Annotated in this window: 65 protein-coding genes (2 of these 65 only partly in view); 25 read left to right on the forward strand and 40 right to left on the reverse strand. The window is 37.5% G+C overall.

Annotation, left to right across the window (positions count from 1 at the left end):
• The 4 genes from F3G70_RS04705 to F3G70_RS04720 form a co-directional block, all read right to left on the reverse strand.
• A protein-coding gene (locus tag F3G70_RS04705; RefSeq protein WP_149731546.1) for a V-type ATP synthase subunit K crosses the window boundary here: on the reverse strand, window positions 1–158 show its 5' portion. 328 nt of this gene lie to the left of the window's left edge; only the first 158 of its 486 coding nucleotides appear in the window; its start codon is at window positions 156–158; the stop codon falls past the left edge of the window.
• A gap of 65 nt (window positions 159–223) precedes the next feature.
• The gene (locus F3G70_RS04710; protein WP_149731547.1) at window positions 224–2,227 is read right to left on the reverse strand and encodes a V-type ATP synthase subunit I; all 2,004 of its coding nucleotides are present in this window, start codon (window positions 2,225–2,227) and stop codon (window positions 224–226) included.
• Window positions 2,228–2,238: 11 nt separating this feature from the next.
• A complete protein-coding gene (locus tag F3G70_RS04715; RefSeq protein ID WP_149731548.1) occupies window positions 2,239–2,553 on the reverse strand; it encodes an HrpE/YscL family type III secretion apparatus protein in 315 nt (104 codons plus the stop codon).
• A gap of 175 nt (window positions 2,554–2,728) precedes the next feature.
• On the reverse strand, window positions 2,729–3,079 hold the full coding sequence (locus F3G70_RS04720) for a hypothetical protein (protein ID WP_149731549.1): 351 nt from the start codon (window positions 3,077–3,079) through the stop codon (window positions 2,729–2,731).
• Window positions 3,080–3,127: 48 nt separating this feature from the next.
• On the opposite strand from F3G70_RS04720, the gene F3G70_RS04725 reads away from it, so the two are divergent.
• The gene (locus F3G70_RS04725; RefSeq protein WP_149731550.1) at window positions 3,128–3,448 is read left to right on the forward strand and encodes a hypothetical protein; all 321 of its coding nucleotides are present in this window, start codon (window positions 3,128–3,130) and stop codon (window positions 3,446–3,448) included.
• On the opposite strand, the gene F3G70_RS04730 is transcribed toward F3G70_RS04725, so the two are convergent.
• The 9 genes from F3G70_RS04730 to F3G70_RS04770 form a co-directional block, all read right to left on the reverse strand.
• Window positions 3,445–3,783, reverse strand: a complete 339-nt coding sequence (locus F3G70_RS04730; RefSeq protein ID WP_149731551.1) for a hypothetical protein — start codon at window positions 3,781–3,783, stop codon at window positions 3,445–3,447. The genes F3G70_RS04725 and F3G70_RS04730 overlap by 4 nt on opposite strands.
• A gap of 6 nt (window positions 3,784–3,789) precedes the next feature.
• The gene (locus F3G70_RS04735) at window positions 3,790–4,296 is read right to left on the reverse strand and encodes a nitroreductase family protein (RefSeq protein WP_149731552.1); all 507 of its coding nucleotides are present in this window, start codon (window positions 4,294–4,296) and stop codon (window positions 3,790–3,792) included.
• 1 nt (window position 4,297) lies between these two features.
• Window positions 4,298–5,095 carry a citryl-CoA lyase gene (locus tag F3G70_RS04740; protein WP_149731553.1) on the reverse strand — a complete coding sequence of 266 codons (798 nt, stop codon included), beginning with the start codon at window positions 5,093–5,095 and terminating at the stop codon, window positions 4,298–4,300.
• A 55-nt stretch (window positions 5,096–5,150) separates the two neighbouring features.
• Window positions 5,151–5,996, reverse strand: coding sequence for a fumarate hydratase (locus F3G70_RS04745; protein WP_149731554.1), 846 nt, complete (start codon window positions 5,994–5,996; stop codon window positions 5,151–5,153).
• A 5-nt stretch (window positions 5,997–6,001) separates the two neighbouring features.
• A complete protein-coding gene (locus F3G70_RS04750) occupies window positions 6,002–6,904 on the reverse strand; it encodes a peptidase (RefSeq protein WP_149731555.1) in 903 nt (300 codons plus the stop codon).
• Window positions 6,891–8,309, reverse strand: a complete 1,419-nt coding sequence (locus F3G70_RS04755) for an MmgE/PrpD family protein (RefSeq protein WP_149731556.1) — start codon at window positions 8,307–8,309, stop codon at window positions 6,891–6,893. The genes F3G70_RS04750 and F3G70_RS04755 overlap by 14 nt, the downstream gene beginning before the upstream one ends.
• Window positions 8,310–8,376: 67 nt before the next feature.
• Window positions 8,377–8,868, reverse strand: a complete 492-nt coding sequence (locus F3G70_RS04760) for a hypothetical protein (RefSeq protein ID WP_149731557.1) — start codon at window positions 8,866–8,868, stop codon at window positions 8,377–8,379.
• Window positions 8,869–9,756, reverse strand: coding sequence for a DUF3100 domain-containing protein (locus tag F3G70_RS04765; RefSeq protein ID WP_316502672.1), 888 nt, complete (start codon window positions 9,754–9,756; stop codon window positions 8,869–8,871).
• A 159-nt stretch (window positions 9,757–9,915) separates the two neighbouring features.
• On the reverse strand, window positions 9,916–11,181 hold the full coding sequence (locus tag F3G70_RS04770; RefSeq protein ID WP_149731559.1) for a tRNA(Ile)(2)-agmatinylcytidine synthase: 1,266 nt from the start codon (window positions 11,179–11,181) through the stop codon (window positions 9,916–9,918).
• Window positions 11,182–11,247: 66 nt separating this feature from the next.
• On the opposite strand from F3G70_RS04770, the gene F3G70_RS04775 reads away from it, so the two are divergent.
• Both F3G70_RS04775 and F3G70_RS04780 read left to right on the forward strand, forming a co-directional pair.
• The gene (locus F3G70_RS04775) at window positions 11,248–12,177 is read left to right on the forward strand and encodes a transcriptional regulator (protein WP_149731560.1); all 930 of its coding nucleotides are present in this window, start codon (window positions 11,248–11,250) and stop codon (window positions 12,175–12,177) included.
• Between the two features lie 7 nt (window positions 12,178–12,184).
• Complete coding sequence (locus F3G70_RS04780) at window positions 12,185–12,571, forward strand: hypothetical protein (protein WP_149731561.1); 387 nt, start codon at window positions 12,185–12,187, stop codon at window positions 12,569–12,571.
• On the opposite strand, the gene F3G70_RS04785 is transcribed toward F3G70_RS04780, so the two are convergent.
• Both F3G70_RS04785 and F3G70_RS04790 read right to left on the reverse strand, forming a co-directional pair.
• Window positions 12,568–13,293: a hypothetical protein gene (locus tag F3G70_RS04785; RefSeq protein ID WP_149731562.1), complete on the reverse strand. Its 726-nt coding sequence runs from the start codon at window positions 13,291–13,293 to the stop codon at window positions 12,568–12,570. The two genes, F3G70_RS04780 and F3G70_RS04785, sit on opposite strands and share 4 nt — an antisense overlap.
• 86 nt (window positions 13,294–13,379) lie before the next feature.
• Window positions 13,380–13,718: a heavy metal-binding domain-containing protein gene (locus tag F3G70_RS04790; RefSeq protein ID WP_149731563.1), complete on the reverse strand. Its 339-nt coding sequence runs from the start codon at window positions 13,716–13,718 to the stop codon at window positions 13,380–13,382.
• Window positions 13,719–13,828: 110 nt separating this feature from the next.
• Here F3G70_RS04790 and serA point away from each other — a divergent pair, with 110 nt between their 5' ends.
• Entirely contained in the window at window positions 13,829–15,403 is a 1,575-nt protein-coding gene (gene serA / locus F3G70_RS04795; RefSeq protein ID WP_149731564.1) for a phosphoglycerate dehydrogenase, read from the forward strand.
• 59 nt (window positions 15,404–15,462) lie between these two features.
• Here serA and F3G70_RS04800 read toward each other — a convergent pair whose 3' ends face one another.
• The 4 genes from F3G70_RS04800 to F3G70_RS04815 all read right to left on the reverse strand — a co-directional run bounded on the left by F3G70_RS04800 (window position 15,463) and on the right by F3G70_RS04815 (window position 18,113).
• A complete protein-coding gene (locus tag F3G70_RS04800; RefSeq protein WP_149731565.1) occupies window positions 15,463–16,161 on the reverse strand; it encodes a Mov34/MPN/PAD-1 family protein in 699 nt (232 codons plus the stop codon).
• Complete coding sequence (locus F3G70_RS04805; RefSeq protein WP_149731566.1) at window positions 16,158–16,871, reverse strand: tRNA(His) guanylyltransferase Thg1 family protein; 714 nt, start codon at window positions 16,869–16,871, stop codon at window positions 16,158–16,160. The genes F3G70_RS04800 and F3G70_RS04805 overlap by 4 nt, the downstream gene beginning before the upstream one ends.
• Window positions 16,872–17,636 (reverse strand): aspartate dehydrogenase, encoded by a 765-nt coding sequence (locus tag F3G70_RS04810; RefSeq protein ID WP_149731567.1) that lies wholly within the window; start codon window positions 17,634–17,636, stop codon window positions 16,872–16,874. It lies immediately after the preceding gene.
• 63 nt (window positions 17,637–17,699) lie between these two features.
• Complete coding sequence (locus F3G70_RS04815; RefSeq protein WP_149731568.1) at window positions 17,700–18,113, reverse strand: PRC-barrel domain-containing protein; 414 nt, start codon at window positions 18,111–18,113, stop codon at window positions 17,700–17,702.
• Between the two features lie 206 nt (window positions 18,114–18,319).
• Here F3G70_RS04815 and F3G70_RS04820 point away from each other — a divergent pair, with 206 nt between their 5' ends.
• Window positions 18,320–19,042, forward strand: a complete 723-nt coding sequence (locus F3G70_RS04820; RefSeq protein ID WP_149731569.1) for a tRNA-binding protein — start codon at window positions 18,320–18,322, stop codon at window positions 19,040–19,042.
• Window positions 19,043–19,046: 4 nt separating this feature from the next.
• Here the strand turns inward: F3G70_RS04820 and F3G70_RS04825 are convergent, their stop codons facing one another.
• Window positions 19,047–20,462: a lactaldehyde dehydrogenase gene (locus F3G70_RS04825; RefSeq protein WP_149731570.1), complete on the reverse strand. Its 1,416-nt coding sequence runs from the start codon at window positions 20,460–20,462 to the stop codon at window positions 19,047–19,049.
• A gap of 51 nt (window positions 20,463–20,513) precedes the next feature.
• Here F3G70_RS04825 and F3G70_RS04830 point away from each other — a divergent pair, with 51 nt between their 5' ends.
• Both F3G70_RS04830 and F3G70_RS04835 read left to right on the forward strand, forming a co-directional pair.
• Window positions 20,514–21,086, forward strand: a complete 573-nt coding sequence (locus tag F3G70_RS04830; protein ID WP_149731571.1) for a TMEM175 family protein — start codon at window positions 20,514–20,516, stop codon at window positions 21,084–21,086.
• Window positions 21,076–21,642 carry a TMEM175 family protein gene (locus F3G70_RS04835; protein ID WP_149731572.1) on the forward strand — a complete coding sequence of 189 codons (567 nt, stop codon included), beginning with the start codon at window positions 21,076–21,078 and terminating at the stop codon, window positions 21,640–21,642. Before F3G70_RS04830 ends, F3G70_RS04835 begins: the two co-directional genes overlap by 11 nt.
• Here the strand turns inward: F3G70_RS04835 and F3G70_RS04840 are convergent.
• The gene (locus F3G70_RS04840; RefSeq protein WP_149731573.1) at window positions 21,635–21,817 is read right to left on the reverse strand and encodes a class III signal peptide-containing protein; all 183 of its coding nucleotides are present in this window, start codon (window positions 21,815–21,817) and stop codon (window positions 21,635–21,637) included. The two genes, F3G70_RS04835 and F3G70_RS04840, sit on opposite strands and share 8 nt — an antisense overlap.
• Before the next feature lie 104 nt (window positions 21,818–21,921).
• Entirely contained in the window at window positions 21,922–22,842 is a 921-nt protein-coding gene (locus F3G70_RS04845) for a type II secretion system F family protein (RefSeq protein WP_149731574.1), read from the reverse strand.
• Between the two features lie 149 nt (window positions 22,843–22,991).
• Between F3G70_RS04845 and F3G70_RS04850 the strand changes: the two genes are divergently transcribed.
• Both F3G70_RS04850 and F3G70_RS04855 read left to right on the forward strand, forming a co-directional pair.
• The gene (locus F3G70_RS04850) at window positions 22,992–24,335 is read left to right on the forward strand and encodes a hypothetical protein (RefSeq protein ID WP_149731575.1); all 1,344 of its coding nucleotides are present in this window, start codon (window positions 22,992–22,994) and stop codon (window positions 24,333–24,335) included.
• A 50-nt stretch (window positions 24,336–24,385) separates the two neighbouring features.
• Window positions 24,386–24,712 (forward strand): hypothetical protein, encoded by a 327-nt coding sequence (locus tag F3G70_RS04855; protein WP_149731576.1) that lies wholly within the window; start codon window positions 24,386–24,388, stop codon window positions 24,710–24,712.
• A 211-nt stretch (window positions 24,713–24,923) separates the two neighbouring features.
• Here the strand turns inward: F3G70_RS04855 and F3G70_RS04860 are convergent, their stop codons facing one another.
• From F3G70_RS04860 to F3G70_RS04870, 3 genes are read right to left on the reverse strand one after another with little or no spacing between them, the layout of a single operon-like run.
• A complete protein-coding gene (locus F3G70_RS04860; protein ID WP_149731577.1) occupies window positions 24,924–25,109 on the reverse strand; it encodes a hypothetical protein in 186 nt (61 codons plus the stop codon).
• 19 nt (window positions 25,110–25,128) lie between these two features.
• The gene (locus F3G70_RS04865) at window positions 25,129–25,695 is read right to left on the reverse strand and encodes a transglutaminase-like domain-containing protein (protein ID WP_149731578.1); all 567 of its coding nucleotides are present in this window, start codon (window positions 25,693–25,695) and stop codon (window positions 25,129–25,131) included.
• A gap of 15 nt (window positions 25,696–25,710) precedes the next feature.
• A complete protein-coding gene (locus tag F3G70_RS04870; RefSeq protein ID WP_149731579.1) occupies window positions 25,711–26,718 on the reverse strand; it encodes a M24 family metallopeptidase in 1,008 nt (335 codons plus the stop codon).
• Between the two features lie 52 nt (window positions 26,719–26,770).
• Here F3G70_RS04870 and F3G70_RS04875 point away from each other — a divergent pair, with 52 nt between their 5' ends.
• Genes F3G70_RS04875 through F3G70_RS04885 form a run of 3 tightly spaced genes read left to right on the forward strand, consistent with a single transcriptional unit; the run spans window position 26,771 to window position 29,280 of the window.
• Window positions 26,771–27,415, forward strand: a complete 645-nt coding sequence (locus tag F3G70_RS04875) for a site-2 protease family protein (protein ID WP_149731580.1) — start codon at window positions 26,771–26,773, stop codon at window positions 27,413–27,415.
• Between the two features lies 1 nt (window position 27,416).
• Entirely contained in the window at window positions 27,417–28,622 is a 1,206-nt protein-coding gene (locus tag F3G70_RS04880; RefSeq protein ID WP_149731581.1) for a YcaO-related McrA-glycine thioamidation protein, read from the forward strand.
• Window positions 28,623–28,626: 4 nt separating this feature from the next.
• Window positions 28,627–29,280, forward strand: coding sequence for a TfuA-related McrA-glycine thioamidation protein (locus F3G70_RS04885; RefSeq protein ID WP_149731582.1), 654 nt, complete (start codon window positions 28,627–28,629; stop codon window positions 29,278–29,280).
• A gap of 225 nt (window positions 29,281–29,505) precedes the next feature.
• On the opposite strand, the gene F3G70_RS04890 is transcribed toward F3G70_RS04885, so the two are convergent.
• The 5 genes from F3G70_RS04890 to F3G70_RS04910 all read right to left on the reverse strand — a co-directional run bounded on the left by F3G70_RS04890 (window position 29,506) and on the right by F3G70_RS04910 (window position 33,162).
• Entirely contained in the window at window positions 29,506–29,970 is a 465-nt protein-coding gene (locus F3G70_RS04890; protein WP_149731583.1) for a hypothetical protein, read from the reverse strand.
• Window positions 29,971–29,980: 10 nt separating this feature from the next.
• Window positions 29,981–30,820, reverse strand: a complete 840-nt coding sequence (locus tag F3G70_RS04895; protein ID WP_149731584.1) for a CBS domain-containing protein — start codon at window positions 30,818–30,820, stop codon at window positions 29,981–29,983.
• A 47-nt stretch (window positions 30,821–30,867) separates the two neighbouring features.
• Window positions 30,868–31,290, reverse strand: coding sequence for a universal stress protein (locus F3G70_RS04900; protein WP_149731585.1), 423 nt, complete (start codon window positions 31,288–31,290; stop codon window positions 30,868–30,870).
• 26 nt (window positions 31,291–31,316) lie between these two features.
• Window positions 31,317–32,474 (reverse strand): amidohydrolase family protein, encoded by a 1,158-nt coding sequence (locus tag F3G70_RS04905; protein WP_149731586.1) that lies wholly within the window; start codon window positions 32,472–32,474, stop codon window positions 31,317–31,319.
• Window positions 32,475–32,571: 97 nt separating this feature from the next.
• Window positions 32,572–33,162: a hypothetical protein gene (locus F3G70_RS04910; RefSeq protein WP_149731587.1), complete on the reverse strand. Its 591-nt coding sequence runs from the start codon at window positions 33,160–33,162 to the stop codon at window positions 32,572–32,574.
• A 105-nt stretch (window positions 33,163–33,267) separates the two neighbouring features.
• Here F3G70_RS04910 and F3G70_RS04915 point away from each other — a divergent pair, with 105 nt between their 5' ends.
• Window positions 33,268–34,647, forward strand: coding sequence for a carboxypeptidase-like regulatory domain-containing protein (locus F3G70_RS04915; RefSeq protein ID WP_149731588.1), 1,380 nt, complete (start codon window positions 33,268–33,270; stop codon window positions 34,645–34,647).
• A 108-nt stretch (window positions 34,648–34,755) separates the two neighbouring features.
• Entirely contained in the window at window positions 34,756–35,358 is a 603-nt protein-coding gene (locus tag F3G70_RS04920; RefSeq protein WP_394349323.1) for a zinc ribbon domain-containing protein, read from the forward strand.
• Here F3G70_RS04920 and carB read toward each other — a convergent pair whose 3' ends face one another.
• From carB to nadC, 4 genes are all read right to left on the reverse strand, one after another.
• Window positions 35,359–38,535: a carbamoyl-phosphate synthase large subunit gene (gene carB, locus F3G70_RS04925; RefSeq protein ID WP_149731589.1), complete on the reverse strand. Its 3,177-nt coding sequence runs from the start codon at window positions 38,533–38,535 to the stop codon at window positions 35,359–35,361.
• A gap of 12 nt (window positions 38,536–38,547) precedes the next feature.
• Window positions 38,548–39,630 carry a glutamine-hydrolyzing carbamoyl-phosphate synthase small subunit gene (gene carA, locus F3G70_RS04930; RefSeq protein ID WP_149731590.1) on the reverse strand — a complete coding sequence of 361 codons (1,083 nt, stop codon included), beginning with the start codon at window positions 39,628–39,630 and terminating at the stop codon, window positions 38,548–38,550.
• 114 nt (window positions 39,631–39,744) lie between these two features.
• Window positions 39,745–40,023, reverse strand: a complete 279-nt coding sequence (locus tag F3G70_RS04935) for a transcriptional regulator (RefSeq protein ID WP_149731591.1) — start codon at window positions 40,021–40,023, stop codon at window positions 39,745–39,747.
• A 254-nt stretch (window positions 40,024–40,277) separates the two neighbouring features.
• Window positions 40,278–41,102 (reverse strand): carboxylating nicotinate-nucleotide diphosphorylase, encoded by an 825-nt coding sequence (gene nadC, locus F3G70_RS04940; RefSeq protein ID WP_149731592.1) that lies wholly within the window; start codon window positions 41,100–41,102, stop codon window positions 40,278–40,280.
• 78 nt (window positions 41,103–41,180) lie between these two features.
• Here nadC and rnz point away from each other — a divergent pair, with 78 nt between their 5' ends.
• From rnz to nadA, 3 genes are read left to right on the forward strand one after another with little or no spacing between them, the layout of a single operon-like run.
• Entirely contained in the window at window positions 41,181–42,074 is an 894-nt protein-coding gene (gene rnz / locus F3G70_RS04945; protein WP_149731593.1) for a ribonuclease Z, read from the forward strand.
• 1 nt (window position 42,075) lies between these two features.
• A complete protein-coding gene (locus tag F3G70_RS04950; protein WP_149731594.1) occupies window positions 42,076–42,807 on the forward strand; it encodes a mechanosensitive ion channel family protein in 732 nt (243 codons plus the stop codon).
• Window positions 42,808–42,811: 4 nt separating this feature from the next.
• Complete coding sequence (gene nadA, locus F3G70_RS04955) at window positions 42,812–43,726, forward strand: quinolinate synthase NadA (protein WP_149731595.1); 915 nt, start codon at window positions 42,812–42,814, stop codon at window positions 43,724–43,726.
• A gap of 31 nt (window positions 43,727–43,757) precedes the next feature.
• On the opposite strand, the gene F3G70_RS04960 is transcribed toward nadA, so the two are convergent.
• The 3 genes from F3G70_RS04960 to F3G70_RS04970 form a co-directional block, all read right to left on the reverse strand.
• A complete protein-coding gene (locus F3G70_RS04960) occupies window positions 43,758–44,744 on the reverse strand; it encodes a homoserine acetyltransferase (protein ID WP_149731596.1) in 987 nt (328 codons plus the stop codon).
• Between the two features lie 124 nt (window positions 44,745–44,868).
• The gene (locus F3G70_RS04965; RefSeq protein WP_149731597.1) at window positions 44,869–45,141 is read right to left on the reverse strand and encodes a DUF5750 family protein; all 273 of its coding nucleotides are present in this window, start codon (window positions 45,139–45,141) and stop codon (window positions 44,869–44,871) included.
• A 1-nt stretch (window position 45,142) separates the two neighbouring features.
• Entirely contained in the window at window positions 45,143–46,087 is a 945-nt protein-coding gene (locus F3G70_RS04970; protein WP_149731598.1) for an alpha/beta fold hydrolase, read from the reverse strand.
• 124 nt (window positions 46,088–46,211) lie between these two features.
• Here F3G70_RS04970 and nucS point away from each other — a divergent pair, with 124 nt between their 5' ends.
• On the forward strand, window positions 46,212–46,994 hold the full coding sequence (gene nucS, locus F3G70_RS04975; RefSeq protein ID WP_149731599.1) for an endonuclease NucS: 783 nt from the start codon (window positions 46,212–46,214) through the stop codon (window positions 46,992–46,994).
• Here the strand turns inward: nucS and F3G70_RS04980 are convergent.
• Window positions 46,991–47,473, reverse strand: a complete 483-nt coding sequence (locus tag F3G70_RS04980) for a hypothetical protein (RefSeq protein ID WP_149731600.1) — start codon at window positions 47,471–47,473, stop codon at window positions 46,991–46,993. The genes nucS and F3G70_RS04980 overlap by 4 nt on opposite strands.
• Window positions 47,474–47,544: 71 nt before the next feature.
• Between F3G70_RS04980 and F3G70_RS04985 the strand changes: the two genes are divergently transcribed.
• The gene (locus F3G70_RS04985; protein WP_149731601.1) at window positions 47,545–48,237 is read left to right on the forward strand and encodes a zinc ribbon domain-containing protein; all 693 of its coding nucleotides are present in this window, start codon (window positions 47,545–47,547) and stop codon (window positions 48,235–48,237) included.
• Between the two features lie 42 nt (window positions 48,238–48,279).
• Window positions 48,280–49,107, forward strand: a complete 828-nt coding sequence (locus F3G70_RS04990) for a carbon-nitrogen hydrolase family protein (protein ID WP_149731602.1) — start codon at window positions 48,280–48,282, stop codon at window positions 49,105–49,107.
• Here the strand turns inward: F3G70_RS04990 and F3G70_RS04995 are convergent, their stop codons facing one another.
• Window positions 49,108–49,959, reverse strand: coding sequence for a HEAT repeat domain-containing protein (locus F3G70_RS04995; protein ID WP_149731603.1), 852 nt, complete (start codon window positions 49,957–49,959; stop codon window positions 49,108–49,110).
• 65 nt (window positions 49,960–50,024) lie between these two features.
• Between F3G70_RS04995 and F3G70_RS05000 the strand changes: the two genes are divergently transcribed.
• The 4 genes from F3G70_RS05000 (at window position 50,025) to F3G70_RS05015 (ending at window position 55,067) form a co-directional block, all read left to right on the forward strand.
• Entirely contained in the window at window positions 50,025–52,622 is a 2,598-nt protein-coding gene (locus F3G70_RS05000) for an ATP-dependent helicase (protein WP_149731604.1), read from the forward strand.
• A 75-nt stretch (window positions 52,623–52,697) separates the two neighbouring features.
• Window positions 52,698–53,078, forward strand: coding sequence for a DUF5518 domain-containing protein (locus tag F3G70_RS05005; RefSeq protein ID WP_149731605.1), 381 nt, complete (start codon window positions 52,698–52,700; stop codon window positions 53,076–53,078).
• A 3-nt stretch (window positions 53,079–53,081) separates the two neighbouring features.
• Window positions 53,082–53,480: a hypothetical protein gene (locus F3G70_RS05010; RefSeq protein ID WP_149731606.1), complete on the forward strand. Its 399-nt coding sequence runs from the start codon at window positions 53,082–53,084 to the stop codon at window positions 53,478–53,480.
• A gap of 63 nt (window positions 53,481–53,543) precedes the next feature.
• The gene (locus tag F3G70_RS05015; RefSeq protein ID WP_149731607.1) at window positions 53,544–55,067 is read left to right on the forward strand and encodes an MFS transporter; all 1,524 of its coding nucleotides are present in this window, start codon (window positions 53,544–53,546) and stop codon (window positions 55,065–55,067) included.
• Window positions 55,068–55,315: 248 nt separating this feature from the next.
• Here the strand turns inward: F3G70_RS05015 and F3G70_RS05020 are convergent, their stop codons facing one another.
• A complete protein-coding gene (locus F3G70_RS05020; protein WP_149731608.1) occupies window positions 55,316–56,407 on the reverse strand; it encodes a formate--phosphoribosylaminoimidazolecarboxamide ligase in 1,092 nt (363 codons plus the stop codon).
• 99 nt (window positions 56,408–56,506) lie between these two features.
• Between F3G70_RS05020 and F3G70_RS05025 the strand changes: the two genes are divergently transcribed.
• Window positions 56,507–56,731, forward strand: partial view of a metallophosphoesterase gene (locus F3G70_RS05025; protein WP_149731609.1) — the 5' portion only. It continues 315 nt past the right edge of the window; only the first 225 of its 540 coding nucleotides appear in the window; it begins with the start codon at window positions 56,507–56,509; the stop codon falls past the right edge of the window.

Raw genomic sequence — 56,731 nt, forward strand, 5'->3', positions numbered from 1 at the left:
ATAATACCTCTAGCAAACATATCGTTATCTTCAGCAACTGCTCCTACGGAACCTGCTGCTGCCATACCTTGCCCTAAACCGGAACCTAATCCAGCAAAACCAATTGCTACTCCAGCACCAATAGCTGCTAAAGCAGTACCTAAAGCAATTTCTACCATATTTAATTCACCTTTAAATAATATTGATTTTTATTTTTGTTTTTTTAAATTTAAATGAAAAATTTTTAATTTTTAGTTTTTGTAAATGTCCTTTCTGCTTTAAAAGCTTCGAATTTGTTTTTTCCACCCATGAAGAACTGGGAGAAGAATTCAACATAATTCAAACGCAGAGCGTTAATGAATGCACCTAAAACTTGGAAAGCGAAGTTTGCAATGTGTCCACCAATAAATATGATGATTGCAAGGATTATTCCAACAAATGGAACCATATTATCAATCATTTGAGCTAAGATGTTAACTGTCATAGCAATACCGCCCGTAGCCAGACATAAAGCTAAAAGACGAGCGTATGATAAAATGTCTCCCATAAATCCGAATATATCCATTACTCCATATGCACCGTTAGCATATACCAACATTCCAATACATGCAATTACTAAAACACCGCCCAATGCGTATCCAATAATACCAATTGAAGGCATTAAGTATCCAAGTGCTAATAAAATAACACCAGCTTCTAAAACAAACCAGCATAATTGAGATCCGATAGCTTCCTTTTTGTTACCGTATCTGAAGTTATCAATGGCTCCTATAATGAAACCTAAGTTAGTATAAATAACACCAATAATGATTGCAATTATCAAGATAGTGTCTGGATGTTTGAATGCTTCAACAGGAGCAAATACTGTCGGCAATCTGAATCCTGCGATTCTTTCTGGGAAATCCCCAATGAAACCATTGGTTAACAGACCCAATATTATTGCCCACAAACCGGACCATATCAAAATCCATCCGAATGCGTGCATTGTTTTATTGACTTTACCTAAGCCTTTCAATAAAACAACACCGATTAATGATACGATTAATCCGTAAATTGCATCAGTCAAACAGAACCCAAAGAAGATTGGGAACATAATTGCAACGAATATTGTTGGATCGATTTCATTATAACGTACTGGTGAGTACATATCAACAAGATATTCGAAAGGTTTGGAATACCACCCATTTCTCTGCAAAATAGGTACATTTTCATCATCTGTTCCTTCAACTTCAATCAGTTCGAAGGCACAGTGACCGTCAGAGGTTTTTTCTACTAATTGTTCTACCTTTTCGGTGTCATCGACCGGCACCCATGCCTCAAGCATGTAAGCATCTTTGGTTTGAACAAAAGAAGAAAGAATCTCGTTCTTTTCTTTTTCATTTTCTAATTGTTCTTTGAGAGCTAATATTTCGTCATCATATTGCTCAGCGACAACTCTTAATTCTGATTTAACAGTTGCACGTTCTGATTCAATAGCGGATAACCTGGAATCAGCGTTTGAAATAATCTGTTGAGGAGTTCCTTCAACGTTTCCTATTTCAATTTTCTCAAAGTCATATTTACGAAGTGTTGAGTAAACCTCATCACTATATTCTTTTAAAGTCACCACAACGATAGTTTCATAATCTTTGTCTTCGCTTGGGACCGTAAACATATCTAATTCGTCAGTCAAGTTACTTAATTTAGTTTTGATTTCTGAAGTAGATTCAACATTAATCCTTCCAACAGTAGTAGAAGTGTACTTAGAATCTTTTAAAAGAGCTAAATCCATGTCAAAATTAGATAAGTGTCTAGCTAAACTTTTATTAGACTTTAATTCACTTGTTTCGGAGTCGAGAGCGGCTAGTTTACCCTCAATAACGTGAGTTTTACCTCCCACTTGGTCTAATGTTTCTTCAGCTTTTGCAATGAAAGCTTCAGTATCCAAATCTTCAACTTCTTTTTGTACGGGAATGTCTGGACTAATGAAAGACATTATAGTATCTTTAATCCCATGGCCTTCTGATAAAGAATTTCCCAAAAGTTCAGATATACCGTTTGTTTTCATTAAAAGTGAAGATAACTTACCAGTATAAGGTGTAGCTTTTGCGGGAGTAACTAATTCCGCTAATTCAGGATCTTGCTGAATACTATCAGAAATATCGCTGATTTGTATTAGTCCCTGTTCGTGGAGAGCATCCACTGTAGGAGCTACATACTTTTCCAACGTAACTATTCTAATTTTTCGCATTCTAGCTGTCTTGAACATATAATCTCACACTACAAAATATTTTTGACAATAATTGAAGCAGCTTCATCCACATTGGTCATAGCGGCATCTTTCAATGATTTTACATCATTTTCAGAGTTTGCTGCAATGCTTTTAGCTTCTTCCTTAGCTTTATCTTCTGCATCAAAAACAGTTTTTTGAGCTTCCTCTTCTGCTGACTTCTTGGCCTCTGAAATAATTTCTTCAGCCTTCACTCTTGATTCATTGATTAAATCTTTTGATTGTGATTCAGAATCAATAATGAGTTGTTCAGCATCAGCTTCAGCTTTTTTTATCATTGCGATTGCGTCTGATATCTCTGCCATAATAAATCACCATGGTATATTAATTTTTATTTTGCTTAATATATATCTTTTACTATATTTTAGTGAAAAATAAATCAAATCTTGACTTAAAAACAAAAAACGATAACAAAAATAAAATATTTTTTTAAATAAATATAGTTATAAAATGAATTATAAAAAATAAAGAAAAAAAAGATTATCTATAGAAAAATTTAAGAATGCTAGGCGGTAATTTCATCAAATAAGCCAGAATAGCTATTAAAACAATGATAAAACCGATTATAAGGAAGCCAAAATTATATGGAACTGCCAGTATCATATAACCGCTGACGCCGATGACAATTCCTTCAAAGAAAAAGACCGCCTTGGTCCATTCAGGCTTGCGTGAAATTATGATGTAGGCAATACCCAGAAGTATCAGAATGATTGATGTGGCCAAAGTATCATTGGTTAATGTGTCTCCCCTGACAATAGGAAGAATTCCCACAAGTATTAACACTACTGCCAGTATCAGGCCCAGAAATTTAAAAGTTTTAACACGAGACATACATCAATATTTAAACAACTTAATATTTATATTATAGTAGTGATTTAAATGGACAGATGCGTTTGGGTTATATTGAATGAGAATTTTGAAATGCTGCTTGACGGACAAGTCCGCGAAAAAAAGGTTGTTGACAAGAAGTTTTCACCGGGAAGCGACTTGTGGACAAACGAGCTTCCGCAGCTTAAGATTAAAGATGAAAAGGTTCAAAGCGAGTATGATGAGTTTAGAAATGATATTTTAACATTCTTTTTAGAGCCTCAGGCCGATGAAGTGCTCATTAATGCTAAAATCGGCGAGGAATCCGAATACCTTGAAAAAATAATAATAAGAAAGATAGAAGAGTATAGCGTTGATGAAATAATCAGCTAAAAGAGCTTGTTTGCCTTTTCAAGAACTTCATCCATCGTATTGAATTCCAAATCTTCACTGTCTTCGGATTTGGTTTCAGTCGTTATTAATACGTGAGGTGAAGCCCACAGATAGCTGTACGTAAAGTATACGACATTTACAATTAATGCCAGGTAGAAATAAAAGAGACCAATCATCAGAAAGAGGATATGGACATAAAAATTGCCATACCTGTTCTTTTTCATCAGAATGAAATGATTCTCTTCCTGTATCTTTTTAAATTTTTTATCAGACAGTTCCTGAGAAATTTTATTCATTTCCTTGGAACTGTCCGCCTTTAATATTAATAAATCCATATTGATCTACAAATAAACCGTGAATTCATCGACTTCCTTTCTTGGAGTGTCCCTTGGCTCTGCATTGCCGTAACCTAAAGGAGTGAACAGTACCGGTTCTTCATTATCCTCCAATTTTAAAAATTCCCTTGCCTTTTGCGGGTTGAACGCTGCAATATAGCAGGTTCCAAGTCCGACACTGGTTGCCGCAAGGATAATGTGATCCATTACGATGGTTGCGTCAATGTCTGAGATGTTTTTATTGTCGTATTTTCTCACCCATGCCTTGTCCTTTAAGGAAACAACGCATAAAACGTAAGGAGCCTGCGTGAACCATTCTGCAGGATATACTTCACGTAAAGCCTCCTTATTTTTCTTTGTATCAATGACATAAACCTTAAACGGCTGGAAATTTACTCCTGTTGGAGCGATTGTGGCTGCCTTCAAGACATAATTCAGTTTTTCTTTTTCGACTTCCTTATCCAAATATCCTCTAACGCTGTATCTTGTATTGATTACTTCATCAAATTCCATTTTAATGACCTCTATATTCTATATCGTCCAAATCACAAAAACATCTGAAATCTTCTTCATCCATCTTTTCTTCATGGATATGCGCAATAATTCCCGGAACACGTCCTATGATGAAAACACCCAATCCCAAATCAGGAGTGAAACCCAAATCAGATAATATGGCAGCATTTGCACCATCAACATTCAATTTGATGTTCTTGTTTTGATAAACCAGATCTTCAATGGCCACGGCAAGCTTGATGTGAGGACCGACAAAGCCTTCCCTAATGGCCATCTGTATCAGCTTTTCCGCTCTCGGATCGGTAGTGTGATACCTGTGGCCGAAGCCGGGAATCTTTTCTTTTTTAGCATAATAGTCATTGTAAACCTCAATGGCCAAACTTGCAATTTGCTTGTTGTCCAAATCATTGTCTTCAGTCAGGAATAATGAATCTATGCTGGACTGGAACAGTTCCATCGTCTGTTCAATTGCACCTGCATGCTTATGGCCGAATGAAAGCAAGGCTCCGGCAACAGCGGAATTCATCGGCGAACCTGATGATGCAATGATTCTGGCGGTCTGCGTGCTTGGCGGAGTGACACCGTGGTCACAAAAAGAGACAAGGACATGATTGAACATTCTACTTTCCTTAATGGAAGGCAATCTTCCTTTCAAAAGCAAATAAACCATATCTCCATAACGTATTTTCTCAATTAAATCTTGTTGATTATATCCTCTTGTAGTTAATTTATTGGGTTCAACATTGGAAATTGCTGTTTTTAAAGAGTGTTCATTAACACGAAAATTATTTGCTTGCATGAAATAAAATTTAATTTGATTATTAATAAATGTTATATATTCTCCCAGGGAAATATTATAATCTCACGGTAGATTTCCGTGGTTCGACAAAACAGGACGGCCTTACGGAAACTATTCTGACGCCGCTGGCCCTCTGATTTCCTATTTTTATAAATGTGCCTAAAACCGTGGTGTTTCCGCCGAAACCCAATGGCCCTATGTTGGTTTCGTTCAATTTATGGCTTACGTATTTCTCTTCTTTTGATTGAAGGTCAAGATTGCCGTATACCATTGATTTAAGCATTAATGATGATGCTTCATAATGCGTCCTGCCGATGCCGATTGCGGGAATTGACGGGGTGCATCCCAAAAGCTTCAATGATTCCTTAAGCCATTCAATGGCCTCATTGATTACAGTGTCAAATGAACGCTTGTGATAAACCCTGTACGTCTTTGCCCTTATTTCAGGACCTCCTCCCTGAAGCAAAAAATGAACGTTAAGCGTGTCTGGATTTTGTGAGTTGTCGATTAAAAATGATGCGGGCTTCATTAATCCTGGATCGTCGAAAAGTCCCTGTGACTGCTCGATTCTTTCAATTGAATTTCCCTTAACGGCCATAGGCCTTGCCGGAAGTCTGTTTAACCCTTGATAAATGCCTTCATTAATCTGTGATATTAATTCGGAGGTGATTTCACGGTTTTTGCCCAATTCGATAATTACGTGAGGAATGCCCGTATCGTCGCATAGCGGGAATTTACTTTTCTGGCTGACTTCATAGTTTTCAAGAATCTGCTTTAATGCCCAGCGGGCGTTTTCATTAACTTCATTTTCAATGGCTGATTCAAGAGCATGCCTTTTATCTTGAGACAAATTTGTGCTGGCTTCAATTATAGAATCAGATACTTTATCGATAATATCCATTATAATCACTCAGGAACAGCTAAATCGGATGATTTTGGTGGTGACATGACTGCATCAGGCAAATATTGGCCTATCATCCTTTTGACCAGTTTGACCTGTTTTACCCTTGCGACTGCCTCTTTTTGAGTGGTGTCCCAGTTATGGTTGGCCGCAACGGAACCGCCGGTCTTTAAATACACCGGAGCAGCTACCTTAATGAACTGCGGAACCTCATAGTGCCTGATGAATCCTCCGGTCGATTTCGGGTTTTCCGTGTGCAGGTCAATCGGAATGTCTATTGCGTTTCTTATGGACGCAAGCATCGGTATCTGCAAATCCCTCACAGGATTTAGCGAATCAAGACCTATGCTTTCAAGAAGCTTTGCCGAAGCGGGATTTCCGTGTCCTGCATGGGCTGACATCTTGAAGTGCAGACTTTCGGGAAGCTCGCCGTCACTGCGCATCCTATTTAAAACGTACAATAATCCCTCATCATACAACAATATTCCCCGAACGCCAAAAGATGCTGCCCGTTTAACGTCTTCTATCGCATAAACGAGATTGTCATATCCCCTTAATCGATAGCCTATTCTGATTCCCTCTTTAGTGTGGACGGTAGCTGACGTGTCATAAGTCGCCCTTGGCCCTACAGATAAAAATAGCTCGCATTCAGCGCTTTTAGCCAAGTCAACCATTTCCTGGATATCCTCATCGCTTAAAAGCATTATGCCCTTGGTTTGGGTTACGCGATGTATTGTCAAATCCTGGTTATCGGCTTCACCTAAAAGAGCCTCCATTGTCTTAGGGGACTGGATTCCGGGAACTTCAAATCTGAACTGCCCGCCATCATTAAAGGTTTTTTCGGACACGTATCCGGAATCTGTTTCACCGATACCTATTTTATCCAAATACTGTTTAGTCAAATGCATTTAATACCCCTACAATGTCGCTCATTGAATAATTGACAATTTCATCAATAATAACCAGGTTATTAATGTTATAATCAGGATTCAAGCTCTTGAACTTGTCGATAAGTTCGCTTAAATCATAGGGATTTTCGAAATCTCCCTTAGGTATGAAAGTGATGTTCTGGAAAATGCCGTTTCTAAACTCATCGTCCAGTTTGATAATAACGTTTGAAGGCCTCTTATTCGGATACAATTCATTAAGCTTATCGTCTGAAAGTATAATCATCTTATTGACAAGATTCTTAATGCTGTTTACCTTATCGACTGTGGAATAGTTTTCAAAGAGTCCGTAGTCAACCAGCCTGTTGAGCTTGTCAATGTCCACTTCACCGACGACCAGTGATATTGCCACCGCATAAGGAAGGCTTTGCTTCAATTCTTCAAGGTTTTTCGGTTTAAAATTATTATGTTCTGCGGCGACATTGTACGTTTTAACGGCCACATTTTCAATATGGTTGTACTCTTCGCCCAGGCTTGTCCTCAGCTTTAATGCAGTATCTATGGAAGAGTGCAAATGCCTGCAGAAAGGATACTTTTTAAAGTAGATGTCCCTGACCCTGACCGTGCCGACGCTTTCAAGAACTGATTCGAATGAAAAGTCATCACTTTCAAATTCCTCACTGTCAAACACCATCGTTTTTAAAAATCCTTCAGAACCTTCAATTATGGTTTCGGCGCCTGTAAATCCGTTTCTTGCAAGAAATGCGGAAAGCAATCCATTGTAATTGGCCTTTCCCACATGAAGAACCTTTCCCATGCTTCCCCCATGATCGGATTCTAGAAGGCCTGCTGCCTGAGTTCCGCACAGTCCCAAAGCGTTCAATGTCTGGGATTCATCAAGCTTGAGGAGTTTGGATGCAACGGCTCCGGAAACGAAAGTTCCAATTGTTCCTGTTGTGTGAAAACCCCTGTTCCTGTGTCTTGGATTGACCAGCTTGCCCAAAAGGATTCCCACTTCATATCCTACAATGACCGCTTCAAAAAAGTCTTTTCCGCTTAATCCATAGGCTTCTGATATTGCAAGAGCCGTAGGAAATATTACGGCACCCAAATGAGCCTGAGCCTGTCGGTGACCATCATCCAGTTCCAATACGTGTGCAGAAATTCCATTCAGGAATGCGGCATCCAGTATGTTGGTTTTTACGTTAGGCTTTCCGATGATGGATGCGTCAAGGCCCAAATCCTTGCTTGTGCCAAATACCTCTTCAATCGTATTGAAGGCTATTAATGAAGAGTTTTCATTTGATCCCCTTATCGTGACACCAAGAAAATCAAGAAAAGCTGCCTTTATAGTGTTGACAGTCTCAACAGTAGCCTGTTCATATCGATAATTTGAAATAAATTTAGAAATATCCTGCAAAAACATAACAATCTCAACATTATTTATGTAAAATTACTAATAAATAGTTAACTTAAAAAAATGAAAACGGAAGTTAAACCGCCGGAACGCCTGTTGCGACAAGCACAATATGAGCTACGATTGCCGCTCCATAATATGTCGCTGCAATAACAAGCACCGTAATGATAATGGCTCTCCAGCCCAATGCCTTAAATTCATCCCAGCTTTTACCCATACCAATACCGACATAAGCCAGAAATACCGTAACGATGGATAAAAGTTCAACCTGTGAAACGTAGTGAAGAACAAAATCGGATGTCGGCATTCCAGGAAATGCTAAAACAATTCCGATAATGCTTATATAAAGAATCGAGGATATGTTAAACGGAAGTTCCCTTTCCAGCCAAACGCCGATAAGAGTAATTAAAGACAAAATGCCCATACCGACCAGTGAACCGGCAATCGGGTGATGATAACCCAGATAATTTCCTATGACGGTGATAACTGAAAATATGATTAAAAGTATAATCCAGTTGATAATACCGTGAACAGAAACAGCTTCAGACCCGTCGATGAAATCAGGCATTTATTCATCCCCCTTATTCTTTTGAGCAATGGAATCTCTTCCAATCTTTGGCTCAAGCCAATAATATATCTTTTGAGTCAACGGGAGGGCGACAAAAATCACTATGTAAATACCGACACAGAATGAAAGCAGGTTACTGAATCCTGCAAATGCTTCAATGCTTGATTCCATTCCAGGAAACGCCGCTAAAGTCGGTCCGATAGCTGCAGCATTCATACTTGCACTTCCAACACCGCTTGCCATTGCAAATGCGTACGGATGCAGAGGCAGGAATGACAATGAGAATGTTACAAGGAAACTTATGAAAATAGTACCTATAACAGTACCGATAATGAATATTGCAAATACTCCTCTTGATTCCGGAGAATCGAAACCGTATTTGTCTACAACTACTGCCACGTTCGGTTCACGACCAATGGAATTTGTCATACCAATAGCTTCTTCCTTAAATCCTAAAAGCAATGCTATAGGAAGCACCAGGATGGTTGCCAAATGCCCCAATTCCTGCAATATCAATGCCGGACCCATTTCAAATATCAGATGTATTGACTGGCCACTTGAAATAGCCAGTTTTGCAATCAAAACACCGATGAAAAGCATCATGGCTCCTTCGGCAATACGGGCCTGCTTTCTTTGAATCCATTTGATAGGCTTTAACAAATAAAATGCCAATCCTAAAATAATCGTGTAAATCAAAGGCATTATGGTTATGGCAACGTCTTTGGTTATCGGGATAGTAATGGTTCCAATTAATTCGGCTATGACTACCAATACAAGTACAGTCAAATGTAACCTGTAATCTCTCCAAGGATTCTTCCTTAAAATCCTTTTATCAGTTTTTTCACGATAAATGTGCTCAACATGACCATCATTACCCTTATTTGGAATAAAAACCCACTCCCCGAATTAAATGAAAATATGCATTTCTATACGTATAATACTATTTTCCTTAAACCTATTATTTAAATCATTAACATTTAAATCTCAAAAATTCACATTATGAGAACAAAATTAATTAAAAAATTTCATTAAACAGGAACAAAATAGCTACAAATCCATCCTGCAGAGGGGCTTGGACAAGTGCCTTCGAGCACTTACGGGGGTTTCATAAAACCTGAAATTTTCTAAAAAACGAGAAATCTTAACCGGGACCTTTTGGGAGGATTCAATGCGATTTCCACATTTTTTGCACTTAAAACCCTTGTTTTTTCCGGCAGAAGTCATTCTTTTACCGCATTCACAAACGGGATTTTTGTATTCGACATCATTCAACTCAATAACCTGGAATTTTTCAATGTTGAATGTTTTTTGCTCACCAATACCACCATAGAGTTTAATTATATCCCCTTTTCGCAGATGGGAAACCGTCTTTCTGAAATTCTTTGTCGGTTCATAGGCTCCGCATTCGATTTCACCACTTTCGTCAAAAACCTTAAAGAACATGTGCCCGCCGTCAATGATGTGGGGAGCGTCCTTAACTGTTGCGGTTATCTCATAGCATCCGTACTGCTTCATCTGTGAAATGCTTTCGGCCTTTTGGATATGCATGTCCGTGTGCTGATTGGTTAGGAAAATGCAGCTGTCTTCGATTGGTTCTAAGACTTTTACCATCCTTTGAGCCTCAATTAACGCATCAGCGTTATTTGATCTGATTCCGTACAAGACAGGACACGGCGTTTTGGGTTCGATTGCAATGTAGCCCTCATCATAGTCAATGTTTTCAAAGGTATCCGGAAAAGTCTTTTTATCCATTTCATAAACGGAATCATAGTCGATTTGGCGTTTCGTACCATAATTTTCAGGTATCCTGTAGGCTAGAAGCTCATAAGTATAATCCTTTAAAGGCAGACTGATGGCCGCAATTGATCCGATGATTCCCCTTCCCTTCTTGAACTTATGGATTTCACAACCTACGGATTTTCCAAATTCCTCGGCCTCTTCGATTGTTATGAATGAATAGATTGCCCTGAAAGCGTAATCCTCCATTTGCCTGGTGATTTCTCCATCGTAAAAAATCACGCCGGGGTTGGTATTGTCGCAGTCAAACATGGATAACCTTGATACCTCATCGAGAACAATTTGTTTAGCCAATTGGGCCTTTTCGTCATTTATGATTTTAAATGATACTCCTCCGTTGCCTCTGGTTTTAAAACGGGCAAAAGGGTTTAACCTGATTAATCTGGGATAACCTACAATATCTATTCCGTTATCCTTCAGTTTGGCGATGATGTGGCAGGCCAGATAGGTCGTGCACATGCCGTCGGGAGAATCCGTATCGTCAATTCCAACATATAAATAGCTAATCATAATCACCTTAACATTATTATACTTTGAAGTAATATATAATTTTTTAAGCAAAAATTAGTGGTTGTAATTGACATGTTGACTAGAAACAGAATGCTTCAGGAAATTGAAAAATTGCTGATATCAGAGGGTTATAAGACTTCTGACATTTATGATCAGGGCTCTTTTGATATTGTAGCCCGTAAAAACCTATTGATTTTGCTTTTAAAAACTTTCATTAATATTGACAGCGTTAATGAGAATAATGCCCGTGAAATGAAGCAGCTGGCCAACATATTTTTAGCATCCCCCATAATAATCGGGGCAAAGTCCAGAAACGGCCTTCTGGAGGAAGGAGTGATTTACGAGAGGTATGACATTCCAACAATCGGCTTTGAAACCCTGAAAAACATGATAGTCTATAACGAATATCCCGAAATACTGGCCGACAGGGGAGGATATTTCGTTAAAATTGACGGAAATGTCATCAAACAGTACAGGGAAGACTATTCACTTTCACTTAAGGATCTTGCTGATTTGGCTCATGTTTCAAGGGCGACAATGTATAAATATGAAAACGAGATTGTCCGGGCCAATGCCGAAACCGCAATGATTCTCGAAGAGATTTTAAATACTAAAGTTACATTGGACATCGACATACTGAAATACAACCAGGAAGAGCATATTCAGTATCATGCTACCGGAGAAGGAGCAGAAGATTTATCCAAGCTCGGATACGGAGTAATATCCACAAGCAAAAGTCCTTTCGATGCCGTTGCAAAGGATGACAGTTCATCATTAATAGCCAACGTTGAAAAGAACAGAAGCCATAAGACATTAAAGAGAATGGCAATACCCCTTAAGGATTTGTCCATGATTACATCCTCAGAACCCGTGTTCATCATCAACAACGACCAGATTAAAGAATCCCTCGGAACGATTCCCGTAATCAAATCATGGGAACTGAAGGAATTTGAACGCTCACAAGAATTATTGAAACTGATTAGAGAAAGAAAAGAAAACTAGTGATAATATGGAAGATTTAAGAATTCCCGATATGGAAAATTACCCAATCAAGTGGGTCTGTAATTTTAGAGGTCAAAAAGCAATCGGAATATGTGGATATTCACAAAAAATAGCTATGTTTGCATCCGACGAACGTGTTTCAAAAATCCTGGAAGACATTGTAATCGGAACACATGAGGATTTGGAAGGCTACGGATGTGAAGAAAAGGACAGATGCTGCAATTTCGACTGCAAGTTCTGTGAAATTACTCCAAGACAATATTTGCAGATTACCGGCAAAAAGCCGTCCAATAAAAATGTAAAGGAATTAAATGAAGGACTGGAAAGCCTTAACGCCGAATTTGAAATGATGAATATCGTTCCTTTCGAGGAATATGAAATAATTAAATTCTAAAAGCTTTTCAAAACTTCCATATCTTCTTTTATTTCATCTTCACTTGCCACACCAAAAGTTATCAAATCAACGAAATCCAGGTTGCTGAGGAAAGTGAATGCTTCCTTGGGAGTCTGAATGCCTACGCTGAAAATGCGACAGGCTATTATCCTTTTGTTCAAATCCAGTATTTTTTCTCTGAATTCCTCACGCTGAGCCTTTAAAAAAGAAGAAGTATCCATCATATAGGCAAAGCTGTTCAATGGAATCATGTAAAAGTCAAACAAGTCCATATCAATATTATCATTTAGCAAATCAGTTGTACGATAAGGATATGCCGTTACAATACCGGATAATGCTCCCGAATCGTTGATGTTTTCTAAAATTTTAGAAGTCAGGCTCCATTTATATGCGTCAGTTATGAATTCATCAACGAGCATGATTGGAGTGTCGTAGGCTGAAAACAGCTCTATATCGTCCTGCCAGTCAACGTCACAGGCCACTTCATAGTTTGGGTTCATGTAATCGACATCTGATTTACCGATAGTGGCTATTACCTTCATATCACAGCCGTTTTCACAGGCCAAGTCGAATCCCTTAAGGAGATTTTCGTTATTGACAAGGTTGATTGCTTTTACACCACAGTCATAAGCTTTCAAAATAACGTCGGCAATCCTTTCGGGCTGCGAATATAAATCAAGCTGATATAATCTTGCCCGGTGACCGAAATATGGTTCGGCCATAAAGGGACCGTAACCCAAAACCGTCTCGGGAACTGATTTTCCTTTAAAATTAAGATTTTCTAAAAAAATATTAATCGCCTTTAAATCTATTCTCTTTCAACAACAACCGCAGTGCCGTAGACTAAAATCTCCTGCATTACATCAGAGATTTCATTTGAATCAAACCTGATGGCAATAATGCCGTTAGCACCCAATTCTTTTGCATGATCGATTGCTCTTGCCATTGCTTCTTCCCTTGATTCTTCCATCATTGTGACATATTGAGTGATTTCACCGCCGAAAAGAGATTTTATGCCCGCACCGATTTGTCCACCGGCACCTCTGCTTCTTACGGTTAAACCCCATATGAATCCTTTTGTTTCGACAGTTCTGAATCCAGGAATTTCATTTGCACTTGATATTGGAAATTCTTCTACTGAAACCATAATTTTCACCTTTTTTATATGTTATAATTATAGTTTTAAATACAAGGAACTATATATATTTAATTAATATTTATGATAGATATTTTAAAAATTAAAGATATGGTGAAATAATGAAAGTACTCGTTGCAGATGCAATAAATGAGAAAGGAATAGAAAATTTAAAGGAAGTAGCTGAAGTTACTGTCGATACCAGCATTACTCCCGAAGAATTGATTAATACAATCCATGAATATCATGGAATTATCGTGAGAAGCAGGACAAAAGTAACTAAAGAAGTTATTGATAAAGCGGACAATTTAAAAATAATCGCAAGAGCAGGCGTCGGTGTAGACAACATCGATTTGGATGCCGCTACCGAAAAGGGAATCATGGTCGTCAATTCACCTGAATCAACTTCCATTACCGTAGCGGAACACACCATGGGATTATTATTAAGCATGGCGCGTAAATTGTCAATTGCCGATAAATCCGTAAAGGAAGGAAACTGGGAAAAGAAAAAATTCATGGGTGTTGAACTCAGAAACAAGACTCTCGGTGTAATCGGAATGGGTAGAATCGGTTCCCAGGTAGTCAACAGATGCAAATCATTTGAAATGGATGCCGTAGCATACGATCCGTACCTTCCGGAAGAAGTGGCTACCCAAATGGGAGTTGAACTAACCGATTTAGAAACTGTTCTCAAAAAGGCAGACTTCATCACAATCCACGTTCCGTTAACTCCAGAAACCAAACATTTAATCTCATATGATGAATTTGAAACCATGAAAGATACAGTATTCATTACAAACTGTGCCCGTGGTGGAATCATTGATGAAGAAGCATTATATGACGCTTTGAAAAACGACAAAATCGGCGGAGCCGCATTGGACGTATATGAAGAAGAGCCACCTGCAAAAGATTCAAAATTATTCGAACTTGACAATATCGTATTAACTCCACACATTGCAGCTTCAACCAAAGAAGCACAAAGGGATGCTGCAATTATCGTGGCGGATGAAATCATTGATTTATTCAAAGGCGGAACACCTAAAAACGTTTTAAACATGCCAAGAATCGACAACAATACTTATCAGGAATTGTCCCCGTACTTTGAAATCTGTGAAAAATTAGGAAGTTTCATTTCACAGGCCGTAAACGGCAAAATCAAAGATTTGGAAATCGTTTACAGCGGTGAACTTGCAAAAATCGACAATCTTGAAATATTGACAAGAACCGTTATTCAGGGTGCCGTCAATCCGTTCTTAAGCTCACCTGTAAATGCAGTTAATGCCGCACTTGTCGCTAAAGACCGTGGAATCAACATAACCGAAGGAAGAAAAACCAACGCCAAAGGTTATGAGTCATTAATCAGAGTAAAAGCAAAAAGCAATGATGACGAGTTCTCCGCTGAAGGAACAACCCTCCACGAAGCAAGAATATTAAAAGTTAACGACTATTGGGTAGACGTCATTCCTGAAGGACACATGTTCATTGCAAAATATGAAGACGTTCCGGGCAGTATCGGTGCAATCGGCACCAAACTCGGTGAATACGGCGTTAACATCGGAATCATGCAAGTCGGAAGGGATGAAAAAGGTGGAAGAGCTATCATGATTTTAACCTTGGACAAAGAAATCCCAACTGATGTAATCAAAGAAATCCAAGCTTTAAACAATGTCTACGAAGCTATCGGATTAGAATTATAAAAAACAATTTCACCATATTGTTTTTTATTTTTTCATTTTTTTATAACCATCAAAAAAAGCTATTTTCTGTGAATCTTTTTTATATTACCGTTTTCGTCCAGCTCTATTTTTAATACACTGCCTTTGGAAAGTATAATCGGCTCCTGAGATGTATTTGAGATAATCTTAATGGCATCTTGCTGTCTTTGACGCATTTCATATTCCTCATAGGCTGTGTTCGGGGTGTCATCGAAGTTTGCATCCTCATCAAAAAAGCCAGGCTTTATAACTTCACCTTCCTTTAAAACATCGCTTTCGTCAAAGAAATCATCTTCCTCATAATCAAACATGTCGCTGTAATCACCTACAGTGTATTTGCACGGATTGCCGTATTTGTCATATGCCTTGAAGGTTTCATAGCTATATGGCAGGCACACTATCATGTGAAAAACGCCGTATTTGGAAAATGTCTTCAAATCGGCACCGGAAGGCTGTGCGCTCGGTCCGGGATGTGAGTGAACGGATCCCCAATATTTGATGGTTGGAGGAAACAAGTCCGTTCGAAGAACAGCACCTGTAGTGCCCGTTTCGCCGGGAATGAATATGAGACTGGTTAAATAAAGCTTTTTATCCTTGATTTCACCATCAAAAAATGCCAGAAATTCATTCGGATAAGATTTTTTTGCAAAATAGATGACTGCATTTAAAACCTCTTCATCCACGCAAACCTCTTCGTACTCCTCTTCGTCACTGCTGAATATTCTTGATAAAAAACTCATAATAAACCTCCGAAAAACTTTTTTGAAAAAATTGGAAGCTCACAGTCCACATGAATGTAGCTGCGATAGGAAACCTGTTCCTTTGATTCCTTTTTATTGAAGCCAACAACTTTTTTGTTTTTTCTGTAAACACCTATTCCGCGCTTTTTCCACGTTTCAACGTCATTAAGGTTAATTCCGTTTTGGAATAACATTTCATGAATATCGGACAGGTTCAATCCGTTAATCTTTTCATTAGCTATGTCTGATGAATATTTGGACTTTAAAAAATGTATTCCATAGCCGTTTATGCAGTTTCTCCATGCTTCATCCTGTCTCCACTTGAAGTAATCATAAACATCATCGTCATTGATTGGAATTATTCTTGAATCAAAGGCAACGGGCTTTGGAAATTCACGATTATAGTTAATTGTAAATGATGATGAGGTAAAACTGGCCATTACTGAGTTGATCTTTTCAATTCGTCCGTTAAATGGTATCTTGTCTAAAAGGATGCTGATTTCATCTGAAAATGTATAAATGAAGATTGGAGAAAACTCTTCAAACAAATCCCTGCAGACATTAACGATTACCTTATAAAAATTATCGTCATAGGGCTTTGTAAGCCCCATGCTTCGGGCAAATGAATGGAAACTCCTTCCGTCCAATCTGACAATGATTTTAGAGTTAACAGGAACCCTCAAATCAGAATAAACTTCATATTCTTTCATTTATAATCCTACAGTTATTGTGTCATTGAAACTTTTAAGCAATTTTATTGCAGAAATTGCAGCCAGCATACTGGTTTTCGGATTTGCGGCGCAAGGATGATTCATTGTGGTTGTCTTGAACTCGCCGAAGTCTCCTCTTGCAGTAATTTCGTGAACATTGCGGTCGACTTTAGGATCGACGATGATTTTAACATCAATATCGCGAGAACAGGCAAGACTGATAGTTGCGGCCACATTAATGTTTAACGGGAATTCCTTAACGGCCTGAGAAGCTTTTCCTTCAAATAAAACTTCTTCAGTATCTATATCTTTTCCTAATGATCTAGGGGATTTGCGGGTAACAAGAGTTATTTCCTTTAGACCAAAGTCTGCAACGGCCTTAATGCCGTCCAAACCTACAATGGCGCCTGAAGGCAGGTGAATGTGGGCATTGTTTTCACGGGCCAAATTTTCCATTTCAACGTAAAAGTCACGATCCATGAATGCACCGATGCTCATTACAATCATGTCAATTCCCTTTTCTAAAATGACAGGAGCCAATGATTTTACTGAAGCCGGTGAAGCGCATTCAACGACCAAATCAACATCATTCAGCATGTCATCAAGGTCAATTACGGCTACGCCACCAGCAAAAGATGCTAAGTTTTCAGCCCTTTCAATATCCTTATCGAAAAAGTATTTAATTTTAATTCCATTATTTTCAGGAACTATTCTGCTTGCAATAATGTTAGCGATAGCTCCGCATCCTATAATTCCTACATTCATTAAAATCACATTAAAAAAATATTGAATAATAAAAAAATAGTTGAAAGATTAAATTTAAATCTTTCAGTCAAAATTAGGTTTGTTTTCAAATTGTGGTTGAGTTTCAGGTATTTGAGATTGTTGAGGAGCTTGGCGTGGAGCAACAACTTCAGGAGCTGGAGGTTCAGGGTTGACTTTTTTAATATCCCTTGGGTTGATTAACATAATGTCCGCAATAGCCTGTACCTTATCAAAGTCAACAGTCAATAAATCATTTTTGTAAGCTCTTGTACCAATATTTTCTTCAGGAACTCCTTGGAAAGCACCTTTAATGTTATCTAAAAGCCCAACTTGTTTTCTTTCAGGCTCAACAGCTCTTACTTGTAATTTTGAAATAGTTCCTAATCTTATATTTAAAACGATGTCTTCAACTTGACCGACATAATGTCCTGTGTTTGTGTATATACTTAAATTACGTAAATTTGAAACTTCTACCATTTTAACACCACAAAGTAGTTTAACTAAATAATATGTATAATTGTATATTATTTGTTTATATAAATAGTTTGTGATTAATAACATTATTTTTAATTGAAAATAGCTAAAATAGAAAAATTTAGGCAAAAAAGTAATAATTAATAAAAAATTACTTAATAAACTTTGAGCAAAAATTATAGTAAGCATATTGAAAAGGAGATTAAAAATTGTGGGATACAACTAAAGATTATAGAATTTTAGTAGCGAATAAGGCAAGAGAAAACTATTTGAATCTGATTCCAACCGCCTCATTCAGGGGAAACTGGAACAAAAAACTTGCAATTGAAACAGGAAAACAAATGAACAGTGATTTTCAATCATTACTCTATTGCTATCTTGAAGGAGACGATCTTGTTAACTCACCTGACGTTGCCAGCCTAACCGAGAAAGCCGAAACGATTGTTGAATGCCTGGGCGGTGAAGGATGGACCAAAAGCTTCCTAAATGCAGCACCTAAAGAAGACCGTGAAAAAACCACCGAAAACATTGCTAAAGTGAGATTTTTCATTGATACTGTTTTGGGCCTTAAAGACCGTCTGGCACTAGGTCCCATCAATGACCCCATTATTGGAATTGACATCAGGGTTGGGGAAATAATGAGCGTTACAAAACACCCTAAAGCCGATTCATTAATGATTTGTAACGTTAACCTTGGCAAACGTGCAATAACCGTCGTTACCAATGATTTAAACGTTAAAGAAGGCTATCATGTTGGAGTTTCACTGCTGCCTCCGCAGACATTCATGGATACCGTCAGCGAAGGAATGTTTTTGGGAATGGGCGGAAGCATTTTAAAGGAAGTTGACGGGGAGCTTGGACAGATGCCAAAGGGAATTCCTATGGAATCCTTAAATGAAACCCGTAATTTAGTTGAAGCTTACCTCGAATAAGCTTCTAACTTCTCAAATTCAATCCTATTAATTTTGTTCGAGTCATTTCTTCAACTGCATATTTTATTCCTTCTTTTCCGCAGCCACTGTTTTTAAATCCGCCGAATGGCATGTTGTCGGTTCTGAATGTTGACTGTTTATTGATAAATACCGTTCCGGATTCTATTTCATTAGCGCATCTTAATGCATTTCTATAGTTTTGCGTAAACACTCCTGATTGAAGACCGTATTCTGTTGCATTGGCTATCTGAATGGCTTCTTCAACTGTTTTAACTTTAATTAATGGAGCTACAGGACCGAAAGTTTCATTAACAACCAGATCCATTTCCGGTGTGACATTATCAATGACTGTCGCTTCATAGAATGCATTATCCCTTTTTCCACCAATTAATATCTCTGCACCACCCTTAACTGCATTGTTAACTGTTTCTTCAACTTGTTTAGCTGCCTTTTCGCTGATTAACGTTCCAAGCTGCGTTGTTTTATCCATCGGATCGCCCATTTTGATTTTGGACGTTTCCTCAACAAGTTTATTTTTAAATTCCTCATATATGCCTTCCTGTACAATGATTCTCTTGACACCCATGCATACCTGACCCGCATTTAGATAAGCGCCGTTGATTACTCCCTTAACGGCCGCATCAACATCCGCATCATCCAAAACAATTAAAGGGTCATTTCCACCGAGTTCCAGCGTTACCTTTTTCATTCCTGCCCTTTGGGAAATTACAAGACCTGTCGTTACGCTTCCGGTAAAAGTTATCTTATCGATTTTTTCGGATGCAACTAAAGCATCACCGACTTCTGAGCCATATCCCGTTATCGTATTGATTACACCTGCTGGGAACTCCTCATTTACCAGTTCTGCAAATTTCATTACTGTTAACGGTGCGTCAGTCGGAGGCTTAATGATGACCGTGTTTTTGGCAGCGATTGCAGGCGCAATCTTGTGAATGGTTAGGTTTAAAGGATAATTGAATGGAGTTATTGCTGCCACGACACCTAAAGGGAGTTTCTGCGTAAAGGCAAAAAAGCCCTTTCCGTTCAAACCGGCATCCAATGGTACACTTTCACCATAAATTCTTTTAGCTTCCTCCGCTGCAAGCTTTAATGTTTCTATTGACCGGTCCAACTCAACATAAGATTCACTGATTGGCTTTCCAATCTCTTTCGTCAATAGCAGGGCAAAATCCTCACGGTTTTCCTTTAACTTTTCAACTACATTAAAAAGTTTGTTGGATATTTTAAAAGCAGACATTTCCTGCAGTGACGCTTTTGCATTATTTGCAGCTTCAATTGCATTATCAACATTATTCAAATGAGAAATAGGCACTGTATCAATTACTTCACCAGTATAGGGGTTTATGACATCACTTGTGTCCATATCGCTTACGTGTTCACCGTTAATCAACATTTCCATCTTATCACCTTATTTAATTATTTATATTGCTTTTAATAAAAATATTCATACATGCAAACAAACAGATTTGAAACCTTTCTTGATGCGATACTTGCAATTGTAATAACAGTATTAATTTTAAAGATATCCCAGCCTGCAGAGCCCACCTTATCTGCCGTTTGGGATATGAGAGTTTCTTATCTGGCTTATTTTATCAGTTTTCTAATAATTTTCAACGTTTGGTACAATAACCATAACCTATTCCAGAAAATAGATGAAATTGACAATACAGTGGTTTGGATATGTGGAGCCATGACCTTTTTTATTTCACTGATTCCCTATTTTACGATGTGGATTGCAAGAAACGTCTATTCAATTCCTGCCGAGACAATGTTTGGACTGATATTCGTAATCACCAATATCCTGCATATCCTATCAATCAAGGCAGTGCACAGAAGCAATCCATATAATGAATACCTCGAAGAATGCGACTGCAGTTTAATATGGCAAATATTACCAATAATAATCATTTTAATCGGATTTGTTCTAACCTATACGATTTATGTTCCCGGAATATACTTTTCATGTTTGATAGCTATTATAATATGGATATTCATCGGATGGAGGATTACCCATGGAAACTGAAAGATTTGAAGCATTAATTGATGCTATTTTAGCAATAATATTAACTATTATCGTTTTGGAAATTCCAATGGCTGAATTCGGAACATGGCAATCATTATGGGAAGTGCGCATGGACTTCATCATTTATGCTTTAAGCTTTTTAGTTATCTTTAATTTTTGGAATTACAACAATAACTTATTCAGCATTGTAAATAAGGTTGATGACAAGATTATCTGGTCAATGGGACTTTCATTATTCATATTGTCATTTCTTCCCTATTTGACAATATTCGTTGCCGAAAACTTTTATTCATTTGTTGCTCATGCGTTTTATGGCTTGGACTTTTTATTAACAGCAATCATATCCATATTAATTGCTCATGCCCTTAAAAATTCAGATAAAGGAAATATTGCTCTTCAGGTAGCCCTAAGAAGCAATAAACCTATATACTCAACGATAATATTAATGGCAATAGGCTACATTATCGGTTATTTCTTCTACCCACCTGCAATCTCCATATGCTGTCTGATTTCAATTCCTGTTCTCTGGATTGTTTCAAAAATACAGTTCATGTAAACAAATCGGAAATTTCTCCCAATTTTTCATTGAATTTGCTGACTTCTTTGGATTTTATTTCTCCGCTTAAGTCATTAACGTAATTTCTATACATGAAAACTGCCAATAAAACAACGACAATAATTCCTCCAAAGAGTAAAATAAATTCTGCTGATGCTTGACCACTTTCATCCATATTTTATCACCGCCTATTATTATAAACACTAGATCATATAAGTTTTTTGTTGCTTCTGAGGTCAATTTCACATTCTAAGGTCAATATTGCCCCGAGAGTAGAATCTAACCCATCAGAAGTGCGCCTGCAAAGTTTGAAATAAAATAAAATATCCCATATGAAACGCATAAAATCGGAACCGAGAACTTGATTCCCTTTTTATAGCTGCCGTACATTATAACGCTTATTATCAGCCCGATGAGGAACGAATGAATCAGCAAATAGAACTGACCTGCAAGAGGCGCAACCAATACCAGATTCGTTACCTGGCCGAAACTCTGCATGAACTGTGAATAGACGCTCACCATTCCCAATGCAAAAGGCGTTGCAATGACCGCCGATATTATCAGAAACATTACAGCCATCATGACGGAGGATTTCCTCTCCTGCTTGATTGCAAGCAAATCCCTTAAATCATTTGACACGTTCATTATGACGTCAGCCATGCTTGATCCGCTTTTACGGCCGTCAAGTATGATTATGAAAATCCTTTCAAGCTCCCTTGACTTTAACCGCTTGCTCATTGCTATCCACGCCTCATCAAAATTCCTTCCCATGCGAATTTCCAAAATTGTCCTTCGCATTTCATCGTATAGGGGCCCCTGACCATATTTGGACATGTCTTCCATTGCGTTTTCAAAGCTGAGACCGACCTTCAGCATGCTTGAAAGCTGTCTTAGGAAATCCGGTGCTGATTTTTCGATTTCGGCAGCATTTTTTTCGGATTTTAATGAAACGTATGTGTAAAGTCCAGGAAAAACCAAAAAGGGGACAAACAATATTGAAGACGGCAAGTTCAAGAGAAATGAGAGACTTACTAGAATAATTTCAGTAACTAGAATAAAAATTATTAATCCGACTAAAAATTCCAAGGGGTTTATAAAAATTGAACCTCGAAGTAAAAATTCTTCAAATGATAATAAATACTTTTCAGGAATTTTATTTTCCAATACTTTTGATAATATGATAATGCTTTTTAATTTCATAGAGTTATTATTGGTTTCATACTATATAAAACCCTACTTATGAGTTAAATCAATTTTATCGAGTTTTTAGAATATTTCCTTTAATGAGTATTGAAAATCTGCTTGGGAACCACATGTCAGCGAACATCATAATTAATATATGAAGGAATTTGCATGAAATACTAAAACAAATAATAATAAACAACTCCAACTTCATAAACAACACAGCAACCGACGGCGGCGCAATCTATTGGGAAGGAACAAATGGAACAGAAAACAGCTGTAACTTCATCAACAATACTGCAGAATCTGATGGCGGTGCAATCTACTGGTTCGGTGCTAATGGTACTATTTCCGACAGTAATTTTATAAATAACAATGCCACTACAAATGGCGGTGCAATATACTTCAATGATGCTGCTAGTCCGAATAACTGTGCTTTAGTTAATAATATTGCGCCTACAGGCTCTGAAATTTACATATATACTGGTAACCCTAATTTAAATTATAACTGGTGGAGTTCAAACAATCCTAATTGGGTTAATCTAATTAATGGAAGTTATGTGCTATCCGTTTATGCTGTTTTAAATGTGACTGCTGAGCCTAGTGAAATTTTTACTAGTGAAAAATCCAATATTACAACTAAATTTGTTTGGAATGGTACAAATACTGATGCAACTAATTTATTGCCTAAAAGAAATGTTAAATTATCAAGCAATGGTACTTTAACTGAAACAGAAGGTGATGTTGGTTTAATTTCAGAATTCTCTGCCAGTACTGAAGGCAGTTATTTTGTAAATGCCACTGTCGATGATGAAACATATAATCCTACTTCTACTACAGTAAAGATTGAAGTTATGCCAAAATCCGACATAATTATTCTTGCAGACAATGTAACTAAGTATTATCATGGGCTTCAAAGGTTTGTTGTTACTGTTAGCAGCACTTATGGCATTCATATTGCGGGCATATCTGTTAATATTATTATAAATGGCATGACTTATACTCGTGTTACGGGGGGTAATGGTGCTACCAGCATTCCTCTTAATTTGAATAGTGGTGAATATGGCGTTACTGTTGTTGTTGAAAACAATACTGTAAATTCTGTCGTAACTATTTTATCAACTGTTAATGGTAGCGATATTGTAAAAATGTACAGAAACGGAACTCACTACTATGCTACCTTCCTTGACAGTCAAGGCAACTTCTTGGCTGACGGTACTGCTGTTAGATTCAACATCAATGGCGTGATGTATGACCGTAAAGTATCTGGCGGAAAAGGTCAGGCAAAATTAAACATTAACCTAGAAGAAGGTGAATACATAATCACTGCAATAAACCCTGAAACCGGAGAAAACACAGCAAATAACATTACTGTATTGTCTTTACTTACAGAAAACAAGGACATTACCAAATACTACAGAAATGCTTCACAATACACTGTTAAAGTGTTAGGTGAAAACGGCAATCCTGTCGGTGCGGGCAAAACAGTTAAATTCAACTCAATGGCGTAATCTATGAAAGAACAACCAATGAATCAGGTATTGCTAAGTTAAACATTAACTTGCAGCCGGGCGAGTATATCATAACCGCCGAATACAATGACTGCAGAGTGTCCAACAACATTAAGGTATTGCCTGTATTGACTGCTGAGAATCTGACCAAAAAGTACGGTGCAAAAGACCAATTTGTTGCCACGTTGCTTGATGGTCAGGGCAAAGCTTATGCAAATCAAACTGTTACGTTCAATGTTAATGGCATGTTCTACAATAAAGTAACTGACAGTTCCGGTCAGGCCAAGTTAAACATTAACCTAATGCCTGGCGAGTATATCATAACTTCAAGTTATAATGAAACAAACGTTGCAAATAAAATTACCGTTGAAAGTTGAGATTAATATTCTCAACTCATTTCTCTTTTTTTTAAATTAAAATATTAATCCGTTAAATCACTACTTCTTAAATTACTTCATTGTTTTTTCACCAAGTTCTTTTATTATTTAATGTATTCTTTCACAAATCAATTAGCATGTTCGGTGACATATGGAGGTTCTAACTAAATTTTACTCATTTAAAGGAAATATTCTAAAAACTCAGTAATGTTTACTTTTTGGAGTATTTCATCCGAGCAACATTAAAAACAATTACGATTATAAACAAAGTAACTCTCCAGTACCAGGCCACCGGAGCAAAAAGCAAGCAGTAAAGAAGGATTACGCCCACAATACCATGCGTTAAGAGATTTTTCCAGTCCGTCAAATAGGTTTTTAAAGCATCGATAATTTTCATTTTTTCTCCCTTTTTTAAATCAAAACTTTAAATCTGTCGGGATTTCAAATAAGCTCTCTGTTTTTGCAAGAATATCCACTAGCCTTTCATCCAAATCAGCATTATTATCCATATAATCGATTTCTCCGAATTCACTTCTAGGCTCAAAAATCAGATAATCTTTATCCAGACTAAATTCAACATCTGAATTTTCGTTATTTCTTCGAGCGTCAATCCTGATCCATTTGCCTTCAAAATAAACCGTATTTAATGCATGAATCATATGGCCCTGACTGTCATCCTCCGCCAATGTAAGCAACTGATAGCTAATGCCTGAGGGAATCTGATTTGCCCTTAGAAGCGCTGCAAGAAGACATGATTTTGTCCAGCAAATCCCAGTTTTATTTATTAAAGCCTCGCTGGCGTTTTTTGAAACCACATCTACCCCAATGTCCCATGAATGTGGAATCTCATCCCTGACAAAGATATAGCTTCTTTTGATGTAGTCCGCATCGTCGCTTGAGCAGTTCTTTAATTCCTGAACCTTTTCCTGAATAATAGAATTATTATAATCAATGCTTGGAGTTTCACTTAAAAATTCATTCATAAACATCACCTAAATTCATAATATTAACGGTAAATCACCGATTATTCTACCTCTTTTTTCAACAGCTATCGTATCTTCCAGCCTAACTCCGAATTCGCCTTCCAGATAGATTCCGGGCTCTACAGTAATGACCATTCCTTCCTCGATTACGGTATCATCCTTAAGAGAAAATCCTGGAGTTTCATGAATGTCAAGACCTAAACTGTGGCCTGTTGAGTGGATAAACCTATCGCCGTAGCCATATTCTTCAATGATATCTCTTGAAATCTTATCTATTTCACAGCACTTGAGGCCAGGCTTTATTGCGTTAATGGCCTTGTCATGAGATTCCTTAACGATATCGAAAATTTCATGTTCCTTTTCAGTATAGACAATCGTTCTTGTATTGTCAGAGCAATAGCCGTTGTATTTTGCTCCCCAATCAATCAGTATCGGAGTTTCCAATTCTTTAGGTTGCGGCACTGCATGGGGAAGGCTCGTATCGGATCCGCTCACGAGTATCGTGTCGAAGGATGCTCCTGAAGCGCCGTTTTCAATCATTAATTTAACCAAATCAAAGGCGAGAACATCTTCCGTTTCACTTCTTGAAGTTATATCCAATTGTTTAAAGGCGGTTTGAGCGATTTCTGTTGCCTTTTCAATGTTTCTGATTTCGTCAGGTTCTTTAATCATCCTTTCCTTTTCAATGTACTTTTTTGATTCGATTTTAAAATCGTCCCTGAGCTTTTCGTAAGTGCTGTAGACAAGACTCGGCTCGATTGCCAGATTTTTAATGCCATCCTCTTTGAGGTCATTAATCATGGTTTCAAATTTATCATATTGCTTTATTTCTATTGTCGAATCCCTCTTTGCTATTTCCATATCCATACTGGAAGCATAAATAATTGGATTTTCCTTTATAATGCAAAAAGCGAAACTGGTTGGCATGTAATTTGAAATGTATTTGATATTTGTAAATTGTGTTAATAAATAAGCTTGATTATCGTCTTTTTTCAAATCTTTTAAAATGTTTTCTATGTGCATAATTAAATATTTAGAAAAAACTTTTATATATAGAATTAGATATTTAAAAACCATGTTTAAATTTACAGCAAGCGAAATAAGAGATTTGATAATTGCATTCATTTTTATTTCACTGAGTTTTTCAATACTGTATTCCGGCCGAAATATGGCTGCTTTACAGCAGATATTTCCTGTCGTCATGATTGGATTAGGCTTAGGTTTCGTATTGCACGAACTGGGCCATAAATTCGCTTCAATGCATTACGGCTATTGGGCTGAATTCAAATTATGGCCTGCAGGACTGATACTGGCACTGGTTTCATCATTTTTCGGATTCGTCTTTGCGGCACCAGGTGCCGTTTATACCTATGCAGGATCATATCTGGATGAAAAGACCAATGGAGTAATCTCCATTGCCGGACCTGTCGTTAACATTGTCCTTGCACTGGTATTTTTAGCAATCGGAGTGGTAATTTATGACGCTGCCCATTATAACACTACAATGCAGTTCGTGTTCATGGTATGTTACCTTGGTTATTCAACAAACAGCTATCTGGCCGTTTTCAACATGATTCCAGTTTGGAATCTGGACGGATCCAAGGTGCTTAGATGGAACGTGCTGGTATGGATTGTTACAATAGGAATTGCAGGAATCATGACTTATCTGTCAATGACAATAGGCGCTGAAAACTTAGTTAGAATGATTTTAGGATATTAATATGACATCAAAGGAAATCAAATATTTTAAAGGAACCCACAGAATTATTCCTCCAAGCCAGACAATTGAAAATAATGAGGACAAATGCAAAATAGCAGGCATTACGAGGATTACCGAAATTACACATTTGGACAGAATCGGACTGCCTGTTTTTTCAGCCATCCGCCCAACATCACAGGACGGATCAATTAGTGTTTATGGGGGCAAGGGAATAAGCGTGGAACATGCAAAGGCATCAGCAATGATGGAAGGCTTTGAGAGATATTCCGCCGAAAAGCAGGATGAAAATACAGTTACTGGAACAATACCTGAGATTTCCAGTAAGGGCGATATTATTGATATTGAATCTTTAAACCTGCCCAAAGACTTCAACAAGTCAAATATGGAAAGCATCAATCTTGAATGGAATATTGCACATGATTTGATAAGCGGAAAAGACTATTACGTTGCCTCCAATGCGATTTATCATCCCTACGTTAATGAGGACAATTCAGTCTTCAGCTTATTTAAATCCAATACAAACGGTCTTGCTTCAGGAAACAGCCTTGAGGAAGCCATTTTGCATGGAATCTTTGAAGTCATTGAAAGGGATGCGTGGAGCATCTTCGAGCTGACCCACAAGAATTCAAAACAGATTGATTTAAAAAGCATTGAAAGTGAAACTGTTAATGAGGCGCTTTCAAAATTCAGCGAAAATGAAATAAACATCAAGTTAATGGATTTAACCGCAGACATTAACGTTCCAACGATAGCAGCATCCGCCGACGATACACTATTGAAGGATGCTGGGCTTTTGACACTTGGAATTGGAACGCATCTTGATCCTGAAGTGGCAATTCTGCGCGCATTGACTGAAGTGGCGCAAAGCAGGGCAACCCAAATTCATGGGGCTCGTGAAGATACTGTCAGGGCAGATTTTGCAAGAACCGCAGGTTATGAGCGCATGAAACGTATCAATAAGCATTACTTCCAGGAGGAAGACGTTAAAATCAGCTTAAGCGATATCGAAAACAGAAGCACGGATTCAATCACAAAAGACATCGATATCGTTTTGGATGAGCTGAAGGCAAATGAAATAGAGCATGTCCTATATTACGACCTGACCCGTCCCGAACTTAATGTAAATGTCGTGAGGGTCGTTATTCCTACAATGGAAGTTTTTTCAATTGATCCGAGCCGTGCAGGATACAGGTTTTTAAGAGTATGATTCTATGGTTAAGATTATAATATATGGTGGATTATCGCTTTCCTTTGATGAATCCAAAGAGATTCTGGACTCTCATGACGATGTTGAGGTAATATATGAAAGGCCAATCAAAAGGGGAGACTTGGGCCAGGCATTAAAGCAAAACCCAGACATTATAGGAATCATCGACGGCGTTTTTCACCAGAACTCATCAGTGGGACATAAGGAAATCCTTAACGTTATTGACAGAGGCATAACCGTTGTGGGATCATCCAGCATGGGCGCTTTAAGGGCATCCGAGCTCGATACTCTTGGAATGAAAGGCATCGGATACGTTTATGAACAGTATGCAACGGGAAAAGTCGCATCAGATGACGACGTTGCAGTAATGCTTGACAGCGCCACTTTAGAAAGCCTATCCGAACCATTAATTAACATGGATTACGTCTTTTCAAATGCTGTTGATGAGAATGTCATAACGCAAAAGCAAAGGGACGAATTAATACAGATTGCCAAATCCACTTTTTATCCTAAACGAAACTATGCCCAGACATTGAGCGAATCATCATTGGACGGGGATACGAAATCCCGACTCATCGATTTTATACGCACTTCCAAAGACATTAAAAAGGAAGATGCAAAAGCGCTTCTTGAATACATCGTCCAGTTGATTGAGTAAACACGAAAAATTTTTTTCGAAAATGCTTCATTTAATGTGGTGAATGTATATGTCGACAAATGATTTATCATATGCTGTCCACCATAATTAATTTAGTGAAAATAACGATTGATTAAAATGGATAGTGATTCCAACAATATTATTTAAATTAATCATTACATCATAAATATGCTCGAACAATCACGAGACAAAAAATAAGTAAATTAATTGAAAGTGAAAATGGACTTATCTGTTTTGCATTTCCCTGTACTTTTTCAAAACGATGTCTGGAGTTTCAATTGACTTATCGAAACTTTCACTGAAAGGAGTCTTTTCACCGGATTCCTTTGTTGAATTTCTAAGTCCCTTTAAAGATAGCTGTTTTCCTTCAATCTTAAATCCAACGCCATCCGCTTCTACTTCAATTAAATTGATTTCGATTTCGGAAGCTTCGCTTAATTTATCATCAGCTTTAACTTCGTATTTTAAATTTAAAATTTTATGAGGAGTTAGTTCATTAATAGTCCTTTTAATGACAGATTCAAATAATTCCAGGAACTTCTCCACCGGAGGCAGATCATTTGCCCACCAGTAAGCGAGAACGGAATTCAGGACGATATGATGTTCAACGTAATCGTCCCTCCATCGGGCCCTGACACCAACAGAACTGTCATCAACAATCTTAACAACTAATACTGGACTAACTGCCATCCTATCACAATTATTCAACTAAAGCCTTAATTAAGTCACTGGCCCTTACAAGACCCACAAGGTCTCCTTCAACACCGATGACCGGAATTTGCTCAATATTCAATGTTTTCATTTTTTTAGCGCAATCGGAAACTTTAGTTTTAGAATTAGCTACTTCAACATTGCCGATAGCAACATCGCCGACAACCTTATCGGTGAATTTCAAACGGTTTTTCTCAATGTACAATACGGAAGTACTGTCCCAGGACCATTTGTCACCTTCAGTACCGACAGTGGAACTGTGTTCACTTCTCTCGGAAATGATTTCACTTTCGGCAATGAAATCAGTCTCGGTTAAGATTCCTGATAATTGGGCATCATCATCAATTGCCAAAATAGACTTGAGGCCGAACTGTTTCATGGATTCAAAAGCAACATTCAAAGGAGCCTTATCCCATGTGGTAGGAACGGTTGTAATCATATAATTTTCAACTGCGTCATCAATATCGAGTTTTGTTAAAGCTTGAGACACCAGGTCAAATGAAGTAATAATTCCAACTAAATCACCATCATCATTGACTACAGGAATTCTTCTTACATTACTTTCAATCATTCTTTTAGCTACATCCTTAACGTCCTCATCAGGACTTGCGACTATAAGATTTCTACTCATCAACATTGCGATTTGTTCTTCATCAGGATTATTGATTAAATCTGAACGGGTCACAACGCCAACCAAATGTTTGGTATCGTCTTTAACGACCGGAAGAACCGCTTTATTTTCTTTTCTCATCAAGTCTAAAACTTTTTCTCGGCTACCCGGAACGGATACGCTAACAACTTTTTTAGACATTACTCTTTTTACTAACATAAAAATACACCTTATGCATATAATCATATGAAAAAATTATAATTAAATTAATGTACAACTAAAACAGGACATTTAGCGGCATTAACGACTTTGTCACTAACGCTTCCCAAAATAAATCTATCAAAACCAGATTTACCGGAACTGCCAACAACAATCAAATCAACACTTTCCTCAGAAGCAACCTCCAAAATAGAATTTGCAGGAGAACCTTCCCTGATAATTGAAGTTATTTTAATATCTTCTTCATTCATATCTTCAAATTCCTTTAAGTCTCTTTTACATCGATCATTTAATATTTGATTTAATTGTTCTACTTCATCAGTGGTGGAAATTCCATTGATAAAATGATTTTCAGATACGCTTAATGCAATAATTTCAGCTCCAGTTACTTTAGCTAAAAATAAAGCATGTAATTGGGCTTTTTTTGCAAATTCAGACCCGTCTGTTGGAACTAAAATCTTTTTGTACATAATTACATCTCCAATAATATATAATTTTATATGTCTAATATATTATTAGTATAATCTATATTGATAGTATATAATATATTTTTTGTTTCTGAACGGTTAATTATGCTCAAATATGGATTTTTTGAAAAATGTTTAAAGACGTTTATCTCCGCATTCTGACCGATTTCAATGAATGATTTGGTAAAACTATATTTAATCGAATTGGTTGTTGCCATTTTAAGAAGTTCACATGGGTTTAAATAGTTTTTATAAATTATTGACATTAATTTAAGTGTAAATTCCAGTTCCCTGAGTATATTTGGACTGTTAAGCATTAAATTATCAGTTCCTAAAATAGGTTTGATATTCATGTTCAGCATTTCATTTAACGGAGGGATACCGACATTCAACGTTGCATTAGCCCTCGGACAGACAACGATATTTGAATCTGAGTCATTGATTAAATTTAAATCGTTGTTTTTGGGATTTGTGCAGTGAACAAGCTGATTGAAGCCGGAATTAACTCCTCTTTCAATTTCTGTCTTGTTGAATTTCTTTAATGAATCGATTTGATTGGATTCGGATTCTGCAACATGAATTGATGAAATCTTACCTGCCTTCTCGCATTCTCTTGTGATTAGATTGGCAACTTCATCGGTGATTTCACCAAAACCGCTTGGAGCTATGCCGTCGGCTTCCTTCAGGAGTTTTCGAATAGCTATTTTAACCTTGGATAAATCCGGATCATCACCATAAAAGCTATCATCACGGCCGAGAATTATCGGCGTTATTGGAATGTCCTTGGAAGCTTTTTTTAATAATTTAATGCCTTTAAGACCACCTTCACGGTAATCAATGAAATGAGTGGTGCCTGATTCAACCATTTCCCACATTGAAGCTTTCATTGCTTCAATAATATCTTCATCTTCTGCTGATGCAAGGGCACGATGTTTAACGCCGTTTGGCGGCTTGACCATTTCACTTAACGATAGCCCGTAGCCTTCATCTTTGATTATGGAATCGCCGATATGAGTATGACCATTTAGAAATGAAGGTGCTATAATTGAGCCTTCAGCATCAATGATTTTGCCTTCCTTAGCATCCTTGGAAATGTCTGTGATGATTCCCTCATCAACAACAAGATTTGCCTTAATCGGGTCCAGATTCAAGCCCCTTAAAATAATTCCATTAGCTATAGTGAACATTAAAAAGAAGTCTTTAATTGAAAATATTTAAATTTTATGGAGTGTTAAAAAAAAGAAATGAATGGTTTAAAAATTAATTTAAACCAGTTTATAGTTTTTATGATGTTATGCTGTCATCACATGGAGTTAAATCCACTAATGGCACTTCATCATCAGGATTGGTACACTGTTTAATTATCTCTTCATTGATAATATTATCTTCATGGACTTTGCTTCCATCATCATAAACTTTGTAACCTGAAATTTCCCAAAGATTGTAAGCATCATCATGAGAATAACTACCTTCTTTGTAACCTGATCCAAGATAACCCATGAAATGGTGACATAATGCTGCATCAGGTAATGGATTTGTAACTTCACCAATAGCTACGAAACCTCCACATTCAACACATATAATATATCTATCAGCTAATCCATCTTCTACATTGTAATGTGCATATTTACCAATATATACAAGATCTTTAGCCTCTTCTTTTATAACACCAGACTGTGCAATTTGAGTGCTGATTGAATCATCTTGCACAGGTATTAACTTAGAATTGTCTGTATTTATTTGAATATCATTATCTGCAATATTTGTAGTATCATCATTGGATACAGTTGCATTTTCAGATAAAACTGCATATGCTCCAGAAGAAATACAAATAATAGCAATAATAAATATTCCCAACATTATTTTTCTTTTCATAATAATCACATTAAAACATTTGTGGTAATATATATATACAGCAATATATACTTTACTATATGAGTAATTTAAATTACACATATGAAAAAAATTAGAGGTGGAAAAATGACTTTAAAAAAGATAATCATAATCAGTTTATTATTTATCTTGACTATCGGTGCAGTTAATGCAAGTGATGATGTAAATTCACTTCAAGCAGAGCCAAACAATGAAATTAGTCAAGATATCATTAGTTTAGAAAATACATATGAAATTAATGATGCAAATTATAACACTTATTTCGATGAAAACGGAAAAACAAATGAAAATATCAGTAACGGAGATACAATCAGATTAGGAAACCTTACAAACAAAGAAATATGCATTGACAAAAGTCTAACAATAACCCCGATAACTTCAAACGATGAATTAATTAATTCCATGATTAAATTAGTATCCGGAAGCGATAATTCAATCATTAATGGAATTAAAATCATAAATAACAATGATACCCAATTTAAACATGCAATAGTAATAAATGATTCTAATAATGTAACAATTACACAAGCAATTATTGATTCAATATATCCTATTGACAGCCATATTTTGATAAATTCTTCAAAATCTATCAAAGTAGTTAATTCTACTTTTATTAATTCCGGAGACACTTACATAGTAATTATTAATACAACAAACAACTGTACAGGTTTAATTGTTGGATATAATACTATAATAATAAGACGAAATACTATAATTTCTGAAGATTTAACAAAAATAGAAAAAAATGCTTCAAAATTCGAAGCTAAATTTGTACAAAAAGATAATCCTTTAAGCTTTATTCAAGTTTCATTTATAATTAATGGTGTTAACTACAAAAGAACAACAGATGATAAAGGAATTGCCAGAATAGCTATTAATCTTGAACCTGGAAACTACACAATCCAATCAATAAACTCATATAGTGGAGAAGTAAAAAACAACACAATTACAGTACTGCCAAGGATTGTTGAGAATAATGATTTGGAAAAATTCTACCGCAACGATTCACAATACTGGATTAAAATATTAGATGACAATGGAAATCCTGTAGGTGCTAATGAAACTGTTACATTCAACATTAACGGAGTATTCTACAACAGAACAACAAACGCTTCAGGATACGTGAAACTCAATATCAACTTACAGCCTGGCGAATACATAATAACCGCAGAATATAAAGGATGCAGAGTATCCAACAACATCACAGTAAAACCAGTACTGTTCGCAGAAAACTTAACTAAAAAATTCAATACTTCAGATCAGTTCAAAGCCAAATTACTTGACGGTAAAGGCAATCCATTAGCTAATACTAATGTTACATTCAACATACACGGAGTATTCTATACCCGCACAACAGACAGCGAAGGAATTGCCAGATTAAACATTAACCTCCAACCAGGCGAATACATAATAACATCAAGCTACAACGGCACAAACGTAGCAAACAAAGTCACTGTAACTGAATAAAGAAGTTTTAAAAACTTCTTTTCCTTTTTTTATTTCCGATAAAATAACTATATTAAACACCACGGACATATTAATAGTTACCATCAAAAATTAATGAGGATGATTTAAATTAACTCTCAGGAAATAAGGTATTTTTACAGAAATATCGTTAAAAGCGGAGATGTGTACCGTATCAAGTATAATAATAAAGACTATGGGGAGTTTACAAAATTATCCGACGCATTATATGAAAGGGACGCATTATTTTACTGTAATTTTGACTACGATTTGCTTGTGGAATGCGACCTTGAAAACAAGTATGAAAATAAGGTGCTGCCGCCATTTCCCGAAAAAAGATCAAAGGGAAGAATTAGAGGAATTAAAGTTAACAAAAAGGAAAGGGAAGGGGAAATTCTTTTCGACCATAAAAAAAGAGTATTTTACATCCAAAAGGGAGATAAAAAAATTGGCCAATACGCTTCAATGACCGAAGCATTCTACTATAAAAAGATATTAATGGAAAACAACTGGGATGAAAACGCCCTTAGAAGCAAAATTACCCTTAGAATCAACATGAACAGGAAACTGGATTTAAATAAGGAATATAAAGTTGAATTAATCTATTGTCCTAACTGCAGAAGCAAATTGAAAATCAATCAGGAGGAATGTCCTTCCTGCGGATTCAATATCAAGGAGTATCTTACTCAAAAAAAAGTAATTAATGAAGAATAATTATTCTTCACCAACATATTCATTTAATGATTTTACACTAATTTTATTATTCTGTACGGATTCAATAGCATTTAAGGCGGCTCTTGCACCGGCCAAAGTGGTAACGTAAGGAATGCCGAGCTCAATAGCTAGACGCCTGATGATATAACCATCCATTGCTGACTGCTTACCTTCTGAAGTGTTGATAATCAGGTCAATTTCCTTACCTAAAATAGCGTCTCTGATGTTAGGAGAGCCCTGTGAGACTTTTTTGACTTTCTCAACGCTGTCGAGTCCGGTTGCATCGGCGGTTCCTGGAGTTGCAACAAGTTCAAATCCTAAATTAGCTGCCTTTTCAGCAATAGGTCTGATTTTCTTCTTGTCATCCTCTTTAACACTTATGAAGATTTTACCTTCTTTAGGCAAGTCCATACCCGCTGAAAGCTGTGACTTGTAGAATGCCAATCCAAAGTTTTCATCTATACCGATACTTTCACCGGTGGATTTCATTTCAGGACCTAAAACGGTATCTGATTCAGGTAACTTTAAGAATGGGAACACAGATTCCTTAACAGCAACGTGGTCTATTTTAATTTCCTTGGTCAAGCCGAAGTCCTTCAATTTTGCGCCGTCCATAATCCATGTAGCCACTTTTGCCAACGGCACGCCTATGGCCTTGCTTACAAACGGAACGGTTCTACTTGCACGAGGATTTGCCTCAATGATATAAACCATTTCCTCATCAAGCTTTACGGCATACTGAATGTTCATCAAACCTTTAACGTCAAGTTCCAAAGCCAGCTTGGTTGAGTTTTCACGGATTGTGTCTAAAATATGCGTTGGTATCGTTTGCGGAGGAATTACACATGCGGAGTCTCCTGAGTGGACACCTGCCTCTTCGATATGCTCCATGATTCCTGCAATGAATACGTCATCGCCGTCACATAACAAATCAACATCAAGCTCGATTGCGTTTTCTAAAAACTTATCAACTAAAATAGGATGTTCAGGTGAAACCTTTACGGCTTCCTGCATATATTCCTCAAGCTCATTGTTGTCATAAACGATTTCCATAGCCCTTCCGCCAATAACGTATGACGGACGTACCAGTACTGGGAATGTGATTTTTTCTGCGATTTTACGGGCTTCCTCAAAGGAATTTGCGGTTCCGTACGGAGCCTGATGAATGTGCAGCTTCTCGAGAAGTTCAGCGAATAATTCCCTGTCTTCTACCCTGTCGATGCTTTCATATGGAGTTCCTAAAATCTTAACTCCAGCATTTGCCAGAGGCACGGCCAGGTTGATTGATGTCTGACCTCCAAACTGAACGATAACGCCGTCAGGTTTTTCCTGTTCTATTACTCCCATTACGTCTTCAAAGGTAATAGGTTCAAAGAACAGCTTATCTGAAATGTCATAATCGGTACTTACGGTTTCAGGGTTGTTATTAATCAGGATAGTTTCGATTCCATCTTCCTTTAAAGCCAAGGATGAATGTACACAACAGTAATCGAATTCGATACCCTGACCGATTCTGATTGGTCCTGCACCTAAAATGACGACTTTTTTCTTTGTCGTTGAGGTCAATTCGTTTCCTTCATCATAGCTGCTGTAGTAATAAGGAGTTTTAGCCTCAAACTCGGCAGCACAGGTATCTACCATCTTATAGGATTGTTTTATATTGTATCTTGAAAGCAGGTTTCTGATGTATTCTTCAGTCTGGCCTGACAATTCAGCCAGTCTTTTATTGGAACAGCCGATCTGCTTTGCTTTTCTTAAATAATCACAATCATCCAGTTTTTCAGCAGTAACGCCGTTTTCAAACTCTACGATGTTTCTGATTTTGTAGAGGAAGAATTTATCGATATTGGTTAATTCCTGAATCTTGTCCAGATCCATTCCGTCCTTAATGGCAGAGTAAATCTGGAAATAAATAACGTCAGTCGGATTGGCCAAATCCTCTTCAGTGTATTCGACGTATTCAAAGCCGTCAAAGCCCATGTCCAGTGATCTGAGCGCTTTCTGGAATGCCTCTTCAAAGGTCCTTCCGATAGCCATCACTTCACCGGTTGCCTTCATCTGAACGCCTACCTGGCGGCTGATTCCTTTAAACTTATCGAACGGCCATCTTGGGATTTTTATTACCACATAATCAATGGCCGGTTCAAAGGAAGCCGGGGTTTCCTTGGTAATGTCGTTTCTGATTTCATCCAAAGTCATTCCCAAAGCTATTTTTGATGATATCTTAGCAATCGGATAACCTGTTGCCTTTGATGCAAGGGCACTGCTTCTTGACACACGAGGATTTACCTCAATTACCTTATATTCATCGGTTTCGGGATTTAATGCGAACTGGATGTTACATCCTCCGCGAATTCCCAAAGCCCTGATAATCTTGATTGATGCGTCACGCATTTTTTGAATCGTTTCATCGCATAAGTTAAGGATAGGGGCAACTACAACACTGTCTCCTGTGTGGATTCCCATAGGGTCTATATTTTCCATTGTACAGACGATGATACAGGTATCTTCCTTATCCCTCATGACTTCGAATTCTATTTCCTTCCATCCCAGAACAGATTCGTCAATGAGAACCTGATTGATGAAACTCATGTCCAGTCCGTGATTTGCGATTTCAATCAGTTCCTCTTCATTGTGGGCTATTCCTCCACCGGTTCCGCCCAATGTGAATGCCGGCCTTACAATGACAGGATAGCCGATATCCTTAACGGCTTCAAGGGCATCGTCAACGCTTTCAACAGCCTGACATTTAGGAATTTCCTCACCTATTTCTTCCATGAGGTTTGCAAATAAATCACGGTCTTCAACGTCCTTGATTGTCTGGACGTCAGATCCTAAAACCTTAATGTCATCAAGTAAGCCTAAATCTCCAAGACCTGTTGCTATGTTCAATCCTGTCTGTCCGCCCATGGTTGGTAAAATAGCATCAACTTCTTCTTCCTTTATGATTTTAGCAACGATTTCTGGAGTCAATGGTTCTGTATAAACAGTATCTGCCATGTCAATATCAGTCTGGATAGTAGCCGGATTACTGTTGACAAGTACGGTTTCGATTCCCTCTTCCCTTAATGATTTGCATGCTTGTGATCCTGAATAATCGAACTCTGCAGCCTGTCCGATTTGAATAGGTCCAGAACCAATAATCAATACTTTTTTAATATCTTTATCTACTGGCATTTGTAATCCCCTCTAATAATCATCCATCATTTGGTTAAATTCGTCAAAAATGCTTCTCGTATCGTTCGGACCAGGTCCCGCTTCAGGATGGTACTGTATACAATGCAGAGGCAGTTCCTTGTGTGAAATGCCTTCTGGAGTTCCATCATTCAAATTAATCTGGGTTAAAAGCAGGTCGGTTTCCTTCAAGGATTCCTTATCTATGGTAAATCCATGATTTTGTGATGTGATAAATACTTTTCCGGTGTTTAAATCCTTGACTGGCTGGTTTTCTCCCCTATGTCCAAATTTCATCTTATATGATTTGGCTCCGAAAGATTTTGCAATCAACTGCTGACCCATACAGATTCCAAAGATAGGCAATCTGTTTGAGAGCTTTTTCATGGTTTCAATGGTCTCGGATACCCTATCCGGATTTCCTGGACCTGACGTTATCATCAAACCGCTTGGAGAATAATCCAGAATGGTTTTGTAATCAGTATCATAAGGGAACAGGACTACACCAATGTCCCTTTCCAAAAATGAGTTGATAATGTTCTTTTTAACGCCGCAGTCAATCAAAGCCACTTTCTTATCAGCATCCTCATTGAAGATTTTAATTTCTTTTGTTGAAACCAAAGGAACGACATCCCTGTCTTCAATGCTTGGCTGTGATTCGGCCATTTCAATCAATTTGTCATCGGCAATGTCTTCAGTTGTGATGGCAGCCTTGAGTGAACCCCTTTCACGTATCTTTAAAGTCAAATCACGGGTGTCGACTCCGCTGATACCTGGCGTCTTGAATTCCTTTAAAAACTCATCCAAAGTTTTTTGAGGGCCGAAATTGGACACTTCACGGCAGACCTCACGGCAAACAAATCCCTCAACCTGAATCCTATCAGATTGGTACCATTCTTCACTGACCCCATGATTTCCTTCTAAAGGGTAAGTGGACATTAATATTTCTCCTTTAAAAGACGGGTCTGTTAAAGATTCGGTGTAACCACCCATACCTGTTGAAAAAACAAGTTCTCCCAATTTAGTGGTCTCGAAACCAAACGCTTCTCCTTTAATAACAGTACCATCTTCCAAAGCTAATTTAGCTATTTTTACCATTAAATCACCATTGTAAGAAAATAAAAAATTATTATCTGTATAATATATCTTTTCCAATATTATTAAAACTTTGTTTTTTAGGAAAAATGGTAAAAAAATAAAAAAAATAAAAGGCTAATCAGAGTCAAAATTCATGAATTTTGCTACCCTATAGCCTTTTTCTGTTAATTTATATAATCTGCCCTTTCGGACATTAGGTGTTGCGCAGATAACAAGATCTTGTCTTCTCAAATCAGCCAGAATGTTTGAAATGTGATTTGTACGGACATCAATCCTGTCTCCGATTTCCTTAGGAGTTTTGAGGTCATAAAGTAAAAACCTTATGATCTCCTTTCGGTACTCCGATGCTTTTACATAAGCCACCAGTTCAAGAAATTTATCATCGCTATCCATAAAAACAGATTTGTCAATCATAAATACTATTGATATACATTGTTTAACACACAATTAACAAATTAGTAACACATACAATAAGAAAAATCCCTAAAATCACCGCAAAATACGATAATTAGTGAATTACTGATTTATAAAACCTTTTAAACATATTAAAGTAGCCATAAGCATTAAATAGAACTTATGATTTTAAAGCAAATAATTGAGGTAAATTCAGGTAGCTAAAAGCTCATCAAGGACATTTAAGAGATTATTCATTTCTTGATTTTCAGGCTGAAATCCAGGCTTCTTGTGGAATGTGTCAGCGCACCGACTGATATTATATCCACACCCAAATCAATATAATCCAGAATATTGTTCTTATTGATGCCGCCGGATATTTCAATCAATGAATTGCTGCGGATTTTCCTATCCTCAAGCTCGCCAAGGACTTCGCTGACTTGAGACGGATTCATATTATCCAGCATGACAATATCCGCACCATTTTCAACGCAGGCAACCGCATCTTCAAGGCTTTCCACTTCAATTTCAATTTTTTTGGAAAAGCTTACATTTTCCTTTGCTTTTTTAAGGGCATCAAGTGGATTACCGGCAACGGCAATATGATTGTCCTTAATTAGAACCATATCATCCAGACAGAATCTATGCGTATCAGCACCGCCAATCTGCAGTGCCAATTTATCAAATTTACCAAGGGCAGGTTGCGTTTTACGTGTTCCGGCAATAATTGCCTTTCCCTCAGCCATTTTTACATAGCTATTTGCTTCACTTGCAACGCCGCTCATGCGCATCAGCAAATTGAGCGCTGTTCGCTCAACCAACAAAATATCTCGAGCGTTGCCCTGAAGAGACATCAATAAATCGCCTTTTTTTATCTCGCAGGAGTCCTTTAAATGAAAGAGCACCCGAACATTGCGGGATTCAAACAAATCCTTGGCTATGTCAATGCCCGCCAGGATACCTTCATCCTTTGAGATAATATATGCACTTACCTCTTCATTGTCATCGATTATGCTATTTGAGGTTATATCCCCAAAACCTTCATCTTCCTCAAGCATATATTCAAGAATCTTTTTCAATGAATGTCACCTTAAAAAATTTAATATGTCATGGAATATATATATCCATATTACAATATAAAAATAAGTGATTTGATTATGGAAATAACATTTTTAGGAACATCCTCTGCAGTTCACTCATCTTCAAGAAGCCATCCTTCAATAGCATTAAAAGCTTTTGGGGAAGTAATGCTCTTTGATTGCGGTGAGGGAACTCAAAGGCAATTGATTTATGCAAAGATAAGTCCCATGAAGATATCCAAGATATTCATCAGCCATTATCATGGCGATCATATTTTGGGCATTCCGGGACTGCTTCAGTCAATGAGCTTCAGAGGCCGTGAAACGAAATTAACGATATACGGCCCTAAAGGTCTGAACAATCTGCGTGAAGCCATTGCCAGTTTGGGATTTCCGAATTTTGATTTTCCTTTGGAATGGATTGAAATCGATTCCGGAACAGTTATAGAAAATGAGGAATATGTAATTAAGGCACAGAGAGTCAGACACAATACGCTGACTTTGGCATATTCAATTGAGGAAATTAAAAAGCCAAGGTTCCAGCGCCAAAAGGCCATTGATTTGGGCGTTCCTGTCGGCCCTGATTTCGGAAAGCTGCACAATGGAATTCCCGTTGAAATTGACGGGAAAATAATTACTCCCGACCAGGTTTTAGGGCCTCCAAGAAAGGGAAGCAAACTGACATATTCCGGAGACACTATTCCCTGCGAGGAAATGATTCAATTTGCAAAGGATTCAACCCTGTTAATCCATGAATCAACCTATAAAAGTGAAGATAAAGACAAGGCAATGGAACATGCCCATTCGACTGCCACTGATGCCGCAGACATTGCCCTTCAGTCAAATTCAAAAGAGCTTATATTAACCCATATCAGCACAAGATACACTGAAATTGATGATATGCTCAATGAAGCCCGGGAAATTTTTGAAAATACAAAAATAGCTAAGGACTTTATGAAACAGGAGATATAAAATGGATATACCAAGCGATCCGATTCAAACATTAATAACAATATTGATTATAATCATATTAACTACAATTGTAGTCAGACTGATTGCAGGATTATTCAACAGATTTGAGCGATTTAAGGAAGATATGACTGCAATCTATCTTATAAGAGACATTGTAACCTATCTCATCTATTTCATTGCGTTAATTGACATACTGAATTTATTCGGCATTAATCTGTATGGTACCTTGCTCAGTTTAGGTATTGTAGGTATTGCCGTGAGCCTTGCAGCAAAGGACATAATCTCCAATCTCTTTTCCGGAATCATACTGATTCTGGGAAGAAGCATTAAAGTCGGAGACACCATCGAAATCAACAATACGAAAGGCGTCATTCAACTTATCCGTTTGAGAACCACGGTAATTAAGGATGATGACGGAATCGTAAGCAACATTCCGAACTCAACCCTGACAAACAACCTGTTTAAACTGTACAAGGCTCCTGAAAAATACAGAATCAACATTTTTGCAGGTCTGGCTCTGGATATCGATTTGGATGAATTCAATGAATACATTATGGAAAAAATCAAGGCATTGGATGGGGTTTTAGACAAACCCGAACCCAGAATTTATGCAAAGGAAATAACCTTTGAAGAAACAAAGATTAAAATATCATTCTGGATAGAAGATTATAATAATAAAGACGACTATAAATTAAAGATTACTAATGAAATAAGAAAATTTGTGAATAGGTGAAAAGATGGCTACAATACAAGAGGAAATCAAGGAGTTGAAAGAAGAAAAAAATGCAATCATTCTTGCGCACAACTATCAGCCTAAGGAAATACAGGAAATTGCCGATTTTCTTGGAGACTCTTTAGAATTATGTATAAAGGCTTCTGAAATTGATGATAAGGATCTGGTGGTATTCTGCGGTGTGGACTTCATGGCCGAAACTGCACATATCCTAAACCCGGATAAGAAAATTGTCATTCCCGATTTGGAAGCGGAATGTCCTATGGCTCACATGCTGCCTGAAGAGGAATTATTGAAAGCTAAAGAGGAACATCCTGATGCCGGAGTCATTCTCTACGTAAACAGTATTGCCGAGGCAAAGCAGCATGCTGATACATTATGTACCTCAGCCAATGCGGTGAAAGTTACTGAAAGCCTACCCCATGATGAAATCCTCTTCGGACCGGACAAGAATCTGGGAACCCATGTTCAGGAAAGGGTGGATAAAAAAATCATTCCGACCCCTAAAGACGGGCACTGCTACGTTCACAGACTATTCCATGTTGAAGACGTTGAGCTTAAGCGTGAAGAGTATCCTAATGCAGTAATAATCTGCCACCCTGAGTGCAATAAGGAAGTTCAGGATGCCTGTGATGAGGTCTTATCAACAGGAGGAATGCTGAGATTCATTGCTGAAAGCGACGCCGAGGAATTTGTAATCGGTACTGAAATAGATATGATTACAAGAATTAACTCAGAAATTCCTGGAAAAAAACTATATCCTCTGCTTGAAGGGGCAATATGTAAAACAATGAAACTGCACACCTTGGAAAAAGTCAGGGATGCACTTAAAAATGAAGCTCCTGAAGTCACGCTTCCAGAAGAAGTGGCTCAAAAATCATTAAAAGCAGTCAATCATATGCTTGAAGCGTCAAAATAGCTAGATTACAATCTAGCTTAAAATTCTTTTTTTAAACATCACTCAAAAATCTTTTTATATCTTCTTCTATTTTATAAAGATGTTCCAATTCGTTAGGCTCATCGCCCATATCCAAAAATATCAGCTCGGAATTTTCAACGGCATTATGCAATGGGATCGAATCATATTCCGGAGTGTAATAGTTATTGTTATCAACGCTAACGATTAATAATTTACTCTTAATCCTGTCCAGATAATTTTCCAGGTTATATGTCTTTAAAAAGTCGTTGCGTATTTTGATATCATAAATGTCATAGAATAATCCTCTGTCTGCAAAGCTGTCCATTGTCAAATCGATTTCATCAATGGACATTTTATTGAAATAATTCATTGAGAAGGTAACGAGATAATGGAGCTGAGATAAGGAAATCAGCACCTTGGATATCGATTCGTCATAAACTTCAGAAAAATACTGTGGTGATGACTCAATAATGTCATTTGCCAATTTTGCATAGATATACTTGTATCCGTCATTTTTAAATGAGCTTGCAAAATGAATGACGAAATCCATTTCGTCCGGATAAAATACAGACCATCCTAAAGCCTCATAGCCTCCAAAGGCAATTCCTATGATTCCATGGAACCTTTTGATATTTTGAAACTTCTCTTTTATAAGCTGCCTTTTAAAATTAATCAGATCTTCAATTTCATATTCAGGGAAAAGATCTTTTAAACCAGTTGTGGATGGAGAGCATGATTCGGGAAAGCCCAATGAAGTTATGGATATGAAGAAATATTCCTCCTTGCTTAAAACCTTATTTTCATCTATTAACAGATGAATATCGGAAAGTGAAGAATAGTCTCCTTCAAAGGTATGGCAAAACATGATGGCATTTACAATATTGCCTTCCTCATCATATTTTGGAGTTCCCATAACACCATAATCCACATGAACATTATTAAGAACACGTCCGTTCTTGAATTCAAATTCATCGAATATATGATGTTCATTTTTCAAATAATATCTTCCACTATCCATTTGCAACCACAAATAATTAATTTTCCTTATAAATTGCTATTCATTTAAAAGTATATAAATCTTTTTGATATCAAAAAATCAATACTTTTTTCACCAAAAAATACCGGAAAAACTGATTAAATCTTCACATATCCTCCAGAAAACTTGAAAGAAAAACATTCATCTCAATCTCTTCACGGGCAATGAAATCATCCAACCTTATTTTGGCAATGTCGCTTTGAAATGGGAATATTTCCTCAAAATAGACTCTGATTTTAAAGACATCACCATTAACAGACGTTTCATCATCCAGATTCTCATTCAAAAAATCCATCTGCTCCACTGACAGGCCATATGCCTCGTAGTCTATGAATGGAATTTCCGCATCTTCATCGAAACCCGTTATTTTAACGTTCATCTTAACCCCCAAATTCATCCATGAATGCATTTAATTCATCAGAAATACTTTCAAGTTCATTGAAGCACAAATGGCCCAATTGCGAATCCATGATGATGATTTCACTACCTTCAATCATTTCAGACATTGGAATGCCGTCAAGCTCCGGAGGAAAATGCGGATCCTGGATGCATGAAATAATCAGCGTCTTGGCAGTAATCTTGTCCAAATCGTCTTCAACATCATAATTCATGCAAGCCTCATTGCAGTATTTAACGTCATAGATGTCTAAAAATGAACTCTCCTCACCAAATTCTTCAAATTCCCGTGACAGCTCTTCTTTTGGCATTTCCCTTAGGGCCTCTTTGGAGAGTCCGAAATTGAATTCTGCCAAGCTGGCTATCTTTAACGTTCTTGCTAATGAATCACATTCAATTCCCTTTTCATAGTTCTCGTCGCTTGTGATGATTTCATTTACAAATTTGGATAATATATAATCATGCCCTGCGACCTTATAGCTGCTTACACCAGGCATTATAAAATCTGCAAAGTCTGGATAGAGAATGGCAGACGTTAATGCAATAAAACCCCCCATGGAGTTGCCGATAATGCCCAAAACATGATTTATATTGAATTTTTCGGCTAAAAACTGTTTCTGGAAATTGACAACGTCTTCAATAGAATAGATTGGAAATTTATTTTTTAAATTGGTTGAAGAAGGGCTGCATGAACCCGGTGAGCCCAAAGCTGAAATTGAAATGAAAAAATATTTATTCTCATCAAATGCATCACCTTCGCCGAGCAGAGGAAATATCTTCTTAACGGAGGTAAAATTGCCCAGAGAGCCGTGGCAATAAACAATCACATTTGAAATCACATCATTTTCGTATTTTGGATTTCCAAAGGTCATGTATTCAACGTTAACATTTTCAAGGACTTCCCCATTGGAAAATTTAAAGGAATCCATTACAAAATTTTCCCGCTTTTGCTCAAAATATTCATCTTCACAAATTTGAATCCCACCTGATTTTTTCTTAAAATTAATTCTTAAAAACAAAATATTTAAATCAATCTAACCAATGTAAAAAGTAATGAAATATAAAATTCTTGAAAAACCCGAATGTGAAAAAGCATATGAACTGGTTGAAGAGGCTCTGCGCAAAAGGGCTACAATAATACTTTTCGCATGCTGTAGAGTCGAATATGAAGGACGGGCATTAAGCCAATTGAATTGGGGAGAACGCATAATTCTCATTAAGCCTGACGGATCTTTTTTAATACATCAGGACAAAAAAGTGGAGCCAGTTAATTGGCAGCCTCCAAAATCCAGAACAAGATGCTACCTGAAAGGGGACAGACTAATGCTTGAAAGCCACAGGCGAACTCCAAAGGAACTGCTGAGCGTTGAAGTAAGGCATATCCAATTCATCAATTATGCAAACGTTGAAGACTATGAAGAGCTTGAACAGGCAGGTTATGAAAAGGACATGAGCGACATGATAATGAAAAGACCTCACATTATAGAGGAAGGCTTTACACCAAAAACAAGAGAATATGCTGTCGAACATGGCTTTATTGATATTTTAGGAAAGGACAGTGACGGAAACCTGATGATTCTGGAACTTAAGGCAAGAAAAGCCGGCGTTAATGCAGTAAAACAGCTGAAGAGATACCTGCAGGACATGGAAAATACCGATAATGCCTACCTAAAGGAATGCAAAGTTCAAAAGAAGAAAATCAGAGGATTGCTTGTCGCCCCATCAATTATGGATGACGCTCTTGAATTGAGTGAAGAGGAAGGCATCGAATTCGTTTCAGTTGAGCCTCCGCGCGAACTGAAAAGAGATAAAAAAATAACATTGGATGCGTTTTAATTTAAAACCGCATCGTCAATTCTTTTCATTTCGGCTTCATAATACTTTCTGGTATGCTCATTGGCCGGAATGGACTGAGTTACGTGGCATTCCTTTTCCAGCTTATAGATAAGATAAGTCTCATCATCCAAATCTATTGTCAAATCATCATCCAACAACTCCAGACCGTCCAGTTCTTCTGAGATTTTGTCGAATTCATCCTGTTCAAGATCAATGACGTCCTCAAGTTCCATTTCCTGAACTTTTGGATTCAACTGAAGCGCGATTGCCACAAAACCGTTTACAGTTTTATCTGAAATTTCGAACTGTGCGTTTCTTATTTCATCCATGCTAAACTTGATATGGGTTACAGTGGGTTTGGTCACCGGAATTTCTTTTGACAGACCTATTTGGTTAATTTCATAATCGTTTTTCCAATTTCCAATTTTATAAACAGCATAATTTATATCATCAGCATTAATTTTTTTATCATCACTCATAATATCACATCTATTACATATAATATTAAATAATATAACTAATATATCTTAATTTTAATGGAGGTAAATCTGTGAAAAAATGTCCTGAATGTGGAAATCCTAGTTATGATGGTGCTCCAGTTTGTGGAAATTGTGGATATACATTTCCTAAACCAAAAGTAAAGGTTTCTAAAGAAGATACAATCTTTGAAGATAGGCCAATCATTAATAAAAGTGGAAATGAGCAAAGTACACTCGATATTATCAAAGAAAACAAACTTGCAATTGGCGCTATTTTACTTATAACCTTACTTGTAATTGGCGTAATTATAGTTACAGGACCCAACAATACTACCCAAACGAAAACTGACAGCTTAAACAAATACTCAGATGCCGGTTTTTCATTCTCATACCCATCCAGTTGGAATGAGACCACCGGATATGATGAATTGCATGAAGGAGCGGTCTTTTTCGAAGATAGTAATGGTACTGTAATAGAGTATTATAACGTTTCTAGCGAATTTTCATCAATATATCAAGTAAATAATGAAAGAGTAAGTGCTGCTCTGGCAGATGGAGATAACATAAATACAATTCTACCTACCCAGATAGATAGTAAAAACGCATCAGACATTATTATTGAAAGTACTGGTGGCAATTTCACGAGATATGTATCAATAATCTCAGACGGCAACTTATTTGTATATAAAATAAAAGCTAACTCAATGGATGGCATTAAAACTACTGAAATTGATTCTGTTTTGCAATCCACAAGAATTGGATAGTATGATTTTATTCATACTTTCAATTTATTTTTTAAATTAAAAATGAATACTGTAAAAATAGCTTTATGTCAAATGGATGTAATTGACAATAAGCAGGAAAATATTTCAAAGGCAACTTCAATGATAAATGAAGCTGTTAGTCTTGATTCTAATTTTATTGTTCTTCCGGAAATGTTCAACTGCCCATATTCCAACGACAAGTTCATAGAATATGCAGAAGAGGAAAATTCAAGCCCTACACTGGAAAGCATTTCCAAACTGGCCAAAAAACATCAAGTTTACATTCTGGCAGGATCCATACCCGAAAAGGAAGACACAAGAATATACAACACCAGCTATCTTTTCGACAGAAAGGGTGAAATAATTGCAAAGCACCGCAAGATGCATCTTTTTGACGTTGACGTTGAAGGAGGAATCTATTTTAAGGAGTCCGATACGTTAACGCCGGGAAATGAATTCAACGTGGCACAAACAGAATTCGGCAAAATAGGCATGGGAATATGCTATGACGTCAGATTTCCCCAATTGGCTCAGATAAACGTGAAAAAGGGAGCTCGAATCTTATTCTATCCGGGAGCCTTCAACATGACAACGGGACCCGCCCACTGGGAACTGCTTTTCAGGTCAAGAGCCCTTGACAATCAGGTATTCTGCATCGGCGTTGCACCTGCATTAAATGAAGATGCCAGCTATCACAGCTATGGCCATTCGATTGCAGTTAATCCGTGGGGAGAAGTAATCTGTCAGCTGGATTATAAAGAAGAGCTTAAAACTGTTGACATTAATCTGGATGAAATAAAAAAAGTAAGGAATGAAATTCCCGTTTTAAAAAATAAAAGAAATGATTTGTATGAGATAATCGAAAAGTAATCATCTCAATTTGTTTAATCTTTTTTCAAACCATTCTTCCTTTCCAGGCTTTTTCTCGGACAGTACGTCAATGGCCTTTTCAAGAACTGCCACTTCCTCATCATACATATTTAATTTTCTGTATAGGACAGCCAGTCTTTTATATGGAGCGTCCTTGTCCGTTTCGGAACTGACATATTTCTCATATTCTTTAATTGCCTTTTGAGGATTGGTCTTTTCCATATCCTTAATGGTTTTCATAGGTATTGTATTGGATACGACTTTGCCTTCAGCCTTGGCCTTTTTAACCTTTTCAGCCTTTTTAAGGGCTTTATTACAGGATTTCTTGAAGTCCTTATCGGATTCCTCTTTTCTTGCCTTTTTGATTAATGCAATTGATTCATCTGAAGCCAAATCAGCGCAGGCGTGTATGGTTGCAAGCCTTACGCCCCAGTCCTCATCATCCAAACCTTTAGCAATGGTATCCAATTCATCATTGGCTTGAAGCTCTCCCAAAGCACGGATTGAAACTTTTCTAACCCCAAAGTCTTCATCGCTTACGGCTTCAGCAAACAGAGGAATGGCATTTTCATTATTAGTTTCTTTTAAAGCAAAAGCCAAAAATCTTTTGTTTTTACCTGTTTCGGATGTGAATTTGGAAGCGAGCCTGTCAAATGCAACGTTACCCATATTTCCCAGAATTTCGGCAGCCTTAAATCTGACCTGCGCATTCTCATCGGTTGTTGCTTCAATTAACGGATCGATTGCTTCTTCATCGGTTACGCCGATTAATGATTCGATAGCTTCCTTTCTAACACTTACATCTTCACTTTTAAGATTTTCGATTGCTTCGGTCATTGTTAAATTAGACATTTTTATAACCTCTAATATCAATATTATATTTGTAAATATATAATTCTTAATGTAGATTGATTAATATGATTAGTGAGCAAACAAAAATCTATTCAAAAAAGACCATTTATAAAACGCTGCATCCATGGGTTAGACAGTGGTTTGACAATAAATTCGATGATTTTACGCCTGCTCAGAAAAGATCAATCGTTGAAATCCATAAAAAGAAAAACATTCTGGTTTCATCACCGACGGGTTCGGGTAAGACGCTGACCGCATTCCTGTCAATCATAAGCGAGCTTACGGCATTATCCGAAAAGGAATCGCTTGAGGACAAGGTCTACTGCATTTACATTTCACCCTTAAAGGCTCTGGACAATGACATTGAAAAGAATCTGGAAGAGCCCTTAAAGGAAATCGAGCAGATTGCAGGTAAAAAGCTAGGCATCAGAAAGGCCGTAAGAACGGGCGACACCAGCCAGTATCAAAGACAGAAGATGCTCAAGCAGCCTCCCCACATCCTGATAACAACTCCCGAAACATTATCCATACTTCTTGTGGCTCCTAAGTTTCGCGAAAAGCTGAGCCACGTCAAATACGTCATAGTTGACGAGATTCATTCATTGGCGGAGAATAAACGGGGCGTTCATTTAAGCCTGTCGCTTGAGCGGCTGCACCATTTAATAGGCAATTTTACAAGAATCGGGCTTTCGGCTACCGTCAGTCCCCTTGATGAAGTCGCCAGATTTCTGGTCGGATACGAATACGGCGTTGAAAGGGACTGTGAAGTTGTAAACATCAATTACCTCAAGGAACTTGATATGGAAGTCATATGTCCGGTAAGCGACATTACGATTGCCGATGAGGAGGATATCCGCCTTGGAATGTACAGCCTGCTCGATGACCTGATACAGGAAAACAAGACAACGCTGATATTTACCAATACGAGAAGCGGAACGGAAAGGTTCGTCTATAATCTCAAAAAGATGTTCCCGATGAACTACAACAGCAAAAACATTATGGCTCACCATTCATCCCTCTCAAAGGAGGTCAGACTGGAAACTGAAAACAATTTAAAGGAAGGAAAGCTCAAGGCAGTCATATCCTCAACTTCACTTGAACTGGGAATAGACATCGGATACATTGATTTGGTGGTTCTCATAAACTCCCCGAAATCCGTTTCAAGAGCCCTTCAAAGAATAGGGCGAAGCGGACACAGACTGCATGAGAAATCAAGAGGAAAAATCATTGTAACCGACCGTGACGACCTGGTTGAATGTTCCGTTCTTTTAAAGAACGCCAAGGAAGGAAAAATTGACCGGATTCAAATCCCAAAAAACTGTCTTGACGTTCTGGCGCAGCACATTTACGGAATGAGCATTGAAAATCCTTGGGACATCGATTACGCCTATGACGTCATACGCAAAAGCTACTGCTATAAGGATTTGACAAGAGACGATTATGAAGACGTCTTAAGCTATATGGGTGGCGAATACCCTGAACTCGAAGACAGATACGTCTATGCGAAAATCTGGATTGACTATAAGGAAAACACCTTCGGCAAAAGGGGAAAGCTTGCAAGGATGCTTTATTCAACCAATATAGGGACAATACCTGACAGTTCGGGAGTTCTTGTGAAATGCGACGGAGAAACAGTCGGAAAAATCGAAGCTGAGTTCATGGAAAGGCTTAAAAAAGGAGATACCTTTGTTTTAGGCGGAAACACCTTCAGATTCAATTACGCCAAGGGAATGACAATTAACGTTTCACCGTCAAACGGACCTCCGACAATCCCGTCATGGTTTTCACAGCAATTGCCATTATCATTTGATTTGGCAATGGATATCCAGCGCTTCAGGGCACATATGGATTCCAAATTCCAGTACAGGCGAAGCAAGGAAGAGATTATGGAATTCATTTATGATTATCTCTACGTCGACGACTTTGCGGCAAATTCCATTTACGAATATTTCGTCGAACAGTACAAGTATGCCCAGATTCCAAGCAACAGGAAATTGCTGATAGAATACTACCGCGGTTTTGGTGACAGACGCTTTGTAATATTTCATAGTTTGTTCGGAAGAAAGGTAAATGATGCACTCTCCAGGGCAGTAGCTTACTTGGTTGCAAGAAGATACAATATGAACGTGACAATATCCATATCAGACAATGGATTTTACCTGAGTTCGGACAGCAAGATTGGCGGACTCGAATCATTCCGGCAGCTGACTCCGGAAAACTTCCGTCCGATACTGACGCAGTCACTTGACAAGACCGAAACCCTGGCAAGCAGATTCAGGCACTGCGCCGGACGTTCATTAATGACTTTAAGGAGATATAAGGGAGAATCCAAATCAGTCGGCCGCCAGCAGGTGCGGGGAAAGATACTGCTCAAGTTCGTTCAGGAAATGGATGAAAACTTTTCAATACTTAAGGAAGCCCGAAGGGAAGCTCTGGAAGATTACATGGACGTTGAAAATGCATTGAAAGTAATTGAATGGATTGCGTCCGAGGAAATGGAAATTAAAACAATAAATACTGTTATTCCAACACCATTTGCATTTAATTTGGTTTCACAAGGTTATCTGGACGTATTGAACCAGAATGATAGGGCAGAATTTACAAAAAGAATGCATAAGGCAGTGCTTGACCAAATTAAGGACAAATTAACAGAACTCTACTAACCATTAATAATATTAAAAGTAAAATATAAATAATGTTAATGAGCAATTAATTTCATTAATGTTCGAGGTGAAATTATGACCAAATGGAGTGCAGTGATTGTCGGTTTTATGTTAACTGTAATAGTAAGAGCATTCTTTGCGCCTTATGAATTTGTGGGACTGTTAATCGTCGGATTCATTGTGGGATACATGGCCCATTCGGGAATCATTGGCGGAATGTGGAATGCGGCGGTTGCTGGAGCATTTGGTACAATTGTAACCGCAATACTTTTCATTATACTCGTTACTGTAGGAGGAAGCCTTACCGGAATTCTGGGCGGGCTTACCGGATTTACGGTCTCCGGAGTAACCAGCTTAATTGAGGTTGTCAGACAACTGATTTACTATATGATTGTAATGGGAATTACAGGAGCATTTGGAGGAGCTCTTTCTGGAGAAAAAAAAGATAGGAGATAAAATATGGATTTATACCATGATATTAATTGGAAATCATTGATTATAGGTGCTGCAATTACTGCAGGAACAATCATTATTGCAGCCCACGGTTATGAATGGCTATTTCTATTTTCAGCCATAGGACTGCTGTATGTCGGATATGAAGCCAAAAACATCAAGTACGGAATCGTGCTCGGTGCAATCGCATCAACGCCGATTGTCTATTTGGCATTAGATGGAACATTGGGAGCATTTTCAGGGTTCTTTGCAACTGAAATTGGAGTAATATGCTTTGTAATAATTATTCTGCTTGTTGGCGCTTTCGTAAGTTTTGTCGGCGCATGGGCTAAAAGAAGCCGTGAAAAAGCAAAAGTTGAATATGAAAAAAAGCAGAAGATTGGAAAAAATAAAAAGAAAAAGTAATTATAATGAAATAAATTGGCAATGTTATAATTAAAATTGAGAATAATTGGAGGCTTAATAAATATGGAAGAAAATATTAAGGAACACACTTGGATTCCTTTAATTCTTGTTTGTTTAGCTTCCTTTATTATCTCCTTGGATACTACATTCATGAATGTAAGCATATCTCGGGTCGTTGCTGACTTGAGCACTGATGTAAGTACGATTCAGATGACCATGTCATTTTATACTCTCATCACTGCCGCATTCATGTTGCTCGGTGCCAAGCTTCAGGACATAGTCGGTAAAAAGAAACTATTTTTAATCGGTGCTGTACTTTACGGTATCGGTACATTTACTTCAGCGATAAGTCTGAATGCTACAATGTTATTTATAGGATGGGCAGTAATAGAAGGCATAGCCGGAGCATTAATGCTTCCTGCCATCATTTCCATAATAAGCGGAACATATTCAGGCGAAAAACGAACATTCGCCCTGGCAATCGAGAGCGTTATGGTTGCAATAGCGGCCGCTATCGGCCCGCTCTTCGGAGGGATGATGACAACATTTCTCAGCTGGAGATACGGATTTGCATTTGAACTGGTAATCGTTGTCATTATTTTAGTAATGCAAAAGAAAATACCTGATTTCATACCTACCGAATCCAAAGGCGATTTGGATATTACTGGATCCATAATTTCAGTTATTGGCCTTGTTTTGTTGGTTTTCGGTATTTTGACATTATCCGAGGATATCCCCACCAGCATAATCCTGATGATTTTGGGCATAATTACCCTGGTGGTTTTTGCATTGTTTGAAAACAGAAGAAAAAAGAAAGGCAATGTGCCGCTGCTTGATATGGAATTGTTTAAAGACAAAAATTTACGTGTTGGAACTGTCATTCTGATACTTGTATATCTTGTAATGGAAGGGGCATTGTTTACAGTTTCCCTGTACCTGCAGAGCGTATTGGAGTTAACTGCATTCAACACAGGTTTGACCATACTTCCTCTGACCATAAGCTTACTTATTTTTGCAGTGGGAGCTCCAAATTTATCAGGAAAATTGAATCACAAGACACTAATGGCAATAGGAGCAATATTGTCAATCATTGGATGTCTGATTTTAAGCTACCACTTTAGAATGAATGCAACAATAGTGGAGTTTATGCCGGGAATGTTAATATTGGGTGCAGGACTTGGTTTTATTATGGCTTTAAGTGTAGATATTGCATTAATCAATATTCCTGATGAAAGCGAAAATAACGCATCAGGCATTACTTCAACCGGCCAGTCCTTAGGTGAATCAATGGGTACTGCAGTTATCGGAATAATTCTGATTCTTGGAATGTTAGGCGGCATCAGCAATGCAATCGATACGCATGCGCCTGATCATTCAGAAGACGAACAATACTATCAGGAAATCTTTGATTACTTCCAAAAAGTAGGCAGCGTAAACGAGATTGAATCACAGGGCAGTGCTGTCGTGACCATTGTCGACGAGATTTTTCAGAATGCTATGGAATTTGTAATGCTGGTGATGTCGGCCCTGATGGGAGTTGTCTTTATTCTGACGCTGCGGCTGCAAGACAAAAGCATTAATAAATGAGAGTTTATCTACATACCATACCAAAAATACATTAAAATCAAATGCAACACTCATTTTAACAGAAATCAAACAATTAAAAACAAGTGCCTGATTCAAAACCCAAAAATAATCGATGAATACTTTCACTAAAAGTCATCTGAAAAAATCTGTTCTTAAAAAAAATATGCTCGAAGTGCAATTTAAAATGTAAATGCACCCCGATTCTCAAATAGTCCACAATTTTTAAAAAATTAATGGACATGATTTGATTATGTTATTATTTTATCTAATTCGTCTCTTTCTATACCGTTTTTAATTTCAAGAGCTATTCTTCTACCCATACTCATAGGTTTGCCGTAGGTCAGGTATGAGTAAGGAGAACCGTCCATAAAGGTATTTGTTCCGCCGTCTGTTCTTGCACTTATTTCAAAACAGATTACTTCCAGGTTATCGTTTACCAGAGTTTGCATACAGAACGGACCGTTTAATCCTGGCTGGACTAATTTTTTAGCGCTTTCAACTAATTTATCAGCTATATCGAATACTTGTGGGAGTAAAGATTCTCTAATTACAGCCGGGTGATTACCTGTAACAACATAGGAAGGGCTTAAATCAATGTCCAGCTGATCTTTTGCAGGCATTCTTACAAAACCGTCAATGCTGGATTCGTATCTTGTGTCCATTCCCATTAATTCAACCTTATCATCTAAAGCGGAGTAGAAGTAGTGTATACAGTAATTACATCCGGAAACATACTCTTCAATGTGAGCTGCTTCAACGTCAGAGTCGTCTAACCAACCACGGGATTTCATAGCGTCAATTTTGGCGTCGAATTCTTCTGGAGATGATGCGACAAAGTAACCTCTTCCTCCTCTTGCTCCAGGGAACTTGACCATTACAGGCCTGTCGATTTGAGAAGGGTCGTCATATTTGTAAGGAATACGTACTTCGCCTTCAACGAGCAATGCCCTTTCCTTATCCCTTTCTGCTTCCCATCTTAAGACGTCCCTGTTACCGAACATAGGTACGTTGAACTTGTCTTCAACATTGTCCAATCCGGCATATGCCACAAATGAACCGTGAGGAATGACGATTGCGTTCATGTCCCTTAATTTTTGCTGAACGTCCTCATTGACGATGTCCTTGAATTCATCGACAATAATGTATTCATCTGCAACATCGAATCTTTGATATGGAATTTCTCTTCCCTTTTCACAGACGATGGCTGTTCTGAAGCCTTCTTCCTTTGCACCCTGCAGGATATGCAAAGAGGTGTGGCTTCCAAGAGTAGCGAGTGTTATTTCATCTTTATCGTATTTACTTAGTATCTCCAAAATATCTTCCTTTTTTACTTCTCCCATAATTATCAATCCTCGAAGATGATGATAATATTTATGTCTTTATAAATTAATAACTGTTTTTATTTGAATCTAAATTTTTAAAAATGATGAAAACACAAAATAAAAACTATGTTAATAGGATTAATTTCAGATACGCATATTCCCGACAGAGCCAATAAGATACCGGATAATGTATTGTCATCATTTAAGGATGTTGATTTGATAATACATGCAGGAGATTTGACAACTATGGATGTAATCGATGAACTGGAAAGTATAGCTCCAGTAATGGCGGTTCAGGGAAATATGGATAGGGTTGCAGGATTGAAATTGCCTAAAGCAAGA

It is taken from the genome of Methanobrevibacter millerae, assembly GCF_900103415.1.
In the GTDB taxonomy this organism is placed as follows: domain Archaea; phylum Methanobacteriota; class Methanobacteria; order Methanobacteriales; family Methanobacteriaceae; genus Methanocatella; species Methanocatella millerae.

What these genes read in the sequence shown, in the direction of transcription:
- F3G70_RS04710 (WP_149731547.1), bottom strand. Translation starts at nt 2,227, where the DNA reads ATGTTCAAGACAGCTAGAATGCGAAAAATTAGAATAGTTACGTTGGAA.
- F3G70_RS04715 (WP_149731548.1), bottom strand. Translation starts at nt 2,553, where the DNA reads ATGGCAGAGATATCAGACGCAATCGCAATGATAAAAAAAGCTGAAGCT.
- F3G70_RS04720 (WP_149731549.1), bottom strand. Translation starts at nt 3,079, where the DNA reads ATGTCTCGTGTTAAAACTTTTAAATTTCTGGGCCTGATACTGGCAGTA.
- F3G70_RS04725 (WP_149731550.1), top strand. Translation starts at nt 3,128, where the DNA reads ATGGACAGATGCGTTTGGGTTATATTGAATGAGAATTTTGAAATGCTG.
- F3G70_RS04730 (WP_149731551.1), bottom strand. Translation starts at nt 3,783, where the DNA reads ATGGATTTATTAATATTAAAGGCGGACAGTTCCAAGGAAATGAATAAA.
- F3G70_RS04735 (WP_149731552.1), bottom strand. Translation starts at nt 4,296, where the DNA reads ATGGAATTTGATGAAGTAATCAATACAAGATACAGCGTTAGAGGATAT.
- F3G70_RS04740 (WP_149731553.1), bottom strand. Translation starts at nt 5,095, where the DNA reads ATGCAAGCAAATAATTTTCGTGTTAATGAACACTCTTTAAAAACAGCA.
- F3G70_RS04745 (WP_149731554.1), bottom strand. Translation starts at nt 5,996, where the DNA reads ATGGATATTATCGATAAAGTATCTGATTCTATAATTGAAGCCAGCACA.
- F3G70_RS04750 (WP_149731555.1), bottom strand. Translation starts at nt 6,904, where the DNA reads ATGCATTTGACTAAACAGTATTTGGATAAAATAGGTATCGGTGAAACA.
- F3G70_RS04755 (WP_149731556.1), bottom strand. Translation starts at nt 8,309, where the DNA reads ATGTTTTTGCAGGATATTTCTAAATTTATTTCAAATTATCGATATGAA.
- F3G70_RS04760 (WP_149731557.1), bottom strand. Translation starts at nt 8,868, where the DNA reads ATGCCTGATTTCATCGACGGGTCTGAAGCTGTTTCTGTTCACGGTATT.
- F3G70_RS04775 (WP_149731560.1), top strand. Translation starts at nt 11,248, where the DNA reads ATGTTGACTAGAAACAGAATGCTTCAGGAAATTGAAAAATTGCTGATA.
- F3G70_RS04780 (WP_149731561.1), top strand. Translation starts at nt 12,185, where the DNA reads ATGGAAGATTTAAGAATTCCCGATATGGAAAATTACCCAATCAAGTGG.
- F3G70_RS04785 (WP_149731562.1), bottom strand. Translation starts at nt 13,293, where the DNA reads ATGGCCGAACCATATTTCGGTCACCGGGCAAGATTATATCAGCTTGAT.
- F3G70_RS04790 (WP_149731563.1), bottom strand. Translation starts at nt 13,718, where the DNA reads ATGGTTTCAGTAGAAGAATTTCCAATATCAAGTGCAAATGAAATTCCT.
- serA (WP_149731564.1), top strand. Translation starts at nt 13,829, where the DNA reads ATGAAAGTACTCGTTGCAGATGCAATAAATGAGAAAGGAATAGAAAAT.
- F3G70_RS04800 (WP_149731565.1), bottom strand. Translation starts at nt 16,161, where the DNA reads ATGAGTTTTTTATCAAGAATATTCAGCAGTGACGAAGAGGAGTACGAA.
- F3G70_RS04805 (WP_149731566.1), bottom strand. Translation starts at nt 16,871, where the DNA reads ATGAAAGAATATGAAGTTTATTCTGATTTGAGGGTTCCTGTTAACTCT.
- F3G70_RS04810 (WP_149731567.1), bottom strand. Translation starts at nt 17,636, where the DNA reads ATGAATGTAGGAATTATAGGATGCGGAGCTATCGCTAACATTATTGCA.
- F3G70_RS04815 (WP_149731568.1), bottom strand. Translation starts at nt 18,113, where the DNA reads ATGGTAGAAGTTTCAAATTTACGTAATTTAAGTATATACACAAACACA.
- F3G70_RS04825 (WP_149731570.1), bottom strand. Translation starts at nt 20,462, where the DNA reads ATGGAAATGTTGATTAACGGTGAACACGTAAGCGATATGGACACAAGT.
- F3G70_RS04830 (WP_149731571.1), top strand. Translation starts at nt 20,514, where the DNA reads ATGCAAACAAACAGATTTGAAACCTTTCTTGATGCGATACTTGCAATT.
- F3G70_RS04835 (WP_149731572.1), top strand. Translation starts at nt 21,076, where the DNA reads ATGGAAACTGAAAGATTTGAAGCATTAATTGATGCTATTTTAGCAATA.
- F3G70_RS04840 (WP_149731573.1), bottom strand. Translation starts at nt 21,817, where the DNA reads ATGGATGAAAGTGGTCAAGCATCAGCAGAATTTATTTTACTCTTTGGA.
- F3G70_RS04845 (WP_149731574.1), bottom strand. Translation starts at nt 22,842, where the DNA reads ATGAAATTAAAAAGCATTATCATATTATCAAAAGTATTGGAAAATAAA.
- F3G70_RS04860 (WP_149731577.1), bottom strand. Translation starts at nt 25,109, where the DNA reads ATGAAAATTATCGATGCTTTAAAAACCTATTTGACGGACTGGAAAAAT.
- F3G70_RS04865 (WP_149731578.1), bottom strand. Translation starts at nt 25,695, where the DNA reads ATGAATGAATTTTTAAGTGAAACTCCAAGCATTGATTATAATAATTCT.
- F3G70_RS04870 (WP_149731579.1), bottom strand. Translation starts at nt 26,718, where the DNA reads ATGCACATAGAAAACATTTTAAAAGATTTGAAAAAAGACGATAATCAA.
- F3G70_RS04875 (WP_149731580.1), top strand. Translation starts at nt 26,771, where the DNA reads ATGTTTAAATTTACAGCAAGCGAAATAAGAGATTTGATAATTGCATTC.
- F3G70_RS04880 (WP_149731581.1), top strand. Translation starts at nt 27,417, where the DNA reads ATGACATCAAAGGAAATCAAATATTTTAAAGGAACCCACAGAATTATT.
- F3G70_RS04885 (WP_149731582.1), top strand. Translation starts at nt 28,627, where the DNA reads ATGGTTAAGATTATAATATATGGTGGATTATCGCTTTCCTTTGATGAA.
- F3G70_RS04890 (WP_149731583.1), bottom strand. Translation starts at nt 29,970, where the DNA reads ATGGCAGTTAGTCCAGTATTAGTTGTTAAGATTGTTGATGACAGTTCT.
- F3G70_RS04895 (WP_149731584.1), bottom strand. Translation starts at nt 30,820, where the DNA reads ATGTTAGTAAAAAGAGTAATGTCTAAAAAAGTTGTTAGCGTATCCGTT.
- F3G70_RS04900 (WP_149731585.1), bottom strand. Translation starts at nt 31,290, where the DNA reads ATGTACAAAAAGATTTTAGTTCCAACAGACGGGTCTGAATTTGCAAAA.
- F3G70_RS04905 (WP_149731586.1), bottom strand. Translation starts at nt 32,474, where the DNA reads ATGTTCACTATAGCTAATGGAATTATTTTAAGGGGCTTGAATCTGGAC.
- F3G70_RS04910 (WP_149731587.1), bottom strand. Translation starts at nt 33,162, where the DNA reads ATGAAAAGAAAAATAATGTTGGGAATATTTATTATTGCTATTATTTGT.
- F3G70_RS04915 (WP_149731588.1), top strand. Translation starts at nt 33,268, where the DNA reads ATGACTTTAAAAAAGATAATCATAATCAGTTTATTATTTATCTTGACT.
- carB (WP_149731589.1), bottom strand. Translation starts at nt 38,535, where the DNA reads ATGCCAGTAGATAAAGATATTAAAAAAGTATTGATTATTGGTTCTGGA.
- carA (WP_149731590.1), bottom strand. Translation starts at nt 39,630, where the DNA reads ATGGTAAAAATAGCTAAATTAGCTTTGGAAGATGGTACTGTTATTAAA.
- F3G70_RS04935 (WP_149731591.1), bottom strand. Translation starts at nt 40,023, where the DNA reads ATGGATAGCGATGATAAATTTCTTGAACTGGTGGCTTATGTAAAAGCA.
- rnz (WP_149731593.1), top strand. Translation starts at nt 41,181, where the DNA reads ATGGAAATAACATTTTTAGGAACATCCTCTGCAGTTCACTCATCTTCA.
- F3G70_RS04950 (WP_149731594.1), top strand. Translation starts at nt 42,076, where the DNA reads ATGGATATACCAAGCGATCCGATTCAAACATTAATAACAATATTGATT.
- nadA (WP_149731595.1), top strand. Translation starts at nt 42,812, where the DNA reads ATGGCTACAATACAAGAGGAAATCAAGGAGTTGAAAGAAGAAAAAAAT.
- F3G70_RS04960 (WP_149731596.1), bottom strand. Translation starts at nt 44,744, where the DNA reads ATGGATAGTGGAAGATATTATTTGAAAAATGAACATCATATATTCGAT.
- F3G70_RS04965 (WP_149731597.1), bottom strand. Translation starts at nt 45,141, where the DNA reads ATGAACGTTAAAATAACGGGTTTCGATGAAGATGCGGAAATTCCATTC.
- F3G70_RS04970 (WP_149731598.1), bottom strand. Translation starts at nt 46,087, where the DNA reads ATGGATTCCTTTAAATTTTCCAATGGGGAAGTCCTTGAAAATGTTAAC.
- nucS (WP_149731599.1), top strand. Translation starts at nt 46,212, where the DNA reads ATGAAATATAAAATTCTTGAAAAACCCGAATGTGAAAAAGCATATGAA.
- F3G70_RS04980 (WP_149731600.1), bottom strand. Translation starts at nt 47,473, where the DNA reads ATGAGTGATGATAAAAAAATTAATGCTGATGATATAAATTATGCTGTT.
- F3G70_RS04990 (WP_149731602.1), top strand. Translation starts at nt 48,280, where the DNA reads ATGAATACTGTAAAAATAGCTTTATGTCAAATGGATGTAATTGACAAT.
- F3G70_RS04995 (WP_149731603.1), bottom strand. Translation starts at nt 49,959, where the DNA reads ATGTCTAATTTAACAATGACCGAAGCAATCGAAAATCTTAAAAGTGAA.
- F3G70_RS05000 (WP_149731604.1), top strand. Translation starts at nt 50,025, where the DNA reads ATGATTAGTGAGCAAACAAAAATCTATTCAAAAAAGACCATTTATAAA.
- F3G70_RS05005 (WP_149731605.1), top strand. Translation starts at nt 52,698, where the DNA reads ATGACCAAATGGAGTGCAGTGATTGTCGGTTTTATGTTAACTGTAATA.
- F3G70_RS05010 (WP_149731606.1), top strand. Translation starts at nt 53,082, where the DNA reads ATGGATTTATACCATGATATTAATTGGAAATCATTGATTATAGGTGCT.
- F3G70_RS05015 (WP_149731607.1), top strand. Translation starts at nt 53,544, where the DNA reads ATGGAAGAAAATATTAAGGAACACACTTGGATTCCTTTAATTCTTGTT.
- F3G70_RS05020 (WP_149731608.1), bottom strand. Translation starts at nt 56,407, where the DNA reads ATGGGAGAAGTAAAAAAGGAAGATATTTTGGAGATACTAAGTAAATAC.